This is a genomic window from Burkholderia sp. Ed8, from assembly GCF_040761425.1.
Taxonomy (GTDB): Bacteria; Pseudomonadota; Gammaproteobacteria; order Burkholderiales; family Burkholderiaceae; genus Burkholderia; species Burkholderia seminalis.
Window position 1 is genome coordinate 1 of record NZ_CP142885.1, and the last position, 57671, is coordinate 57671.

At 67.0% G+C, this 57671-nt stretch carries 48 protein-coding genes, 2 tRNA genes, 3 rRNA genes and 2 pseudogenes (1 of these 55 running past the window's edge); 16 read left to right on the forward strand and 39 right to left on the reverse strand.

The annotated features are described in order from the left end of the window. Positions 1–56 precede the first annotated feature (56 nt). From rrf to phnS, 12 genes are all read right to left on the reverse strand, one after another. Positions 57–169, reverse strand: a 5S ribosomal RNA gene (rrf, locus tag VXM69_RS00005). Between the two features lie 156 nt (positions 170–325). Next, positions 326–3207, reverse strand: a 23S ribosomal RNA gene (locus VXM69_RS00010). Positions 3208–3494: 287 nt separating this feature from the next. After that, positions 3495–3570: transfer RNA gene (locus tag VXM69_RS00015), tRNA-Ala, on the reverse strand. Positions 3571–3609: 39 nt separating this feature from the next. Next, positions 3610–3686: transfer RNA gene (locus VXM69_RS00020), tRNA-Ile, on the reverse strand. A gap of 63 nt (positions 3687–3749) precedes the next feature. After that, a 16S ribosomal RNA gene (locus VXM69_RS00025) occupies positions 3750–5282 on the reverse strand. Together the 16S, 23S and 5S rRNA genes with 2 tRNA genes alongside form the textbook arrangement of a ribosomal RNA operon. 508 nt (positions 5283–5790) lie before the next feature. After that, entirely contained in the window at positions 5791–6342 is a 552-nt protein-coding gene (locus VXM69_RS00030; protein ID WP_367188760.1) for a phosphonate degradation HD-domain oxygenase, read from the reverse strand. A gap of 4 nt (positions 6343–6346) precedes the next feature. Next, complete coding sequence (phnY, locus tag VXM69_RS00035; protein ID WP_069706932.1) at positions 6347–7801, reverse strand: phosphonoacetaldehyde dehydrogenase; 1455 nt, start codon at positions 7799–7801, stop codon at positions 6347–6349. Beyond that, complete coding sequence (phnA, locus tag VXM69_RS00040; RefSeq protein WP_367188761.1) at positions 7798–9105, reverse strand: phosphonoacetate hydrolase; 1308 nt, start codon at positions 9103–9105, stop codon at positions 7798–7800. Before phnA ends, phnY begins: the two co-directional genes overlap by 4 nt. Beyond that, positions 9102–9962, reverse strand: a complete 861-nt coding sequence (gene phnV / locus VXM69_RS00045) for a 2-aminoethylphosphonate ABC transport system, membrane component PhnV (protein WP_034187832.1) — start codon at positions 9960–9962, stop codon at positions 9102–9104. The genes phnA and phnV overlap by 4 nt, the downstream gene beginning before the upstream one ends. Beyond that, on the reverse strand, positions 9952–10872 hold the full coding sequence (phnU, locus tag VXM69_RS00050) for a 2-aminoethylphosphonate ABC transporter permease subunit (protein ID WP_034187831.1): 921 nt from the start codon (positions 10870–10872) through the stop codon (positions 9952–9954). The genes phnV and phnU overlap by 11 nt, the downstream gene beginning before the upstream one ends. Next, positions 10850–11953, reverse strand: a complete 1104-nt coding sequence (gene phnT, locus VXM69_RS00055) for a 2-aminoethylphosphonate ABC transport system ATP-binding subunit PhnT (protein ID WP_049029895.1) — start codon at positions 11951–11953, stop codon at positions 10850–10852. Before phnT ends, phnU begins: the two co-directional genes overlap by 23 nt. A gap of 34 nt (positions 11954–11987) precedes the next feature. Continuing rightward, complete coding sequence (phnS, locus tag VXM69_RS00060) at positions 11988–13079, reverse strand: 2-aminoethylphosphonate ABC transporter substrate-binding protein (RefSeq protein WP_034187829.1); 1092 nt, start codon at positions 13077–13079, stop codon at positions 11988–11990. A 258-nt stretch (positions 13080–13337) separates the two neighbouring features. Here phnS and VXM69_RS00065 point away from each other — a divergent pair, with 258 nt between their 5' ends. After that, positions 13338–14447 carry a 2-aminoethylphosphonate--pyruvate transaminase gene (locus VXM69_RS00065; RefSeq protein ID WP_367188762.1) on the forward strand — a complete coding sequence of 370 codons (1110 nt, stop codon included), beginning with the start codon at positions 13338–13340 and terminating at the stop codon, positions 14445–14447. Between the two features lie 102 nt (positions 14448–14549). On the opposite strand, the gene VXM69_RS00070 is transcribed toward VXM69_RS00065, so the two are convergent. From VXM69_RS00070 to aroQ, 3 genes are read right to left on the reverse strand one after another with little or no spacing between them, the layout of a single operon-like run. Next, a complete protein-coding gene (locus VXM69_RS00070) occupies positions 14550–15893 on the reverse strand; it encodes an MFS transporter (RefSeq protein ID WP_367188763.1) in 1344 nt (447 codons plus the stop codon). A 32-nt stretch (positions 15894–15925) separates the two neighbouring features. Continuing rightward, on the reverse strand, positions 15926–16795 hold the full coding sequence (locus tag VXM69_RS00075) for a shikimate dehydrogenase (protein WP_069706928.1): 870 nt from the start codon (positions 16793–16795) through the stop codon (positions 15926–15928). Beyond that, entirely contained in the window at positions 16792–17247 is a 456-nt protein-coding gene (gene aroQ / locus VXM69_RS00080) for a type II 3-dehydroquinate dehydratase (protein ID WP_367188764.1), read from the reverse strand. Before aroQ ends, VXM69_RS00075 begins: the two co-directional genes overlap by 4 nt. Before the next feature lie 256 nt (positions 17248–17503). Between aroQ and VXM69_RS00085 the strand changes: the two genes are divergently transcribed. Both VXM69_RS00085 and VXM69_RS00090 read left to right on the forward strand, forming a co-directional pair. Beyond that, on the forward strand, positions 17504–19396 hold the full coding sequence (locus VXM69_RS00085) for a bifunctional sugar phosphate isomerase/epimerase/4-hydroxyphenylpyruvate dioxygenase family protein (RefSeq protein ID WP_367188765.1): 1893 nt from the start codon (positions 17504–17506) through the stop codon (positions 19394–19396). Positions 19397–19682: 286 nt separating this feature from the next. After that, complete coding sequence (locus VXM69_RS00090) at positions 19683–19946, forward strand: hypothetical protein (RefSeq protein ID WP_006489463.1); 264 nt, start codon at positions 19683–19685, stop codon at positions 19944–19946. A 96-nt stretch (positions 19947–20042) separates the two neighbouring features. Here VXM69_RS00090 and VXM69_RS00095 read toward each other — a convergent pair whose 3' ends face one another. Next, positions 20043–20837 carry a helix-turn-helix domain-containing protein gene (locus tag VXM69_RS00095; RefSeq protein ID WP_367188766.1) on the reverse strand — a complete coding sequence of 265 codons (795 nt, stop codon included), beginning with the start codon at positions 20835–20837 and terminating at the stop codon, positions 20043–20045. A gap of 616 nt (positions 20838–21453) precedes the next feature. Here VXM69_RS00095 and VXM69_RS00100 point away from each other — a divergent pair. After that, positions 21454–22590, forward strand: a complete 1137-nt coding sequence (locus VXM69_RS00100) for a branched-chain amino acid ABC transporter substrate-binding protein (protein ID WP_082744730.1) — start codon at positions 21454–21456, stop codon at positions 22588–22590. Between the two features lie 321 nt (positions 22591–22911). Next, positions 22912–24222: an MFS transporter gene (locus tag VXM69_RS00105; RefSeq protein ID WP_367188767.1), complete on the forward strand. Its 1311-nt coding sequence runs from the start codon at positions 22912–22914 to the stop codon at positions 24220–24222. A 118-nt stretch (positions 24223–24340) separates the two neighbouring features. Here VXM69_RS00105 and VXM69_RS00110 read toward each other — a convergent pair whose 3' ends face one another. From VXM69_RS00110 to garD, 4 genes are all read right to left on the reverse strand, one after another. Further along, positions 24341–24778, reverse strand: coding sequence for a DoxX family protein (locus VXM69_RS00110; RefSeq protein ID WP_034187821.1), 438 nt, complete (start codon positions 24776–24778; stop codon positions 24341–24343). A 194-nt stretch (positions 24779–24972) separates the two neighbouring features. Further along, positions 24973–25428 (reverse strand): RbsD/FucU family protein, encoded by a 456-nt coding sequence (locus VXM69_RS00115; protein ID WP_034187820.1) that lies wholly within the window; start codon positions 25426–25428, stop codon positions 24973–24975. 79 nt (positions 25429–25507) lie between these two features. Then, positions 25508–25900 carry a nuclear transport factor 2 family protein gene (locus tag VXM69_RS00120; protein WP_034187819.1) on the reverse strand — a complete coding sequence of 131 codons (393 nt, stop codon included), beginning with the start codon at positions 25898–25900 and terminating at the stop codon, positions 25508–25510. 204 nt (positions 25901–26104) lie between these two features. Next, the gene (gene garD / locus VXM69_RS00125; protein ID WP_367189208.1) at positions 26105–27652 is read right to left on the reverse strand and encodes a galactarate dehydratase; all 1548 of its coding nucleotides are present in this window, start codon (positions 27650–27652) and stop codon (positions 26105–26107) included. 234 nt (positions 27653–27886) lie between these two features. On the opposite strand from garD, the gene kdgD reads away from it, so the two are divergent. Continuing rightward, complete coding sequence (kdgD, locus tag VXM69_RS00130) at positions 27887–28801, forward strand: 5-dehydro-4-deoxyglucarate dehydratase (protein WP_049028984.1); 915 nt, start codon at positions 27887–27889, stop codon at positions 28799–28801. 143 nt (positions 28802–28944) lie between these two features. Here kdgD and VXM69_RS00135 read toward each other — a convergent pair whose 3' ends face one another. Beyond that, on the reverse strand, positions 28945–29496 hold the full coding sequence (locus tag VXM69_RS00135; protein WP_367188768.1) for a hypothetical protein: 552 nt from the start codon (positions 29494–29496) through the stop codon (positions 28945–28947). Between the two features lie 193 nt (positions 29497–29689). After that, positions 29690–31267: an aldehyde dehydrogenase (NADP(+)) gene (locus tag VXM69_RS00140; RefSeq protein ID WP_049028986.1), complete on the reverse strand. Its 1578-nt coding sequence runs from the start codon at positions 31265–31267 to the stop codon at positions 29690–29692. Positions 31268–31515: 248 nt separating this feature from the next. On the opposite strand from VXM69_RS00140, the gene VXM69_RS00145 reads away from it, so the two are divergent. Beyond that, positions 31516–32910, forward strand: coding sequence for an MFS transporter (locus VXM69_RS00145; RefSeq protein ID WP_069706924.1), 1395 nt, complete (start codon positions 31516–31518; stop codon positions 32908–32910). Positions 32911–32964: 54 nt separating this feature from the next. Here the strand turns inward: VXM69_RS00145 and VXM69_RS00150 are convergent, their stop codons facing one another. Both VXM69_RS00150 and VXM69_RS00155 read right to left on the reverse strand, forming a co-directional pair. Then, on the reverse strand, positions 32965–33690 hold the full coding sequence (locus VXM69_RS00150; protein ID WP_034187813.1) for a site-2 protease family protein: 726 nt from the start codon (positions 33688–33690) through the stop codon (positions 32965–32967). Next, entirely contained in the window at positions 33687–34640 is a 954-nt protein-coding gene (locus tag VXM69_RS00155) for a DUF2167 domain-containing protein (protein WP_034187812.1), read from the reverse strand. Before VXM69_RS00155 ends, VXM69_RS00150 begins: the two co-directional genes overlap by 4 nt. 200 nt (positions 34641–34840) lie before the next feature. Here VXM69_RS00155 and VXM69_RS00160 point away from each other — a divergent pair, with 200 nt between their 5' ends. Next, a complete protein-coding gene (locus tag VXM69_RS00160) occupies positions 34841–35689 on the forward strand; it encodes a helix-turn-helix domain-containing protein (RefSeq protein ID WP_367188769.1) in 849 nt (282 codons plus the stop codon). Positions 35690–35695: 6 nt separating this feature from the next. On the opposite strand, the gene VXM69_RS00165 is transcribed toward VXM69_RS00160, so the two are convergent. Next, positions 35696–36328, reverse strand: coding sequence for a LysE family translocator (locus tag VXM69_RS00165; RefSeq protein WP_367188770.1), 633 nt, complete (start codon positions 36326–36328; stop codon positions 35696–35698). A gap of 155 nt (positions 36329–36483) precedes the next feature. Between VXM69_RS00165 and VXM69_RS00170 the strand changes: the two genes are divergently transcribed. Continuing rightward, positions 36484–36948, forward strand: a complete 465-nt coding sequence (locus VXM69_RS00170) for an Lrp/AsnC family transcriptional regulator (protein WP_034187809.1) — start codon at positions 36484–36486, stop codon at positions 36946–36948. On the opposite strand, the gene VXM69_RS00175 is transcribed toward VXM69_RS00170, so the two are convergent. The 11 genes from VXM69_RS00175 to VXM69_RS00225 form a co-directional block, all read right to left on the reverse strand. Beyond that, the gene (locus VXM69_RS00175; protein WP_049032007.1) at positions 36945–38315 is read right to left on the reverse strand and encodes a dihydroorotase; all 1371 of its coding nucleotides are present in this window, start codon (positions 38313–38315) and stop codon (positions 36945–36947) included. The two genes, VXM69_RS00170 and VXM69_RS00175, sit on opposite strands and share 4 nt — an antisense overlap. A gap of 3 nt (positions 38316–38318) precedes the next feature. After that, positions 38319–38879 (reverse strand): carbonate dehydratase, encoded by a 561-nt coding sequence (locus VXM69_RS00180; protein WP_034187807.1) that lies wholly within the window; start codon positions 38877–38879, stop codon positions 38319–38321. Then, on the reverse strand, positions 38876–39457 hold the full coding sequence (locus VXM69_RS00185; protein WP_367188771.1) for a 6-pyruvoyl tetrahydropterin synthase family protein: 582 nt from the start codon (positions 39455–39457) through the stop codon (positions 38876–38878). The genes VXM69_RS00180 and VXM69_RS00185 overlap by 4 nt, the downstream gene beginning before the upstream one ends. Continuing rightward, positions 39451–40371, reverse strand: coding sequence for a GTP cyclohydrolase FolE2 (folE2, locus tag VXM69_RS00190; protein ID WP_367188772.1), 921 nt, complete (start codon positions 40369–40371; stop codon positions 39451–39453). Before folE2 ends, VXM69_RS00185 begins: the two co-directional genes overlap by 7 nt. Before the next feature lie 60 nt (positions 40372–40431). Beyond that, on the reverse strand, positions 40432–41640 hold the full coding sequence (zigA, locus tag VXM69_RS00195; protein WP_200086136.1) for a zinc metallochaperone GTPase ZigA: 1209 nt from the start codon (positions 41638–41640) through the stop codon (positions 40432–40434). A gap of 178 nt (positions 41641–41818) precedes the next feature. Then, positions 41819–43030, reverse strand: coding sequence for an acyl-CoA dehydrogenase family protein (locus VXM69_RS00200; protein WP_367188773.1), 1212 nt, complete (start codon positions 43028–43030; stop codon positions 41819–41821). Continuing rightward, the gene (locus VXM69_RS00205) at positions 43027–43869 is read right to left on the reverse strand and encodes a hypothetical protein (protein ID WP_367188774.1); all 843 of its coding nucleotides are present in this window, start codon (positions 43867–43869) and stop codon (positions 43027–43029) included. The genes VXM69_RS00200 and VXM69_RS00205 overlap by 4 nt, the downstream gene beginning before the upstream one ends. A gap of 53 nt (positions 43870–43922) precedes the next feature. Next, positions 43923–44579, reverse strand: coding sequence for a methionine ABC transporter permease (locus VXM69_RS00210; RefSeq protein ID WP_034187801.1), 657 nt, complete (start codon positions 44577–44579; stop codon positions 43923–43925). Next, entirely contained in the window at positions 44572–45747 is a 1176-nt protein-coding gene (locus VXM69_RS00215; RefSeq protein ID WP_034187800.1) for a methionine ABC transporter ATP-binding protein, read from the reverse strand. Before VXM69_RS00215 ends, VXM69_RS00210 begins: the two co-directional genes overlap by 8 nt. Positions 45748–45765: 18 nt before the next feature. Beyond that, positions 45766–47184, reverse strand: coding sequence for an LLM class flavin-dependent oxidoreductase (locus VXM69_RS00220; RefSeq protein WP_034187799.1), 1419 nt, complete (start codon positions 47182–47184; stop codon positions 45766–45768). Between the two features lie 11 nt (positions 47185–47195). Next, entirely contained in the window at positions 47196–48026 is an 831-nt protein-coding gene (locus VXM69_RS00225; RefSeq protein WP_069706916.1) for a MetQ/NlpA family ABC transporter substrate-binding protein, read from the reverse strand. Between the two features lie 430 nt (positions 48027–48456). On the opposite strand from VXM69_RS00225, the gene VXM69_RS00230 reads away from it, so the two are divergent. The 5 genes from VXM69_RS00230 (at position 48457) to VXM69_RS00250 (ending at position 54650) form a co-directional block, all read left to right on the forward strand. Continuing rightward, positions 48457–49821 (forward strand): 2-hydroxycarboxylate transporter family protein, encoded by a 1365-nt coding sequence (locus VXM69_RS00230; protein WP_049028681.1) that lies wholly within the window; start codon positions 48457–48459, stop codon positions 49819–49821. A gap of 145 nt (positions 49822–49966) precedes the next feature. Beyond that, positions 49967–51853, forward strand: a complete 1887-nt coding sequence (locus tag VXM69_RS00235) for an ATP-binding protein (protein ID WP_034187796.1) — start codon at positions 49967–49969, stop codon at positions 51851–51853. Further along, entirely contained in the window at positions 51843–53204 is a 1362-nt protein-coding gene (locus VXM69_RS00240) for a sigma-54 dependent transcriptional regulator (protein WP_059558955.1), read from the forward strand. Before VXM69_RS00235 ends, VXM69_RS00240 begins: the two co-directional genes overlap by 11 nt. 25 nt (positions 53205–53229) lie before the next feature. Continuing rightward, positions 53230–53559: a DUF3579 domain-containing protein gene (locus tag VXM69_RS00245; protein WP_301741402.1), complete on the forward strand. Its 330-nt coding sequence runs from the start codon at positions 53230–53232 to the stop codon at positions 53557–53559. Between the two features lie 239 nt (positions 53560–53798). Then, positions 53799–54650: an alpha/beta hydrolase gene (locus VXM69_RS00250; RefSeq protein WP_059558958.1), complete on the forward strand. Its 852-nt coding sequence runs from the start codon at positions 53799–53801 to the stop codon at positions 54648–54650. Positions 54651–54752: 102 nt separating this feature from the next. Here VXM69_RS00250 and VXM69_RS00255 read toward each other — a convergent pair. Continuing rightward, positions 54753–55194 (reverse strand): annotated as a pseudogene (locus tag VXM69_RS00255) (PACE efflux transporter). A gap of 98 nt (positions 55195–55292) precedes the next feature. On the opposite strand from VXM69_RS00255, the pseudogene VXM69_RS00260 reads away from it, so the two are divergent. Continuing rightward, positions 55293–56190 (forward strand): annotated as a pseudogene (locus VXM69_RS00260) (LysR family transcriptional regulator). A gap of 65 nt (positions 56191–56255) precedes the next feature. Here the strand turns inward: VXM69_RS00260 and VXM69_RS00265 are convergent. After that, positions 56256–56687, reverse strand: a complete 432-nt coding sequence (locus VXM69_RS00265; protein ID WP_034187792.1) for a hypothetical protein — start codon at positions 56685–56687, stop codon at positions 56256–56258. A gap of 129 nt (positions 56688–56816) precedes the next feature. Here VXM69_RS00265 and VXM69_RS00270 point away from each other — a divergent pair, with 129 nt between their 5' ends. Next, positions 56817–57413, forward strand: coding sequence for a TetR/AcrR family transcriptional regulator (locus VXM69_RS00270; RefSeq protein WP_034187791.1), 597 nt, complete (start codon positions 56817–56819; stop codon positions 57411–57413). Between the two features lie 93 nt (positions 57414–57506). On the opposite strand, the gene opcM is transcribed toward VXM69_RS00270, so the two are convergent. Beyond that, positions 57507–57671: the final stretch of a multidrug efflux transporter outer membrane subunit OpcM gene (gene opcM / locus VXM69_RS00275; RefSeq protein WP_034187790.1), read on the reverse strand. It continues 1371 nt past the right edge of the window; the window shows 165 of its 1536 coding nt (coding positions 1372–1536); the start codon falls outside the window, past its right edge; its stop codon occupies positions 57507–57509.

The window sequence follows — 57671 nt, forward strand, 5'->3', positions numbered from 1 at the left end:
CCGTCGCCGAAATGCAAAAACCCCCGCCTTTCGGGCGGGGGTTCTTGGCTTAGGGAGCCTGACGATTACCTACTTTCACACGGGAATCCGCACTATCATCGGCGTAGAGTCGTTTCACGGTCCTGTTCGGGATGGGAAGGGGTGGGACCGACTCGCTATGGTCATCAGGCAAAGAGGGTTGTTGTGCTGGCTTCGCAGCACAACCAATCTTGGAAGAAGCAGTAATTTTGAGTTGTGTGTATCACACACGAGAATCCAACTTGTCGCTTTGGATCTTGCAGCCAGTGCTTTCACACGGCGCCGATCCATAAGGCAGACTTGTTATAGGATCAAGCCTTACGGGCAATTAGTATCAGTTAGCTGAACGCATTACTGCGCTTACACACCTGACCTATCAACGTCCTGGTCTCGAACGACCCTTCAAGGGGATCTAGTCCCCAGGGATATCTCATCTTAAGGCGAGTTTCCCGCTTAGATGCTTTCAGCGGTTATCTCTTCCGAACATAGCTACCCGGCGATGCCACTGGCGTGACAACCGGTACACCAGAGGTTCGTCCACTCCGGTCCTCTCGTACTAGGAGCAGCCCCCTTCAAATATCCAACGCCCACGGCAGATAGGGACCAAACTGTCTCACGACGTTTTAAACCCAGCTCACGTACCTCTTTAAATGGCGAACAGCCATACCCTTGGGACCGGCTACAGCCCCAGGATGAGATGAGCCGACATCGAGGTGCCAAACACCGCCGTCGATATGAACTCTTGGGCGGTATCAGCCTGTTATCCCCAGAGTACCTTTTATCCGTTGAGCGATGGCCCTTCCATACAGAACCACCGGATCACTATGACCTGCTTTCGCACCTGCTCGACTTGTCGGTCTCGCAGTTAAGCACGCTTATGCCATTGCACTATCAGCACGATTTCCGACCGTACCTAGCGTACCTTCGTACTCCTCCGTTACGCTTTGGGAGGAGACCGCCCCAGTCAAACTGCCTACCATGCACTGTCCCCGACCCGGATCACGGGCCAAGGTTAGAACCTCAAACAAACCAGGGTGGTATTTCAAGGACGGCTCCACCGAAACTAGCGTTCCGGTTTCATAGCCTCCCACCTATCCTACACAGATCGGTTCAAAGTCCAATGCAAAGCTACAGTAAAGGTTCATGGGGTCTTTCCGTCTAGCCGCGGGTAGATTGCATCATCACAAACACTTCAACTTCGCTGAGTCTCGGGAGGAGACAGTGTGGCCATCGTTACGCCATTCGTGCAGGTCGGAACTTACCCGACAAGGAATTTCGCTACCTTAGGACCGTTATAGTTACGGCCGCCGTTTACCGGGACTTCAATCAAGAGCTTGCACCCCATCATTTAATCTTCCGGCACCGGGCAGGCGTCACACCCTATACGTCCACTTTCGTGTTTGCAGAGTGCTGTGTTTTTATTAAACAGTCGCAGCCACCAGTTTATTGCAACCCCTTCACCCTCCTGGCGCAGGCCAGTCAAGCTACAAGGGCGTACCTTATCCCGAAGTTACGGTACCAATTTGCCGAGTTCCTTCTCCCGAGTTCTCTCAAGCGCCTTAGAATACTCATCTCGCCCACCTGTGTCGGTTTGCGGTACGGTCATCGTTAGACTGAAGCTTAGAGGCTTTTCTTGGAACCACTTCCAATTGCTTCGCTCCCTAAGGAGCTCGCGCCACACCCTTGAATTGCGCACCCGGATTTGCCTAAGTGCCTTCTCCAATGCAGCGACCGGGACTTCCAACACCCGGACAACCTTCCGCGATCCGTCCCCCCATCGCATCTAACAATGGTGCAGGAATATTGACCTGCTTCCCATCAGCTACGCATTTCTGCCTCGCCTTAGGGGCCGACTCACCCTACGCCGATGAACGTTGCGTAGGAAACCTTGGGCTTACGGCGAGGGGGCCTTTCACCCCCTTTATCGCTACTCATGTCAGCATTCGCACTTCCGATACCTCCAGCACGCTTTTCAACGCACCTTCGCAGGCTTACGGAACGCTCTCCTACCATGCGTGCAAAGCACGCATCCGCAGCTTCGGTATATAGCTTAGCCCCGTTACATCTTCCGCGCAGGACGACTCGATCAGTGAGCTATTACGCTTTCTTTAAAGGGTGGCTGCTTCTAAGCCAACCTCCTGACTGTTTTAGCCTTCCCACTTCGTTTCCCACTTAGCTATATTTGGGGACCTTAGCTGGCGGTCTGGGTTGTTTCCCTCTTGACACCGGACGTTAGCACCCGATGTCTGTCTCCCGTGATTGCACTCTTCGGTATTCGGAGTTTGCTATGGCGGGGTAATCTGCAATAGACCCCCCAACCATGACAGTGCTCTACCCCCGAAGGTGAGACACGAGGCACTACCTAAATAGTTTTCGGAGAGAACCAGCTATTTCCAGGTTTGTTTAGCCTTTCACCCCTATCCACAGCTCATCCCCTAACTTTTCAACGTTAGTGGGTTCGGACCTCCAGTACGTGTTACCGCACCTTCATCCTGGCCATGGATAGATCACCTGGTTTCGGGTCTACGCCCAGCAACTGAACGCCCTATTCGGACTCGCTTTCGCTACGCCTGCCCTATACGGTTAAGCTTGCTACTGAACGTAAGTCGCTGACCCATTATACAAAAGGTACGCCGTCACCCCTTACGAGGCTCCGACTGTTTGTATGCATGCGGTTTCAGGATCTATTTCACTCCCCTCCCGGGGTTCTTTTCGCCTTTCCCTCACGGTACTGGTTCACTATCGGTCGATCACGAGTATTTAGCCTTGGAGGATGGTCCCCCCATCTTCAGACAGGATTTCACGTGTCCCGCCCTACTTGTCGCACACCTAGTTCTTTCATACTGTTTTCGCCTACGGGGCTATCACCCGCTATGGCCGCACTTTCCAGAGCGTTCGGCTAACAATACAAATAAAGAGTGCAAGGCTCATCCCATTTCGCTCGCCACTACTTTGGGAATCTCGGTTGATTTCTTTTCCTGCGGTTACTTAGATGTTTCAGTTCACCGCGTTCGCTTCGCATGGCCTATGTATTCAGCCATGGATACTCCAAAAGGAGTGGGTTTCCCCATTCGGACATCTACGGATCAAAGCTCGTTTGCCAGCTCCCCGTAGCTTTTCGCAGGCTACCGCGTCCTTCATCGCCTGTGATCGCCAAGGCATCCACCACATGCACTTGTTCGCTTGACCCTATAACGAGTCTGTCTCTCGACAGCCGCTACAGGTTGAGTTCTCGCGTTGTGCCGTATTCCAATTGAGTCAAACATAGAGTTCGAATCATCTTGAGATACATCGATACAATCACAACCCGGATAGTTTCCACGTCCATCTCAAGACGCTTCCGCTATCCAAATTACTTACTTCTTCCAGATTGTTAAAGAACGACAGCCGATATCTGTTGATATCCTCTGACTGGCTCAATCGCCAATGCAAAATTCTCGGTTCAGCGTGTGAACCAAGCACTTAGCGTTGGTGATTGGTGGAGGCAGACGGGATCGAACCGACGACCCCCTGCTTGCAAAGCAGGTGCTCTCCCAGCTGAGCTATGCCCCCATTGAGTACAGATGCCTCAGGTGTGTTACCGCCAGACAATGGTGGGTCTGGTTGGATTCGAACCAACGACCCCCGCCTTATCAAGACGGTGCTCTAACCGACTGAGCTACAGACCCCTGAGTCTGTCTTTAAATTTACAGCCGATAAGCGTGAGCGCTCAACTTTGCGAGAAGCTCTGGAAAGGAGGTGATCCAGCCGCACCTTCCGATACGGCTACCTTGTTACGACTTCACCCCAGTCATGAATCCTACCGTGGTGACCGTCCTCCTTGCGGTTAGACTAGCCACTTCTGGTAAAACCCACTCCCATGGTGTGACGGGCGGTGTGTACAAGACCCGGGAACGTATTCACCGCGGCATGCTGATCCGCGATTACTAGCGATTCCAGCTTCATGCACTCGAGTTGCAGAGTGCAATCCGGACTACGATCGGTTTTCTGGGATTAGCTCCCCCTCGCGGGTTGGCAACCCTCTGTTCCGACCATTGTATGACGTGTGAAGCCCTACCCATAAGGGCCATGAGGACTTGACGTCATCCCCACCTTCCTCCGGTTTGTCACCGGCAGTCTCCTTAGAGTGCTCTTGCGTAGCAACTAAGGACAAGGGTTGCGCTCGTTGCGGGACTTAACCCAACATCTCACGACACGAGCTGACGACAGCCATGCAGCACCTGTGCGCCGGTTCTCTTTCGAGCACTCCCACCTCTCAGCAGGATTCCGACCATGTCAAGGGTAGGTAAGGTTTTTCGCGTTGCATCGAATTAATCCACATCATCCACCGCTTGTGCGGGTCCCCGTCAATTCCTTTGAGTTTTAATCTTGCGACCGTACTCCCCAGGCGGTCAACTTCACGCGTTAGCTACGTTACTAAGGAAATGAATCCCCAACAACTAGTTGACATCGTTTAGGGCGTGGACTACCAGGGTATCTAATCCTGTTTGCTCCCCACGCTTTCGTGCATGAGCGTCAGTATTGGCCCAGGGGGCTGCCTTCGCCATCGGTATTCCTCCACATCTCTACGCATTTCACTGCTACACGTGGAATTCTACCCCCCTCTGCCATACTCTAGCCTGCCAGTCACCAATGCAGTTCCCAGGTTGAGCCCGGGGATTTCACATCGGTCTTAGCAAACCGCCTGCGCACGCTTTACGCCCAGTAATTCCGATTAACGCTTGCACCCTACGTATTACCGCGGCTGCTGGCACGTAGTTAGCCGGTGCTTATTCTTCCGGTACCGTCATCCCCCGACTGTATTAGAGCCAAGGATTTCTTTCCGGACAAAAGTGCTTTACAACCCGAAGGCCTTCTTCACACACGCGGCATTGCTGGATCAGGCTTTCGCCCATTGTCCAAAATTCCCCACTGCTGCCTCCCGTAGGAGTCTGGGCCGTGTCTCAGTCCCAGTGTGGCTGGTCGTCCTCTCAGACCAGCTACTGATCGTCGCCTTGGTAGGCCTTTACCCCACCAACTAGCTAATCAGCCATCGGCCAACCCTATAGCGCGAGGCCCGAAGGTCCCCCGCTTTCATCCATGGATCGTATGCGGTATTAATCCGGCTTTCGCCGGGCTATCCCCCACTACAGGACATGTTCCGATGTATTACTCACCCGTTCGCCACTCGCCACCAGGTGCAAGCACCCGTGCTGCCGTTCGACTTGCATGTGTAAGGCATGCCGCCAGCGTTCAATCTGAGCCAGGATCAAACTCTTCAGTTTAAACCTGTTACTGTTTTCGGTTCGGTTAAGAACCGGTCGCTCACTCAAAGCTGACAGGAATATGAATCACTTCATAAACCTGACTTACTTTAGTGTGAGACTCTTGATACTTTCGCTATCTGATCCGAGGATCAGCTCGCTGCCATCAAGCGCCCACACTTATCGGCTGTTAATTTTTAAAGAGCAATCTGCGAGGAACATCGTGTTTCCCGGCAGCGCTGCGTTTTCAGCAGCAGAGAAGCGAGATTATGAACCGTGTTTCGCAGCTCGTCAACAACTTTTTGCACTACGTCGTTGCGACCGCGGGGCTCAACTTCCGTACCGTCGGGGCCGTTCCTGCCAAGCCTCAACCGCACTGCTTCCCTTCCTTCCGCGCCGCGTTTCCGTGAGCGCGAAAGAGGCGTGATTCTATGCACCCGTCGGCAATCGCGCAAGGGGTTTGGCAAAAAATATAAGGCCCCGCACGCGGCCGCGTGCGGGGCCTTATAGGGAAGCGGCCGAACCGCCGTCAGTCCGTGCGCACCTGGCGCGCGACGATCTCCATATAGTGATCGAGATCCGGTGTCGCCTTGCCTGATTCCTTTGCCGTATCGTCCCAACGGCGCAGACGCAGCGCATCCTCCGCGAACGGGCGCAGCAGGAATGCCGTCGCGTCCTCTTCACTGAAGATGCCGCCCTGCAACGCGAGACTGCGCACCGAGTCCGGCGACAGGCTCTCGAAGTAGCCGGCGTCCGTGCGGCACAGGCAGCGCTTCGCGTCGACGTGCAGCCGGATCGGCTCCAGCACCGCGTCGGAAAACAGCGGCCTCAGGAACGGCAGCACGTAATACTGATGCAGATCGTCGATCCCGCGCGCGCTCGGCGTCTCGCCCCGGCGATTCAGCAGATGCCCGAGGTCGTGCAGGAACGCCGCCGCGACCAGCGGCTCGCCGGCGCCCGCCGCTTCCGCCAGCAAGCCGCTCTGCAACGCATGCTCGAGCTGCGTGACCGGCTCTCCGCTATAGGCCACATGGCCATGCTCGCGATACAGCCCGTGGATCTCCTCCACCGTCAATGCCATACGCTTACTCCCAAGGCAGCGAAAACGTCTTCAGGTTCGTGAAGCTCTTCATCGCCTCCTGGACGCCTTCCTTGTAACCGAGCCCCGAATCCTTGATGCCGCCGAACGGCGACAGCTCGATCCGGTATCCGGGCACCTCCCATACATTCACCGTGCCGACGTTCAGTTCGTTCACGAGCCGCACGACGGCCGCCGTGCTGTCGGTACACACCCCCGACGACAACCCGAACGCCGTTCCGTTGCTGATCCGGATCGCGTCGTCGATCGTATCGAACGTGATCACCGGCGATACGGGCCCGAAGGTCTCCTCGCGCACGATCGTCATCGACGGATCGACGTTGTCGAGCACGGTCGGCGCATACAGCGCGCCGCGCCGCACGTTGCCGGTCAGCAGGCGCGCGCCCTGCGCGACCGCCTCTTCCACGCGCGCCTCGAACAGGCGCGCCGCCGCCTCGTCGATCACCGTGCCCATTTCGTTCGCGGGATCGAACGGGTCGCCGTACGTCCATGCGCGCGTCTTCTCGACCAGCAATTCGGTGAACGCGGGCGCGATCGAACGCTGTACCAGCATCCGCTTGACGGCCGTGCAGCGCTGACCCGAATTCCGGTACGAACCCAGCACCGCCAGCGACGCCGCGCGCTCGAGATCGGCGTCTTCAAGCACGATCAGCGGATCGTTGCCGCCCAGCTCCAGCACGATGCGCCGGTAGCCGGCCCGCGCGGCAATCGCCTTGCCGATCGCCACGCCGCCCGTGAACGTGATCAGCGACGCATGCGGATGCGTGACGAGCGCGTCCGCGATCTCGGCCGGGTCGCCGGTCAGCACCTGCAGCATCGGCGCCGGCAACCCGGCTTCGTGCAGCAGGTCGGCCAGATAGAACGCCGACAGCGGCACCTTCTCCGACGGCTTCACGATCACGCGGTTGTTGGTCGCGATCGCCGGCGCGATCTTGTGCGCGACCTGGTTCATCGGATGATTGAACGGCGTGATCGCGACGATCACGCCGTCGAGCGGCTGCCGCTGCGAGAACACGCGCCGCGCCTTGCCGTGAGGCGTCAGGTCGCAGGAGAAGCTCTGCGCATCGTCGCGCAATGCCTCGACCGCCGCGAACTTCAGCACATCGGCGACGCGGCCGATCTCGTAGCGCGAATCCTGCTTCGACAGCCCCGATTCGAGCGTGATCAGATCGGAGGCTTCCTCGGTGCGTTCACGCAGCAGCGCGGCCGCCCGTTCGAGAATCTGCGAACGCTCGTAGCGCGTGAGCTTCGGCCGATAGGCAAGCGCGTAATCGAACGCCGCGCGCACGTCGTCGACGCTCGCGAGCGGCGCGGTGCCGACGCGCATGCCCGTATACGGGTCCGTCACGTCGAGCGTACGCTCGCGCATCGCGCGCGTACCGCACCAGCGCAGCGCCTCCGCGCGAAACGCCGGGTGATCGTGTCGGGGATGCGCCATCATGTCGCGACCCGGTTCAGCACGAAATCGAACACGTCGAAATTGCGCGGGCGACGCGCGGGATCGTCCCGCTCGATACGCCGATTGAACAGCAACGGCACTTCCTGCTCCGACACGCCGCCGTGCGAACGCAGCGGCACGGTGAGGCCCGACAGGTCGTGTTCGCGCGCGCGCGTGCCGAGCGTCATGTCGCGGCGGCCGATCACGACGAGATCGCCGATCCGGTCGGCCGGCAGTTCGAATCGTGCGGCGGCTTCCGCGTTGTCGAGCACGAGCTCGACACCGTCGAGGCCGCCGACGCGCCACATCGCCTCGGCGCGGTCGACATCCGGCGCGAGATAGATCGTCGCGAACGAGCCGAGCGCGCCGTGATGCACGACGTACGGATCGGTGATCGGCAGGATCACGCGTGCGGCCTGCGCGCCGTACCAGCCGTCGAACGCATCCTGAAGATAGATGACGTTCGGCCGGCCGGTCGCCGGGTCGTGCTTCGCGTTCATCCCGTGGTCGGCCGTGAGCCCGATCGCCCAGCCGAGCGCGTCGAGTTGCGCGAGGTAACCGTCCATCATCGCGTAGAACGCGTTCGCACCCGCGCTGCCCGGCTCGCACTTGTGCTGCACGTAGTCGGTGGTCGACAGGTACATCAGGTCGACCTGCCGCGTCTGCGCGAGCCGCACGCCGGCCGCGAACACGAATTCGGACAACGCCGCGCTGTAGACGTCCGGCGACGGCAGGCCGACCCAGTCGAGCACGTCGACGATGCCGTTTTCCGCGAGATTCGCCTGCGCGGCCTTCTCGGCGGAAAAGCAGATGCCGTGCATCTGCCAGCCGAGCAGCCGGCGCAGCTTGTCCTTCGCCGTCACGACGGCCACCCGCACGCCGGCGTCGGACGCCGCCGCGAGCAGTGTGCCGGCCCGCAGGTAGGCCGGGTCGTTCATCATCACTTCGGCACCGCGCCCGCCGTCGGCGCCCGGATCCCAGAAATAGTTGCCGCAGATGCCGTGGACCGACGGCGGCACGCCGCAGACGATTGACAGGTTGTTCGGGTTGGTGAAGGTCGGCACGACGCAATCGCCGCGCCAGGCCGTGCCTTCCGCGATCATCCTGCCGATGAACGGCGCGACGCCCGCGTCCACCGCTTTTTCGAGATAGTCGTACTCGCAGCCGTCGACGCAGACGACGACGGTCGGCTCGACCGGCAACCGGTAGCGCCGGCCGTTGACGTCGACCGAGCGGCCCGCGAGATCCGTCGATGCACCGGCCGCCGACGCGTCACCGGGATGGCGCAATGCGAACGCGGCGTTCATGATGCCGCCCGCGTGCCGCGCGGCACCCGCGCCGCGATCAGCAGCAGCGCCGCGAGCGACGCGCCGAGCATCAGCAACGACAGCGCCGAGGCCGGCAGGTAGTAACCGCGCTCGACCTGCCCGATCACGACGATCGGCACGGTCGCGAAGCCGGGCGGATAGACCGTCAGCGTCGCGCCGAGCTCGCCGAGCGACAGGGCAAAGCCGAGCGCGAGGCTCGCGCGCAGCGCCGGCACGAGCTGCGGCAGCAGCACGCGGCGCAGCACCATCGCGGGCGGCGCACCGAGGCTCGAGGCGGCTTCGCGCAGCACGGTCAACTCCGGACGCAGCGCGGCGGCCGCGCAGCGATAGCAGAACGGCAAGATCAGCGCAAGCTGCACGAGCACGACGATCGCCGCCGAGCTCGACAGGTCGAGCGGCTTCTGGTGATATGCGATCAGCACCGCGAGCCCGAGCACGACGCTCGGCACGCCGTTCGGCACCATCACGAGCGCGTCGACCACCGCGCCGAGGCCGCGCCGGTCGCGCCCTTCGAGCGCAAGCGCGAGCCACAGCCCGAGGATCGTGCCGATCGCCGACACGCCGAAGCCGATTTCGAGGCTCGTCAGCAGCGCGTCGTATTCCGGCGACCCGAGCCGCTCGAACCAGCGCAGGCTGTAGCCGGCCGGCAGGATCGTGCCCGACCATTGCGTCGACACGCTCGACAGCGCGACGACGACGACCGGCAGCACGAACAGCCAGAAGCACGCGAACGCGGCGAGCGCGAGCGCGGCGCGCGTCGCATGCTTGAGCAGCGCGTCGCTCCGGCCGATCCGGTGGCGCGGCACGGCTTGCCCGATACGAAATTCAGCGGACATCGTTCCCTCCCGTCGCACGCCGGTTCACCCGGCGATAAACCGCGTACAGCGCCAGCGACAACGCCAGCATCACGACCGCGCCGGCCGATGCGGTCGGCAGGTCGAGATCGACGGTCGCGCTGCTGTAGATCGCGACCGGCAGCGTGACGAGCCGCGCGCTGCCGAGCACGAGCAGAATGCCGAACTCGTTCAGCGTCAGCAGGAAGCACAGCACGGTGCCGGCGGCAATGCCCGGCCACGCGATCGGCAGCACGACGCGACGCGCGAGCATCCAGCCGGGCGCGCCGAGGCTGCGCGCGGCCTCGATCAGACGCAGGTCGAGCGTCGCGAACGACGCGAGCGTCGGCCGTACGACGAACGGCGTGTAGAACACGGTCTGCGCGAGAATCACGCCGCCGATGCCGAACAGGAAATCGAGCGGCGGGTTCTCGAGATGGAACAGGTGCTGCAGCGCGATGCTGATCGACCCTTGCGAGCCGTACAGGAAGATCAGCGTGAACGCGACGAGAAACGACGGAAACGCGACGTACAACTCCAGGAAGCGCGTGACGAGCGACGCGCCCGGGAACGGCTTGAAGAACAGCAGCGCGGCCAGCAGCACGCCTAGCACCGATGCGGTGCCGGCGCTCGCGAACAGCACGCCGAGCGTCGTCAGCAGCACGCCGCGCGTATCGGGGTTGCCGAAGAAGGTCCGGTACGCGGCGAAACTCAGCCCGTGATCGCCCGACAGGCTCAGCAGCACGAGCCGCACCAGCGGATAGACGACGAGCGGGCCGAGCACGACGATGGCGAGCGCGGCCAGGTGCAGGTCGCCCCTGCGCTTGCGGCGCCGCGCGGCGGCGGCATGCGCGGCGGCCGACGCGAGCACGTGCGGCGGCAGGCCGGCTTCAGGGCTCGATAAGGACGACATCGTCTGCCTCGCAATGCAGGGACACGCGCGCACCGCGCTCGGGGGCCGCGCCGCGGCCGCGTTGCATCGTGACGCGCACGGGCTCGTCGGGCGCCGCGTCGATCACGACCGCGATCGACAGGTCCGCGCCCTGCCATTCGACGGACGACACGGTGCCGTGCAGGCCGCCCGCGGCGGGCGGCATCACGGTCAGGCGCTCGGGGCGCACGCAGGCGACCTTGCCGCGCACTTCGTGGCGCGGATCGCCGAGCGGGAAGATCACGTGCGGCGGCAGCAGGTTCGCCGGGCCGAGATAGCGGGCGACGTAGCCGTCCCGCGGCGCGTCGTACAGCTGCTGCGGCGTGCCGAGCTGCGCGATGCGGCCGTCGCGCATCAGAAGCGCGCGGTCGGACAGCACGAGCGCGTCGTCGCGGTCGTGCGTCACGCAGACGACGGTCAGGTTCGGCAGGCGCTCGTGCAGCGCCTTCAGTTCGCTGCGCACCGATGCGCGCAGGTTGGCGTCGAGCGCCGACAACGGCTCGTCGAGCAGCAGCACGTCCGGCTCGATCACGAGCGCGCGCGCCAGCGCGACGCGCTGCTGCATCCCGCCCGACAACTGCGCCGGCAGATGATGGCCGGCATCGCCGAGCTGCACGAGCTTCAGCGCGTCGGCAACGCGGCGCGTCACTTCCGACGACGCCATGCCGCGTGCGCGCAGCCCGAATGCGACGTTCTCGAACACCGACAGGTGCGGGAACAGCGCGTAATTCTGGAACAGCAGACCGAGATTGCGCTTGTGCGGCGGCGCATAGGTCAGATCGCGTCCGGCCACGGTCAGCGTGCCGGTCAGGCCATCGGCCTTCACGAACCCGGCGATGAAGCGCAGCAGCGTGGTCTTGCCGCAGCCGCTCTTGCCGAGCACGGTCAGAAATTCGCCGGCACCGATCGACAGCGACAGATCCTCCAGCACCGTGCGTGCGCCGTAGCGCACGCTCAGGTGTTCGATCTGCACGCCGCCCGGCGCGCCGGACCGCAGCGTCGCGCGCGGTTCGGCGGCGCCGAATGCGCCGGGATGGGTCAGGGCGGTTTCCACCGGGTTCATCCTCTTGCTCGCTAATACGGGCGGCGTGCGCCGATCACTTCGGCTTGACGACGTCGAGCGGCTTGCCCGAGCTGCCGATCACGTCCTTCTTCCAGCGCTCGATCCACACCGGCTTCTTCGCCATCACCTGGGTCCAGTCGACCGGGATCAGCTTCACGCCCGCGATCGCCTTCTTGACCGCTTCGCCGTTCTTGCCGGCCAGCGGCACGTCCGTGCGGCCCGGGATGCCGTACATGTCCGGCACCTTCGACTGCACGTCCGTCGACATCAGGTAGTCGATCAGCTTCTTGCCGGCATCCTGGTTCGGGCCGCTCTTGATCAGGCCGATGCCGTACGGGAGCTGGAACGTGGTCGGCTGGTCGCCGTCCTTCGCGGCCAGGAAGATCGGCTTGACGGACAGCGCGCCGTGTTCGGCGTCGTCGAGGTCCATCTGCAGGTCGCCGTTCGCGACGCTGATTTCGTTGCGCGACAGCAGCACGTTCAGATAGCCCGTGCCCTTCGTATGGAACTTCACGCTCTGCGACAGCTTCGCGAGGTAGTCGAATGCCTTGTCCTCGCCCATCAGCGACGTCGTCAGGATCAGCACGGCCATCCCGTCGCCGGCCGTGGCCGGGTTCGAGTACGCGACCTTGCCCGCGTAGGCCGGCGACAGCAGGTCGGCGAACGTCTTCGGCTGGTTCTTCACGACGTCCGGGTTGATCGCGAACGAGAAGTAGTTGTTCACGAACGTCGCCCACGTGCCGTCCTCGGCCTTCGCGATGGCCGGCACGTTCTTGTAGTTCACGCTCTGGTACGCCTGCAGCAGGCCCATCTGGCCGGCCTGCTGGATGAACGGCGGCAGCGTGACGATCACGTCGGCCTTCGGGGAATTCTTCTCGATGTTCGCGCGGTTCACGACCTCGCCGCTGCCCGCCGTCACGATGTTGACCTTGACGCCTTCCTTCTTCTCGAAGGCCGGCAGCACGTCGCGATAGAGGTTCTCGAGGCCGTCCGCCGTGTACAGCACGACCGCGTTGGCCGCCTGCGCCGGCATCGCGGCGCCTTGCAGCAGACCGGCGGCGCAGGCGGCCAGCGCGAGCTTGCGGAACACGCCGGCAGGGGCGCGCGAGGGTTTCTGCAGTGTCATCTCACTTCTCCGTAGGCGGAACACCAAACGGCCGGGGCACGATCCGGCTCTCCTGTTATCTCCGGGCTGGCCGACCGACGGCCTGCCGCGCCGCCGCGCTGCGGTGGGTTGCGCGCGGCAACCGAAGGATCACAGCGTTCGATGACAAACCCGTGACGAATGCCACAATTTCCAAAAAATGACACATTTTGCCAATATCATGCAAGTCATTCCGAAATGCCGCCCGGCATTTCGTTCGACTGCCGCTGGAGAAAAACCATGTCCGATCCGATTCTGCTTACGCCCGGCCCGCTCACCACGTCCGCCACGACACGCCACGCAATGCAACATGACTGGGGCTCGTGGGACGCCGCTTTCAATCGACTGACGGCCAGCGTCTGCGCCGACCTCGTCGCGATCGCGCAAGGCGGCGACGCGTACGTATGCGTGCCGATGCAGGGCAGCGGCACGTTCTCGGTCGAGGCCGCGCTCGGCACGCTGGTGCCGCGCGACGGCGTCGTGCTCGTGCCCGACAACGGCGCGTATTGCGCGCGGATCCTGAAGATCCTCGGCCGGCTCGGCATCGACGCGATCGCGCTGCCGTTCGGCGAGGACGCGGCCGTCGACGCGGCCGCGGTCGAGGCCGCGTTCGCGCGCGCGCCGCGCATCACGCACGTCGCGCTCGTGCATCTGGAAACGAGCGCCGGGATCCTGAATCCGCTCGATGCGATCGCCGCCGTGTGCCGGCGGCACGGCAAGCGGCTGGTCGTCGATGCGATGAGTTCGTTCGGCGCATTGCCGATCGCGCTGGCGGACAGCGGCATCGACGCACTGGTCTCGGCAAGCGGCAAATGCCTCGAAGGGGTGCCGGGGATGGGATTCGCGATCGTGCGGCGCGACGCGCTCGACGCATGCGAAGGCAACTCGCCGTCGCTCGCGCTCGACCTCCACGACCAGTACGCGTACCTGCGCAAGACGGGCCAGTGGCGCTTCACGCCGCCGACGCACGTGATTGCCGCGCTGCGCGCCGCGCTCGACCAGTACCTCGCCGAAGGTGGCCAGCCGGCGCGCGCCGCGCGCTACGCGGACAACTGCCGGACGCTGGTCGAATCGATGCGCGCGCTCGGCTTCGTGCCGTTCCTCGACGCGCGCGTGCAGGCGCCGGTGATCGTCACGTTCCACGCCCCCGACCATCCGGCCTACGATTTCCGCCGCTTCTACGACGCAGTGCGCGACGCGGGCTTCATCCTGTATCCGGGCAAGCTCACGCAGCGCGAGACGTTCCGCGTCGGCTGCATCGGCGCGATCGACTCGGGCGATATCCGGCGCGCGGTCGCGGCGATCGCGCAAGCCGTCGAATCGCTCGGCATCGCCTTGCAGCGCGCCTGAGCGCAGTGCGCCGGCCGGCACGCCCGCCGGCGCCGCACGCAAAAAAGCCCGGCGGCCGGTGGGCCGCCGGGCTAACGCACCGGATGTGCGTGGAGCCGGTACTTACAGCTCGATCCGCTTGATGTCGCCGACGACGAAGATGTACGACAGCGCACCGACCAGCGCGATCACGCCGATGAACACGAGCGCGCCGACGAACGAGCCGGTCGTCGCGACGATGAAGCCGACGACCAGCGGCGTGATGATGCCCGCGAGGTTCGCCGCGAAGTTGAAGATGCCGCCCGTCACGCCGAGCAGGCCGTCCGGCGCGATGTCCGACACGAGCGTCCAGCCGAGCGCGGCCATCCCCTGCGCGAAGAAGGCGACCGACATGATCGCGATCACGGCCTCGTTGCTCTTCACGTAGTTCGCGAGAATGATCGTCGACGCGAGCAGCAGGCCCGCGATGATCGGCAGCTTGCGCGCGAGGTTCGCGGACTTGCCGCGGCGCAGCAGCCAGTCGGAGAAGATCCCGCCGAACATCACGCCGACCGATGCGGCGATGAACGGCATCACCGCGAAGAAGCCGATCTTCAGCCAGCCCATGTGACGCTCGGTGGCGAGGTAGGTCGGGAACCAGGTCAGGAAGAACACGAGCGTCGAGTTGCCGGCGAACTGGCCGAGGCAGATGCCCGCGAGCTGGCGCTTCTTCAGCAACTTGCCGGCCATCGACCAGCTGAACTTCGTCTGCGCGGCCTTGCCGTCCTTGTCGCCGGCCTTGCGCGTACCGTGCACGAGGCCGCCGCCGGCCTCGATATAGGTCAGTTCCGCCGCATTCGCGCCCGGATGGTTGCGCGGCTCGTGATAGAACTTCCACCAGACGAGGCCGAAGGCAATGCCGACCGCGCCGACGACCCAGAACAGCGAGCGCCAGCCGAACGCGCCCATCAGCGCGAACAGCACGGGGCTGAAGAACGCGAGGCCGATGTACTCGCCGACGGTATAGGTGCCCGTCGCCATCGCGCGCTCGTTCTGCGGGAACCACGTCGCGACGACGCGGCTGTTGGTCGGGAAGCACGGCGCTTCCGTCACGCCGAGACCCAGCCGGCAGGCGAGCAGCGTCGCGACGCCCGGCACGAAGCCCTGCAGGAGCGTGCACAGCGACCACAGCGTCATCGACCAGTAATAGGTGATCTTGCTGCCGAAGCGGTCGAGGAACAGGCCGCCGGGAACCTGCATCGCGACATAGGTCCACGAGAACGCGGAGAACATGATGCCCATCACGGCCGCATTGATGCCGAGCTCCTTGGTGAGCTGCGGCGCAGCCACCCCCAGCACGGTACGGTCAAGATAGTTGATCATCGTGCCGATCGCGAGCAACGCGAGGATCTTGTAGCGCGCGGACGTACGCCGGACCGTGCCGGCCGCCTGCGCCGGCGCGGCACTCGTGTGAGTGGTGTGCTGCATGGTTGTCTCCTGGTTTCTCGTTTTGTGAGGGGTCAGCGCGCGACGAGCGACTGAAAGTGATCGAACATTCGCTCGGCGTCGGGCGTGCGTCCGGTAAAGATCTCGAACGCGTCGACGGCCTGGTAGACGGCCATTCCGCCGCCGGGCAGCGTGGCGCAGCCGGCCGCGCGCGCGGCATGGATCAGTTCGGTTTCGAGCGGGAAGTACACGATGTCGGCCACCCACATGCCCGCGTGGAGCAGCTCGGCCGGCAGCGGCAAGCCCGGATGCTTGGCCATGCCGGTCGGCGTGGCGTGGATCAGGCCCGTCGCGGCGCGCATCGCGGCCGCGAGTTCGTCGCCGGACGGCGCGCCGCCCGCCACGACGCGCGCGGCGGGGAAGCGCTGCTGCAGTTCGCCCGCGAGCGCGGCGGCGCGCGTGCCGTCGACATCGAAAATCGTCAGTTCGGCCGCGCCCATCTGCAGCGCCGCGTGCGCCACGGCCGCACCGGCACCGCCCGCGCCGAGCTGGACGACGCGATCGAGCTTCGCGCCGGGCAGCCCGCGGCGGAACGATTTCGCGAAGCCCGACCAGTCGGTGTTGTGGCCGATCCGCTTGCCGTCCTTGAACAGCACGGTATTCACCGCGCCGAGCGCGCGCGCGTCGTCCGACAGCGCGTCGAGGTGTTCGATCACGCGCTGCTTGCACGGGTGCGTGATGTTCAGTCCGTTGTAGCCCATCCGCTGCGCGGCATCGAGCAGTTCCGGCAGCGCGTCGGCGGTCACGCCGAGCACGTCGAGATCGATGCGCCGGTAGACGTAGCCGAAGCCCTGGCGGAAGCCTTCTTCCTCATGCATCGCGGGCGACAGCGACCCGCCGATGCCCTGGCCGATCAGGCCGATCAGAAACGACGGGCGGCTCATCGTGCGGCTCCCTGCGCGAACAGCGTCGCGAAGCGCTGCAGCGCGAACACGTAGCCTTCGGTGCCGCAGCCGCAGATCACGGCTTCGGCGATGGCCGACACATACGAATGGTGGCGGAACGCCTCGCGGCGATGCACGTTCGAGATATGCACTTCGATCACCGGTTTCGCGATCGCGGAAAGCGCGTCGACCAGCGCGACCGACGTGTGCGTATAGGCCGCCGGGTTGATCACGATGCCGTCCGTGTCGACCCGCGCGGCATGCAGCCAGTCAATCAGCTGATGCTCGGCGTTCGACTGGCGGAACTCGATCTCCAGCCCGAGCGCGTCGGCGGCCGCACGGCAGCGCTGCTCGACGTCGGCGAGCGTTTCCGCGCCGTAGATATGGGGCTCGCGCGTCCCCAGCAGGTTCAGGTTCGGGCCGTTCAGCACCAATACCTTGGGCTTGCTCATGTGATTTCTGCTCCTGAAACAGGGACGGACCACGACCGGCACCGCCCCGAAGACATCGGAATTTGGCGCTAGTGTGCGCCCGTGAAAGCGCGCTGTCTTTTCGGGTTTTCGCTAATTTGTACCACCTAGTTAGTTTGTACAATACGGACCACTAGCCCAGTAAATTCGGGATATGGCGCCCATCGGGAACTCAACGACTGGTTCATTCAGGGCCGGTTCGGCCGGCGCCATGCCCCGTTCATCCGCAGGAATCGCCATGCAGCGCTCGATCGCCACCGTGTCACTGTCCGGCACGCTCGCCGAGAAACTCGCCGCCATCCAGGCCGCGGGTTTCGACGGCGTCGAAATCTTCGAAAACGACCTCGTCTACTTCGACGGATCGCCGGCCGACGTCCGGCGCATGGCCGCCGATCTCGGTCTCGATATCGTGCTGTTCCAGCCGTTTCGCGACTTCGAGGGCGTCAGCGCGGCCCAGCTCGCGCGCAACCTCGACCGGATCAAGCGCAAGTTCGACGTGATGCATGCGCTCGGCACCGACCGGATCCTCGTCTGCAGCAGCGTGTCGGCCGACACGATCGCGGACGACGGGCTGCTCGTCGACCAGCTCGGCGCGCTCGCCGAGGCCGCGCGGCAGGCCGGCGTGGTCGCCGCGTACGAAGCGCTCGCGTGGGGCCGCGTCGTGAAGCGCTATGGCCATGCGTGGAAACTCGTGAATGCGGTGAACAGCCCGCACCTCGGCCTCGCGCTCGACAGCTTTCACACGCTGTCGCTCGACGATTCGCCGGACGGGATCGCCGACATCCCGGGCGACCGGATCGCGTTCGTGCAGATCGCCGACGCACCGAAGCTCGCGATGGACGTGCTCGAATGGAGCCGCCACTTCCGCTCGTTCCCCGGCCAGGGCGACTTCGACCTCGCGCGCTTCACCGCGCGGGTGATCGAGTCGGGTTATACGGGGCCGCTGTCGCTCGAGATCTTCAACGACGGCTTCCGCGCGGCGCCGACCGCGATCACGGCCGCCGACGGCCATCGCTCGCTGCTCTATCTGGAAGAACTGACGCGCACGCGGCTCGCGCAGGACGGCCGCGCGCCGGCCGCCGGCCAGCCGCTGTTCGCGCCGCCGGCGCCGCCCGCGCACGTCGGGTTCCAGTTCATCGAATTCGCGGTCGACGCACCGGCGGCGGCGATCGTCGGCGAATGGCTCGGCCGGATGCGCTTCCGGCTCGCCGGCCGGCATCGCTCGAAGGACGTGACGCTGTTCCAGCACGGCGCCGCGTCGATCGTGCTGAACGCCGAGCGCGACTCCTTCGCCGATGCGTTCTTCCAGCAGCACGGGCTGTCGCTGTGCGCGTCGGCGTTCCGCGTCGACGACGCGAAAGTGGCGTTCGAACGCGCGGCCGGCTTCGGTTACGCGCCGTTCTCGGGCCGCGTCGGGCCGAACGAACGCGTGCTGCCGAGCGTGCAGGCGCCCGACGGCAGCCTCGAGTATTTCGTCGACGAAGCACCGAACGCGCCGACGCTGTACGAATCGGACTTCGTGCTGACCGACATCGACGGCCCGAGCGAAGTCGGCCCGCTGACGGGGATCGACCACGTGTGCCTCGCGCTGCCGGCCGACGCGCTCGACACGTGGATCCTGTTCTTCAAGACGGCGTTCGGCTTCGAGGCCGAGCGCAGCTGGCTCGTCCCCGACCCGTACGGACTGATGCGCAGCCGCGCGGTGCGCAGCGCCGACGGCTCGGTGCGGATCGCGCTGAATGCGTCGGTCGACCGTCATACGGCCGTCGCCGAATCGCTCGACCGCTACCACGGCACGGGGCTGAACCACGTCGCGTTCCGCACCGACGACATCGTGAAGACGGTCGCCGCGTTCGCGGCCGACGGCGTGCCGTTCCTGCGCATCCCGCCCAATTACTACGACGATCTCGCCGCACGCTACGCGCTGCCGGACGAACTGATCGACACGCTGAGCGCGCACCACCTGCTGTACGACCGCGACGAGCAGGGCGGCGAATTCCTGCACGCGTATACGGAACTGGTCGACAACCGCTTCTCGCTCGAAATCGTCGAGCGGCGCGGCGGGTACGACGGCTACGGCGCGACGAACGCGGCCGTGCGGCTCGCCGCGCAGGCCCAGCGCAGGAAATAAGGGAAGGAAGCGAATCGGGCCTCGCGGCCGGACCGCGGATGTCGTCCGCAGGGGATGCAACGGACGGCATCCGGCCCGCACCATCGTGGTGAATCAGACAACCGCGAGCCCGCCCGCGCGGCTCACCGCGATCGGGCCAGAGCCCGCGCGCGCTTGGCGTTACATCCCGTAACGCGTACCGCAGTGCAGCATTCCGCCGGCCGCCCCGGTTTTAAGAATCGCTTAAGTCTTCGACGGCACCATCCGCAACCAGTACCCGATGGTTATCTCGAAAATGAGGAAAGCGATGAGCGCCGTAGAAGCACCCGCGGGCCGCCCGGCCGCGCCCCCTGCAAAGAAGACGATGCTGCGCCGCCTGCTCAGTCATCATGAAATCGCGACGCTGCTCGTGCTGCTGCATGCACCGATCGGCGCGAACGCGAAACCCGAACTGCCTGCGCTGCAGGAAGCCGGCCTGGTCGAGATGGTCAAGCTCGACCCCGATACGGCCCCGAGCTTCCGGCTGACCGAAGACGGCACGGCCGTCCTGAAAGGGCTCGGCTACCGCTGAGCGGCCGTTCTCACGGCTTCCCCGTTTCTCCGTTTCCCCCGCATTCCCCGCCACACCCCGATCCCTGCGAGGCGCCGGCCCGGCCGGCGAATCGCGTCACCCCGCCCGCTCCTGCAGCATCAACCGGTATTCCGTCGGCGTGACGCCGACCGTCGCCTTGAACTGGCGCGTGAACGCGCTGTGATCCGTATAGCCGCATAGCGCGGCGACGTCGGTGACCTTGTCGTGCGTGACGAGCAGCGCGGTGGCCGCATCGAGCCGCGTCTTCAGCAGCACCTGGCGCGGCGTCAGGTGGAACACCTTGTGGAAGTAGCGTTCGAGCTGCGCGACCGACATCCCGGCCATCTGCGCGAGCTGCTTCAGGTTCAGCGGCTGCACGTAGTGATCCTGGATGTGCTGGACCACGTCGGCGAGCCGGCTGTACGCCGGGTGCGATCCCTCGTGCGCCTTCAGGTCGCGCGAGATGCCCGCGAGGCCGACCACCCTGCCCGCGGCGTCGCGCAGCGGTTCCTTGCAGGTCAGGCACCAGCCCGGCTGGCGGCCCGGATACAGGTGCAGCTCGAGCTGGTCCATCAGTTGCTGGCCGGCGTTGATCGTCGCCATGTCCTGCTCGAAATAGCTGCGGCCGAAGCGGCGCGGAAACACCTCGTCGGCGGTCTTGCCGAGCAGGTCGCGCTTGTCCTTGTAGCCGCAGCGCATCGCCAGCGTGCGATTGACGATCGCATAACGGCCGCTCGCGTCCTTCACGAAGAACGCGACGTCCGGCAGCGCATCGAACACCGGTTCGAGCAGGCGGAAGTGCGCGAGCATCGCGCCGAAATCGGCGTTGTCGGGCTGGTAGCGCAGCGTTTCGGACGGGCTCATGGGCGGTACGGCAAGCAAGGTCGTCATCCCGGCAACCGCGAAGCGAGTGGCAGATGGCGTCGATTATAGAAGCGCCCCTTCGATCGCGTCGCGCCGAGCGCGGGGCAGGCTGGTTGGCGGCGGGCGGCCGCATCGCGGTCGAGCGCTATCGGCCAGCGATACAAGTTGCGCACGCAACCACTGTGGCAGGTGTGCACGACCGGCTGCGATCACGATTCCCGTGCCGCCGGCATGCCGTACGACACCCGCGGCAACGCATACCCGGAACCGCCATCCTAAAAATGCGGACGGCCCGCGTCTTGGCGCGTTTGCGCATTCACCATGACGATTTCAGCATATATCAGGGTTATCGACGATATGCCGATATCGTCGCCGGTCACGCATCGAACGCGCAAGACGCCCGCATTTTCGCTATCTAGACTTGCTTCACGGTCACGAGACGACATCCCGCCGCTGCGGCAATCGGCACGCACGGCCCGCCGCATCCACCGTCGCGCACGCCGATTCCGGCACAGCACGGGCAGCCCGCGGCAGGCCTGCACGGCCCTCGCATCGGCCTGCCGACCGAACCGTCTCGCCCGGTTTACCGGCGCCGGCACGCATGCCGGCGGCGGCCCAACCACGCCATCAAGGGGAAGTGAAAGTGAAGCTGAAGGTATCGCACGTCGCGCTGGCCGCAGCCTGCGCACTGTCGGGCGCGCACGCCGGCGCCGCCGACGTCGTCAAGATCGGTTTCGCCGCACCGCTGACCGGCCCGCAGTCGAATTACGGCACGGACATGCAGAAAGGCGTGCAGCTTGCGATCGCCGATTTCAACGCGACGCATCCGACGATCGGCGGCAAGCCCGTCACGTTCCAGCTCGACTCGCAGGACGACCAGGCTGACCCGCGCACCGGCACGACCGTCGCGCAGCGGCTGATCGACGACAACGTCCGCGGGATCATCGGCCACTTCAACTCGGGCACCAGCATTCCGGCCTCCGACCTGTACGATCGCGCGGGCCTGCCGCAGATCTCGATGGCGACGTCGCCGCAATACACGGCGCGCGGCTACAAGACGACCTACCGGCTGCTGACGAGCGACGCGCAGGCCGGCCGCATCGTCGGCACCTACGCGGTGAAGACGCTGCGCTTCAAGCGCATCGCGATCATCGACGACCGCACGGCCTACGGCCAGGGCATCGCCGACGAATTCGCGAAGGCCGTGGAAGCGGCGGGCGGCACGATCGTCAAGCGCGACTTCACGAACGACAAGGCGCTCGATTTCTCCGCGATCCTGACCAACCTGAAGGGGATGAATCCCGACGCGATCTTCTACGGCGGCGGCGACGCGCAATCGTCGCCGATGATCCGCAAGATGCGTCAGCTCGGGATGAAGTCGGCCTTCGTGACGGGCGAGATGTCGCGCTCGCCGACGTTCCTGAAGGTCGGCGGCGACGCGGCCGAAGGCGCGATCGTCTACATGGGCGGGCTGCCGAAGGAAAAGATGCCGGGCTTCTCGGGCTACGCGACACGCTACAAGGCACGCTTCAACGAAGACGTGATCACCTACTCGCCCTACTCGTACGACGGCACGATCGCGCTGCTCACCGCGATGAAGGACGCGAACTCGACCGATCCGAAGGTGTACACGCCGTATCTCGGCAAGGTGTCGGTCAAGGGCGTGTCGGCCCCGAGCATCGCGTACGACGCGAAGGGCGACCTGAAGGACGCGCCGGTCACGATCTACAAGGTCGAGCACGGCACGTTCAAGCCGGTCGATACCATCGCCGGCAACTGAAGCGGCCGACCCGCACGCTCCCTTCCGCGCGGCGCGGCGGCTCACCCGCCGCGCGCGCCGCGCACGCTTCGGCCGCACGGCCCGAAGCCGCCCTCGACGCGCGCCCGCGTGCAGGCATTTCGCGCTCCTGTAGAATCCCCCCACCCGCTTTGACGCCTCGTCTCCGCCGTGCCCCATCCCGGTGCGGCGGTGCGTGTTTCGTGCCTTACCCGGCACGCGGCACGCTTCGACGACGCCAGCCGCGCCTTGTCAGTCCATGCCGATAGCGGGCCCTGGAGACGCAGCACCGACAACAACATTCGAAAACCGACCGTCCTGACCATGCAAGCTTCCGAATTGAGCGGCGTGCCTCGCGCCGCCGAACGCGCGCTCACGCGCAGCGACTACAAGACCCTTGGCCTTGCCGCACTCGGCGGCGCCCTCGAGTTCTACGACTTCATCATCTTCGTGTTCTTCGCGCCGGCGATAGGACAGCTCTTCTTCCCGCACGACATTCCCGACTGGCTGCGCCAGTTGCAGACGTTCGGCATCTTCGCGGCCGGCTATCTCGCGCGCCCGCTCGGCGGCGTGATCATGGCGCACTTCGGCGACCTGTTCGGCCGCAAGCGGATGTTCACGCTGAGCGTGCTGATGATGTCGGTGCCGACGCTGCTGGTGGGCCTGCTGCCGACCTACGACACGATCGGCATCCTCGCGCCGGTGTTGCTGCTGCTGTTCCGCGTGCTGCAGGGCGCGGCGGTCGGCGGCGAAGTGCCGGGCGCATGGGTGTTCGTGTCCGAGCACGTGCCGTCGCGCCACATCGGCTATGCGTGCGGCACGCTGACCGCGGGCCTCACGGCCGGCATCCTGCTCGGCTCGCTGGTCGCGGCCGGCATCAACACCCGCTACTCGACGGCGGAAGTCGCCGCGTTCGCGTGGCGCATTCCGTTCCTGCTGGGCGGCGTGTTCGGGCTGTTCTCCGTGTACCTGCGCCGCTGGCTGCACGAAACGCCGGTGTTCGCCGAAATGAAGGCGAAAAAGGCGCTCGCGGCCGAGATTCCGCTGAAGGCCGTGCTGCGCGACCACGGCCGCGCGGTGATCGTGTCGATGCTGCTCACGTGGATGCTGTCGGCCGCGATCGTCGTCGTGATCCTGATGACGCCCGCGCTGCTGCAGAAGCAGTTCCACCTGACGCCCGCGACGACGCTGTTCGCGAACAGCGTCGCGACGCTGTGCCTGACGGCCGGCTGCATCACCGCGGGGTCGCTCGCCGGCTGGATCGGCGCGAAGCGCGTGCTCGCGATCGGCGGCATCGGGCTGGCCGCGTGCTACTACCTGCTGTTCGCGCAGGTCGCGGCCGACACGTCGACGCTGCCGCTCTACTACGGCATCGCGGGCTTCATGGTCGGCACGATCGGCGCGGTGCCGTTCGTGATGGTCAAGAGCTTCCCGGCCGTCGTGCGCTTCTCGGGCATCTCGTTCTCGTACAACGTCGCGTACGCGATCTTCGGCGGCCTCACGCCGGTGATCGTGTCGCTGATGATGAAGTCGAACCCGCTCGCACCGGTTGTGTACGTCGCGGCGATCTGCGTGCTCGGCGCGATCGCCGTGCAGTTCTCGAAGGATGCGAAGGACGTGAAGGACGCGCGCTGAACATCGGCGCGCAAGCGCCGGTTTCATGCGGAAAGGGCCGAATCCCGCGACGTGCGGGATTCGGCCCTTTTGACTTGGTGCGGACTTGGTGCGGCGCGACGCCGCGGATCGATTCAGTTCAACGCAGCACGCCGTACGACGAACTCGGGCGGCGCAGCGCGTCGATGCTCGCGCCACCGGCGCCGGTGACGAACAGCAGCAGGAAACCGCCGGCGATCGCGACGTTCTTCCAGAAGTGGATCACCATGTCGTGCTGGACGGCGGCATTCGTCGCGTCCCAGAAATTATGCCCGACCATCGCGGTCGCGATCGTGTAGACCGCCATCAGCAGCGCGAGCGGCCGCACCTTGTAGCCGACGATCAGCAGCAGGCCGCCGAGCCCCTCGATCGCGACGACGATCGGCGCGACGACCTGTTGATAGGGCACGTTCATCGCATGCAGATACGCGATGAAATCACTGTAGCCGAGCAGCTTCATGATGCCGCCCCACAAAAACAACGCCGCCAGCGCCAGGCGTGCGAAAAAAATGACGCCGGAATCGACGGAACGCGTCATGCCTTTCTCCTCGTATGCAATTCGGCCGTCCGCACGGGCGCGCCCATGCGGCTCGGGAGCGCCGCGCGGCCCTGCGGGGCGCGCGGCAAATGGGCCAGCATAGAGGGTCTTTCCGCGGTGTCCAAGAAAAAGGTTGTAGCAAATCTTTACACTGCGGCCGCGGCACCGGCAGCCCGGCGCATCGAAAAACGCGTTTAGCCGGCGTCGCTCAACAGCACGCCTTTCTTGAAGATGAAGCAGCCGTAGCCGCGCAGTTCGCCGGTGACGATCACCGCGTACGTCTGCTGCGCGCGCTCGTAGAACGCGAAACGCTCGACGCCGGTCAGCGGCACCGCGCGCCCTTCCGCGCGGTCGATCTCGGCCTGCACTTCGCGCTGCACGGGCGGCACCGCGGCCGCGTCGCCGACGACTTCCATCCGCCACGCGGGCGTGTCGACGAACGTATCGAGCGGCAGCACCGACAGCACCGCGCGCACGACGCGCGCCGAATCGGCGCCGTCGATCCGCAGCGCGCGGCCGACCACGGTGTGCTCCGCGACGGATTCCGCCGGGAAATTCGCATCGCAGATCGCGATTTCGTCACCATGGCCCATCGCGCGCAGCGTGTGCAGGATGTCGGCGTGCAGCAGCGGGTCGAGATTCTTCAGCATGTCGGCTAGTCTCCGGGATCGGGAAGGAACCGCGTAACGTTACCCGATCCCGGCGGCCGCTGCGCATGCATCGCCCGCATTACGACGCCGCGGCCGGCATTTCGTCGATGAAACCCGTGACCGATGCGAGGCGGCCCGACGCGTCGACGGTGCCGAAGTCCGAACCCTTCACGATCGCCGCGCCGTCGGGCGACACGAGCGCCCACGAGAACCGCAGGTGCCGGCCGAAGCCGTCGACGTCGGTCGTGCGGCGGAAGCGGCAGGCGGGAAAGCGTTCCTGCACCGCCGCGATCATCGTGTCGATGCCCGCGTGGCCGTCGCCGCTCATCAGCGGATCGCGATACGCCGCGTCGCTCGCGTAGGTCGCATCGATCAGCGCGCGGCGGCGTGCGACGTCGGGTTCGTTCCATGCGTCGATGTAGCGGTCGATCAGGCCGGTGTGAACGGACGCAGCGGATCGGGCGGTGTTCATGGCAAGACTCCTGGTGTCGATGAAGGGACGATGTCGCGAACGTTTCGTGTCCGCGTGCCGCCATCGTCGCCGGGCTCGCGCGGGCGGTCGATTACGCGGGAGGTAAGGAAATCGCGCCGGCCGCGACCGGCGTGCCCGCGCGGCCCCCAACGAAAACGGGCGCCCGAAGGCGCCCGCGTCGGCGTGCCGCCACGTTCGCGCGCATCAGGTCACCGGCGCCGGATTGAACAGCGTCAGCGCATTCGCGAGCTTCCACTGCTCGGCCCACGTGCGGCGCTTGCCGCTCGCGACGTCGAGCATCAGCCGGAACAACGCCCAGCCGGTGTCCTCGATCGTCGCCGCGCCGGTCGCGATCTGCCCCGCGTCGAGATCCATCAGGTCGTGCCAGCGGCGCGCGAGATCGCTGCGCGTCGCGACCTTGATCACCGGCACCTGCGCGAGGCCGTACGGCGTGCCGCGGCCGGTCGTGAAGATGTGCAGGTTCATCCCGGCCGCGAGCTGCAGCGTGCCGCAGATGAAATCGCTCGCGGGCGTCGCCGCGTACAGCAGCCCCTTCTGCCGCGCGCGATCGCCGGGACGCACGACGCCGGCGATCGGCGCGCTGCCCGACTTCACGATCGACCCCATCGCCTTCTCGACGATGTTCGACAGGCCGCCCTTCTTGTTGCCGGGCGTCGTGTTCGCGCTGCGGTCGACGCGGCCGCGCTGCAGGTAGCGGTCGTACCAGTCCATCTCGCGGATGATCTCGCGCGCCACCGCTTCGTTCGCCGCGCGCGACGTGAGCTGCGCGACGCCGTCGCGGACTTCGGTCACTTCCGAGAACATGATCGTCGCGCCGGCGCGCACCAGCAGGTCGGCCGCGAAGCCCACGGCCGGGTTCGCGGTGAGCCCCGAAAACGCGTCGCTGCCGCCGCACTGCACGCCGACGACGAGATCCGACGCCGGGCACGTCTCGCGGCGGCGGCGGTTCAACCGCTCGAGATGCGCTTCGGCCATCTTCATGATCGAGTCGATCATCGAGTTGAAGCCGACGTGCGCGGCGTCCTGCAGGCATACGACGCCGCCGTTGCCGGCCGTGCCGTCGGCGGTCACCGGAATCGCACCGGGCGGCAGCAGGCGCTCGGGCTGCAGCTTCTCGCAGCCGAGGCTCACGGTCATCACTTCGCCGCCGAAATTCGGATTCAGGCTGATGTTGCGCAGCGTGCGGATCGGGATGTCGGCGTCGGGGGCGTCGATCGCGACGCCGCAGCCGTACGTGTGTTCGAGCCCGACCACGTCGTCGACGTTCGGGTAGCGCGGCAGCAGTTCGTCCTTGATCCGCTTCACCGCATGCTCGACGACGCCCGACACGCACTGCACGGTCGTCGTGATCGCCAGGATGTTGCGCGTGCCGACCGAGCCGTCGGCATTGCGGAAACCCTCGAACGTATAGCCTTCGAGCGGCTCGAGCGGCGGCGCGGCACGCGTCGCGAGCGGCAGGTCGTCGAGCCCCGGCGGCTCGGGCATGCGCATCGTGCGCTCGTTGACCCAGCTGCCGCGCCGCAGGTCCGTCAGCGCATAGCCGATCACCACGTTGTAGCGGACGACCGGTTCGCCGGCCGCGAGATCGACGAGCGCGACCTTGTGCCCCTGCGGCACGCCTTCGCACAGCGTCAGCCCGTCGGCGAACGTCGCGCCTTCGGGCAGGCCGCCGTCGTTGACGACGATCGCGACGTTGTCGGCCGGATGCACGCGGATGTAGAGGGGAAGCAGTCATTGCAATTCCTGAAGGCTATCGGCGATATCGTTAGTCATCATACGACATTCAACCTCAACCCGCGATGCTGCGTAAACCCTGATCCGGAAAGACCCTGACCTTGAACGGCCAGCAAACCGCTTGCGCCACCTTTTCCCTCGTTGTACGATGACATACAACGACATCGCCAATTCGGCTCGCATGCCGTTTCCCGACGAACCCAGCACTCGCGCTAGACGGACGACCCAATCATGACTTCACCGCAAGAACTCAAACAGATCATCTCCCACGGCCTGCTGTCGTTTCCGCTGACGGATTTCGACGCCGGCGGCAACTTCCGTCCGTCCACCTACGCCGAGCGCCTGGAGTGGCTGGCGCCGTACGGCGCGAGCGCGCTGTTCGCGGCGGGCGGCACCGGCGAATTCTTCTCGCTCACGCAGCGCGAGTATTCGGACGTGATCCGCGTCGCGACGGAAACCTGCAAGGGCAAGGTGCCGATCCTCGCCGGCGCGGGCGGCGCCACGCGCGTCGCGATCGAGTATGCGCAGGAAGCCGAGCGCCTCGGCGCGAGCGGCGTGCTGCTGATGCCGCATTACTTGACCGAAGCGAGCCAGGAAGGAATCGCCGACCATGTCGAGCAGGTGTGCCGCGCGCTGAAGATCGGCGTCGTGGTGTACAACCGCGCGAATTCGAAGCTGAACGCCGACATGCTCGAGCGCCTCGCCGACCGTTGCCCGAACCTGATCGGGTTCAAGGACGGCGTCGGCGAGATCGAGAGCATGGTCACGATCCGCCGCCGCCTCGGCGACCGCTTCGCGTACCTCGGCGGCCTGCCGACGGCCGAAGTCTATGCGGCCGCGTACAAGGCGCTCGGCGTGCCGGTGTACTCGTCGGCCGTGTTCAACTTCATCCCGAAGACGGCGATGGAATTCTACGAGGCGATCGCGAAGGACGACCACGCGACGGTCGGCCGCCTGATCGACGCATTCTTCCTGCCGTACCTGAAGATCCGCAACCGCCGCGCCGGTTATGCGGTCAGCATCGTGAAGGCTGGCGCAAGGCTCGTCGGCCATGACGCGGGCCCGGTGCGTGCGCCGCTCGTCGACCTCACCGAGGCGGAAGCCGCCGAGCTCGACGTGCTGATCAAGAAGATGGGCCCGCAGTAAGCGGCGTTCGCCGGCGGCGCGGGCCCTCATCGGCGCCGCGGCCGGCACGCCTGCATCGCGGCCGGCACGCGCCGGCCGCGATCGTTCGTTACCCTTCCTTTCCGCGATCGCGCACGCATCCGCCGCGATGCATGCCGCCGCCGTCACATCTGCGCGATGATCCCGACGATCCGGTAGCGCACGTTCCCCAGCTTGACCCGCGTCGCCTCGATCTGCCCCGGTGTGCCCGTGCGGGTGCGCGCATTCGATTCGCCGCCGAGGATCTGCCCAAGCACATCGCGGTCGACGACCGCATCGAAGAACCGGCCGACCGTGATCGTCGCCGACTGCTTCGCGGTCGCGAGCTGGCTGTTCGCCTGCATCAGCGCGTCGGTACGCAGGTTCGGGTCGCGCTCGTCGATGCTGCGCCGGTACTGGAGCGCGAACACCAGCGCTTCCATGTCCTGCCGGAAACGGCGAACGGCCTGCCCGAACACGAGCGAATGGGCGTCGGCACCCGTGACGAGCCGCCCCTGGTTGATCGTCACGTCGAATTCGCTGCCGCCGAGGTCGCGCTGGAATTCCTGCAACGCGTTCGCGAGCACACGCCCTTCGCTGTACTGGCCGATCTGGGTGCGCACGGATTTCGCGACGTCGCCGATCGCTTTCCACAATCCGGCCGCGAACAGGTGATCGCCACGCTTGTTGATGTTCATGGAGGGTTCCCTCGTTGTCTTTTGTCGGTCTCTCAGGCTCGCCTGCAGGCCGGGCGGCCCGAGGCACCGGTACTGTAGGAGAAATTCGGGAAACGCGGAAGACACCACGAAAAAAGCGGAGGCGACCCGTCGGCCGCCTCCGCTTTCGTCCCTCCGGGGAGCGGCCCGGCGTCGATTGCCGGGCCGCCCCTCGTTATTCCGCCTTCCCGTCCCGCAAGCGCGGGATCGCCAGCGGATTGCCGTCCTGCAACCCTTCGGGCAGCAGGTCGTCCGGGAAGTCCTGGTAGCACACGGGCCGCAGGAAACGCTCGATCGCCGTCGCGCCGACCGACGTGACGGCCGGGTTCGACGTCGCGGGGAACGGCCCGCCGTGCACCATCGCATCGCACACCTCGACGCCCGTCGGGTAGCCGTTGACGAGCAGGCGCCCGGCCTTGCGTTCGAGGATCGGCAGCAGCCGGCGGGCGAGCGGCTTGTCGTCGGCGTCCATCTGGAGCGTGGCCGTCAACTGGCCTTCGAGCCCGTCGAGCACGCGCGCGACTTCGTCGAGATCGCGGCAGCGCACGATCAGCGACGCCGGCCCGAACACCTCGTGGCTGAACGCCGGTTCGGCCAGGAACGCCTGCGCGCCGACTTCGTACAGTGCGCCGCCGGCCTGGCAGTCGGTCTGCGCCGCCTCGCCCGCGCCGATTTCGCGCACGCCCGGCAGTTCGGCCAGCTTGCCGCGACCGCTGCGGTACGCATCGGCAATGCCGTGCGTGAGCATCACGCCGGCCGGCTTCTTCGCGAGCGCCTGCGCGGCGACGGTTTCGAAGCGGTCGAGATCGGGGCCGTCGATCGCGAGCACGAGGCCCGGGTTCGTGCAGAACTGGCCGACGCCGAGCGTCAGCGAATCGACGAAGCCCGTCGCGATCGCGTCGCCGCGCGCGGCGAGCGCGGCCGGGAACAGCACGACCGGGTTGATGCTGCTCATTTCCGCGTAGACGGGAATCGGCTGCGGACGCGCGTTCGCGAGCTGCACGAGCGCCATGCCGCCCTGCCGCGAGCCGGTGAAGCCGACGGCCTGGACCGCCGGATGGCTGACGAGCGCCGGGCCGATCGCGCGGCCGGGGCCGATCAGCAGCGAGAACACGCCGGCCGGCATGCCGGTTTTCGCGACGGCGGCGCGGATCGCGCGGCCGACCAGCTCGGACGTGCCGAGATGCGCCTCGTGCGCCTTGACGATCACCGGGCAGCCGGCCGCGAGTGCCGACGCCGTATCGCCGCCGGCCACCGAGAACGCGAGCGGGAAATTGCTCGCGCCGAACACGACGACGGGCCCGAGCGCGACTTTCTGCAGACGCAGGTCCGAACGCGGCAGCGGCGTGCGCGCGGGCTGGGCGGGATCGATCGACGCGGCAAGGAAGCGCCCGTCGCGCACGACGCGCGCGAACAGCCGGAGCTGGCCGACGGTGCGGCCGCGCTCGCCCTGCAGCCGCGCGACGGGCAGGCCCGTTTCGGCGTGCGCGCGCTCGATCAGCGCATCGCCGAGCGCGACGATTTCATCGGCGATCGCCTCGAGAAACGCCGCGCGGGCCGCGAGCGGCTGCGCGCGGTACGCATCGAACGCGTCGCGCGCGAGTTCGCACGCGCGGTCGATATCGGCCGGCGACGCGACGCCGAACGCCGGCGCGTCGATCGGCGCGCCCTGCGTCGGGTCGAACGCGTGCAAGGTTCCGGCCGAGCCGGCCACCGCGTCGGCGCCGATCAGCATCTCTCCTGTCAGTTGCATGGGATGTGCTCCGTGGTTCGGGAATGAATGGCTCATTGTAGCGCAACAGATACGATGTCCGCTGACATCATCGCACCCTGTCCGCCGTTTGCGAGGGCGCCGACGATACACCCGCAAGCCTTGTCCGGCCAGGTTCTCACGACTTTCCCACACTGTGGCGACACGCTTCAAAGGGAAAACCCGAAGTTTATGCATCCGGCCATTATCAATAAACTTTCAGTCATGTCATACGACGACGTACATTAAAAGTGAGCCATCAGACTTCCCCTCGCGATCTTCCGCTCGACCTCGCGCGCACCGCGCGCCGGACCGCGGTGCGCTACTGGATCCTGGCGATGCTGTTCGTCGTCACGACGCTCAACTATGCGGACCGTGCGACGCTGTCGATCACCGGCACGCCGATCCGCCAGGCGTTCGGCATCGATCCGGTGACGATGGGCTACATCTTCTCGGCGTTCAGCTGGGCGTACGTGCTCGCGCAACTGCCGAGCGGCTGGCTGCTCGACCGCTTCGGCGCACGGCGCGTCTATGCGGCGAGCATCTTCCTGTGGTCGGCGTTCACGCTGCTGCAGAGCACGATCGGCCTCGGCGGCAGCGCCGCGTTCGCGGTCGCCGCGCTGTTCGCGATGCGCTTCGCGGTCGGCATCGCCGAGGCGCCCGCGTTTCCGGCCAATGCGAAAGTCGTCGCGAGCTGGTTCCCGACCGCCGAGCGCGGCACCGCGTCGGCGATCTTCAACGCCGCGCAGTACTTCGCGGCCGTGGTGTTCTCGCCGCTGATGGCGTGGCTCACGCATGCGTACGGCTGGCACCAGGTGTACCTGTGGCTCGGCCTGGCCGGCATCGCACTCGCGTTCCTGTGGCTGCGCGTCATGAAGGACCCGGCCGACCATCCGGCGGTGAACCGCGCGGAACTCGACCATATCGAACAGGGCGGCGGGCTCGTGCGATCGGCGGGCCGGCCCGCCGGGCCGCGCGACGCCGGCGGCACGCGTGCGGAAGGCGGCCGCGTCGCCGGCTGGTACTACGTGCGCCAGTTGCTGTCGAACCGGATGCTGATCGGCGTGTACCTCGGCCAGTACTGCGTGAACGTGCTCACGTACTTCTTCCTCACGTGGTTCCCGATCTATCTCGTGCAGGCGCGCGGCATGTCGCTGCTGAAGGCCGGCTTCATGACGTCGCTGCCCGCGATCTGCGGGTTCCTCGGCGGCGTGCTCGGCGGAATGCTGTCGGACGCGCTGATCCGTCGCGGCGTGTCGCTGACACTCGCGCGCAAGATTCCGATCGTCGGCGGGATGGCGCTGTCGATGGCGATCATCGGCTGCAACTACGTCGACAGCGAAGCGCTGGTGATCGTGCTGATGGCCGTGTCGTTCTTCGGCAAGGGGATCGGCTCGCTCGGCTGGGCCGTCGTCGCGGACACCGCGCCGAAGGAGGCGATCGGCCTGTCGGGCAGCCTGTTCAACATGTTCGGCAACACGGCCGGCATCGTCGCGCCGATCGCGATCGGCTACCTCGTCGGCGCGAGCGGCTCGTTCAACGGCGCGCTCGTGTTCGTCGGGCTGAACGCGCTCGTCACCGTGTTCAGCTATCTCGTGATCGTGAAGGACATCAAGCGCGTCGAATTGCGTCATCGCGACGCCTGAGGGTCGACGTTCCATGCAAACGGCGGCCGCTTTCGCGCGGCCGCCGTTTTCGCATCAAGCCGCGGAATGCGCGACGCGCAGCATGTCGTGCACGCCGGACGTCATCAGCGCAAGGAACGCGAGCAGGCCGACGTAGCAGAGCGCGTACGTCGTTTTCGTCTCGATCGACGTCGCGTAGTACACGCGGTTCTCCGGCGCGTCGGGATCGTAGCGCCACGCGCGCTTCAGCTGCGGCAGCGCGAGGATCGCCATCACGATCAGCAGCGGGCTCGGGCGATACACGAACAGCGCGATCAGCACGGGCACGCCCGCGAACCAGATGCGCGGCGACAGCACCGCGGTGATCCGCCCGCCGTCGAACGGCGACAGCGGAATCATGTTGAACAGGTTCAGGAAGAAGCCCGTGTACGACAGCGCGAGCAGCAGGTTGCTGTCGGTGTGCCGCGCGGCCGCGTAGCAGGCCAGCGCGCCGAGCGTGCCGACGAACGGCCCGGCAAGCCCGACGTATGCCTCGGTTTCCGCGTCGTGCGGCATCGCCTTCAGCTGGATCCATGCGCCGACGAACGGGATGAAGGTCGGCAGCCCGACGTCGAGCCCGCGCCGCTGTGCGGCGACGTAGTGGCCGGCCTCGTGCACCAGCAGCAGCGCGACGAAACCGGCCGCGAACCGCCAGCCGTAGAACAGCGCGTAGACCGCGATCGACGCCAGCATGGTGCCCGCCGACACGAGAACCTTGCCGAGCTTGAGGCCGCCGAAGATCAGCAGCAGCAGCTTCGTCATTCCTTGCGCTCCGTGGCGGCTGCCTCGGACGCGTCGGCGACCGCCGGCACCGCGGCGGCCTTCGGCTTGCGCCCGAAGAAGCGCTTGAGCGCCGCGCCGCCGGCCAGCAGCGCGACCGCGCCGATCTTGAAGAACTTCACCGCGAACGCGCCGATCAGCGCGAGCAGGCCGAGCTTCTTCGCGCCGACGCCTACGATCAGCGCCGCCAGCCCGTACTCGGCAACGTGATCGGTCGACCGGTTGAAATCGGCGTAGCGCTTGCCGTCGTTGAAGCTGATATTCGACAGCAGGTCGTCGGCCGATGCCTTGTATTTCGGCAGGTCGGCAAGCGTCGACGCCATCGTCAGCGACAGGTAGCCGTCGCGGCCCAGCACGAGCGTCCGGTAGTTCACGCCGTCGTTTGCGGCATTCGGCGCCGCGCCCTTGTCGCGGATGATCGCGGACCACACGAGCCGGTGCGTGGCCGCGTCGTACGCGGGCGCCTTCGCCCAGCCGACCACCTCGGTTTCGGGCAGGCCGCGCTCCTTGCGCGCCGGGTTGTTTTCCTCGGTGCCGGCCTGCAGGCTCTTCAGCAGCTCGTCAGGCTTCCAGTCCTTCGCGTCGTCGTCGCGGATATAGCCGCTCGGCTCGAACGACACGACCGAAATCCAGTCGGCGTCCGGGTCGTCGGGCAGCACGAGGCCGACCAGCTTCGCTTCGTCGATCGAATTGCCCATCGAGCGCAGGTAGCGGCCGGCCTCGGCGGCCGGCACGAACGACTCGCCGGCCTTCAGCTTCAGCACGGCTTCGTGTTTCACGTCGATGTCGGTCGGCCCTTTCACGACCGCTTCGTTGGCGGCCGCGGCGGCGGCCCTCATTTCCACCTGCGCAGCTTCGGTCTGCGCGTGGCCGCTGGTCGCGGCGAGTGCGAGCGTCGCCACGCAGGCGAGCCGGACGGCAAGTCTTTTCATTGTTGGATTCCCCTGGAATGCCTTGTCGTGAATGTGCGCGGCACCGGCCCGTGATTGGTCTCGCGGGTCCGGCGCCGCCTCTCAGGTGGCACGGTCGCCATGGTAACGCAGCGCCGCGACGCGCCAGGGCCCGGGGAGCGGCGCGATGCTTACCTGACAGGTAATGCCCAAGGTGCGCGAGATTGCCTATCATCCGCGTCATGAACCCGACCGCCACCGCCCATTCGCTCTCCCCGTCCGCCGGCCGCGCGTCCGGCGTCGGCCCGCTGCTGCGCACGTGGCGCCAGCGCCGGCGCCTGAGCCAGATGGCGCTCGCGCTCGACGCGGAAGTCTCCGCGCGCCACCTGAGCTTCGTCGAATCGGGCCGCGCGCAGCCGAGCCGCGAGATGGTGCTGCACCTCGCCGAACGCCTCGACGTGCCGCTGCGCGAACGCAATGCGCTGCTCGTCGCGGCCGGCTTCGCGCCGCTGTTTCGCGAACGGCCGTTTTCGGATCCTCAACTCGACGCCGCGCGCCACGCGGTCGAAGCCGTGCTGCGCGGCCACGAGCCCTACCCGGCGCTCGCGGTCGACCGCCACTGGGTGCTGCTCTCCGCGAACCGGATGCTCGGCGCGCTGGTCGCGCAGGCCGATCGGGCGCTGCTGCAGCCGCCCGTCAACGTGCTGCGGCTGAGCCTGCATCCGGACGGCCTCGCATCGCAGATCGCCAACTGGCATGAATGGCGCGCGCACATCCTGCATCGGCTGCAGCGGCAGATCGACGCGAGCGGCGACCGCACGCTGCATGCGCTGCGCGACGAGCTCGCCGCGTATCCGGCGCCGGGCGGCCAGCCCGACACCCCGCCGGCACGCGCCGATTTCGCGGATATCGCCGTGCCATTGCGGTTGCGCACGGCGGCCGGCGAGCTGACGTTCTTCAGTACGACGACGGTGTTCGGCACGCCGGTCGACGTGACGCTGTCGGAACTCGCGATCGAGGCGTTCTTTCCGGCGAATCCGGAGACGGTCGACGCGATGCGGGCGCTGGCGGACACCCTGCCCGCGTCATGACCGCCATCAGCGGCGCTCGAGCGCCAGCTTCACGCCAAGCCCCAGCAGGACCACGCCGCTGACGCGGTGCAGGCGCGTCAGGATGCGCGGGTTGCGCCGGATCGATGCCGACAGCAGGCCGGCGAACAGCGCGACGGGCCCCTTGACGAGAAACGTCAGGCCGGCGAACGTCGCGCCCAGCACGAACAGCGACCGCATCGGATGCGCGGTGCCCGCCGGCACGAACTGCGGCAGGAACGCCAGATAGAACAGCGCGACCTTCGGATTCGACACGTTGGACAGCGCGCCTTGCGCGAACGTACGCAGCCGCGACACCTGCGCGCCGCCGCTGCTGCTGCTCGCGAGCGACGGTTCGCCCGACGAACGCAGCAACGTGATGCCGAGGTACAGCAGGTACAGCGCGCCGATCACCTTCAGCGCCGTGAACAACCATTCGGATGCCTGAAGAAGCGCGCCGAGCCCGAGCGTCGCGAGCATCGTGTGCACGAGCAACCCGACGCTGACGCCCGCGGCGGTCACGAGGCCCGCGCGCGTGCCGCCGGACAGCGTGCGCGACATCACGAGAACCATGTCCTGGCCCGGCGTGACGATGACCAGCAGCGACGTTGCAATGAACGGCAACCAGGATAGATGCGACATGGGAGCACTCCAGAACGGGATGGCCGACGGACGGGAATCGCCCGGCCGGTCGTCAGATTATCGACGCCCTTCCGTGGAGATTGAATGCAAATTTGGCTACTTCACCGGCTTGATTTGGCGCTATTCTCTAGCAATCACGCTCATGGTAGTCAAAAATGTCAATCAAACTGGATGCGATCGATCGGCGCATTCTGCGCGCATTGCAACGGAATTCGAATCAGACGAATGCCGAACTCGCGCAACAGGCCGGGCTGTCGGCCACGCCCTGCCTGCGCCGCGTTCATCTGCTCGAGGAACAGGGCGTGATCGACGCTTATGTCGCGCTGCTGAATCCCGCCGCCGTCGACCTGCGATTCAGCGCGTTCGTGCGCGTCACGCTGGAGCGCCAGGACAAGACGACGGTCGAGCGCTTCGCGCGCGAGATGGAGCAGGCGCCCGAAGTGCTCGAATGTCATCTGATGGCCGGCAGCTACGACTATCTGCTGCGCGTGATCGCGCGCGATCTCGACGACTACCAGCGCTTCCAGATGGAAACGCTCACGCAGATCGAAGGCGTCCGCAACGTCGAAACCGAGATTCCGCTGAAGCGCATCAAGCAGACGGTTCGCCTGCCGATCTAGGCGTCCAGAAACGTGACGGCCTCCCCGGCCGGCTGCCCGTTCAGCGCGCCGTCGCGCACGACGACCTGCCCGCGCACGACCGTATGCACGGGCCAGCCCGTGACTGCGCACCCGTCGTAAGGTGTCCAGCCGCTCACGCTGGCGATCCATTCGTCGCGGATGATCCGTCGCGCCCGCAGGTCGACGATGCTGAAATCGGCGTCGTAGCCGGCCGCGATGCGCCCTTTCCCCTCGATGCCGAAAATGCGCGCCGGCCCTGCGCTGGTCAGGTCGACCAGCCGCTCGAGGCTCAAGCGGCCCGCATGCACGTGGTCGAGCATCAGCGGCAGCAGCGTCTGCACGCCGGTCATCCCGCTCGGCGACTGCGGATACGGGCGGCGCTTTTCGTCGCGCGTATGCGGCGCGTGATCGCTGCCGATCACGTCGACCACGCCGTCGCGGACGGCCTGCCACAACGCGTCCCGGTGACGCCGCTCGCGCACGGGCGGATTCATCTGCGCGAACGTGCCGAGCCGCTCGTAGCAATCCGGCGCAGCGAGGCTCAGGTGGTGCGGCGTGACCTCGACCGTCACGCGCCGCCGATGGTGTTGAAGAAACGCCATTTCGTCCGCCGTGGACACGTGCAGCACATGCAGCCGACGGCCCGTTTCGGCCGCCAGCCCGACGATGCGCCGCGTCGCGATCAGCGCACTGTCCTCGTCGCGCCAGCGCGGATGATCGCGCACGTCGCCGCTCGCTTCCACGATCGCCTTGCGTTCGCGCAGCCGCGCCTCGTCCTCCGCATGCACGGCCATGCGCCGGCGCCCGTTGCGCAGGATCCGGCGTAACACGGTTGCGTCGTCGGCCAGCAGGTCGCCGAACGAACTGCCCATGAATACCTTCACGCCCGCGCAGCCGGGCAGGCGCTCGAGTGCCGGCAACCGCTCCGCATTCACGGCCGAGCCGCCGATATAGAACGCGTAGTCGCACCACGCGCGACCGCGCGCCAGGTCCAGCTTCGCCTGCAGGTCCTGCCCGCTCAGCGTCAGCGGATGCGTGTTGGGCATCTCGAAGACGGTCGTGACGCCGCCGAGCACCGCGCCGCGCGTGCCGGCCTCGAAGGTCTCCTTGTGCGTCAGCCCCGGTTCGCGGAAATGCACCTGGCTGTCGACCACGCCAGGCAGCACATGCAATCCGCGCGCATCGAGCACGACGTCGGCCCGCCAGCTGCCCTGCAACGCGCCCAGCGCGACCACGCGGCCCGCCGCGCACGCGACGTCGATCCGTTCGGCGCCGTTGGGCGTCATCACCGTGCCGCCCTGCACGAGCAGGTCGACGTGGCGACGCGTCGGCGTGTCGGTTGCGTCACGTCCCATCCGCTCGCCCATGACTCAGAACTCGTTCTGGATGTGCTTGTAGCCGAGCACCAGCGCATTGTTCGTGCGCGCGACGTCCTCGGAGAAATCGCTCGCATCGGCCGTGACCTGCGGCAACGCGGCGAGATCGGTTTCCGGCCCGATGCGTTCGGTCGAACGGACGTAGAAGCCCGGCGGCAGATGGCAGCCGTCGACGACCGCGTTGTAGCGCACCACGCAGCCGTCGTCGATCGTGCAGTTGAACAGCACGCTGTTGAACCCGACGAATACGCCGTCGCCGACCTTGCACGGCCCGTGGACGATCGCGCGATGCGCGATCGACGTGTGCCGGCCGATCGTCACGCTCGCGCCCGACTTCGAATGGATCACGACGCCGTCCTGGATGTTCGAATGCGCGCCGATCACGATCGGCGCGATCCGGCCGTCTGCATCCGTTTCGTCCGCGCGGATCACCGCGTACGGGCCGATGAACACGTTCTCCTCGACGATCACGTGCCCGCACAGGATGGCGGTCGGGTCGACGAAGGCGTTCGGATGAATCCGCGGCAGGTCGCCGCGCGGGTTCTTTCGGATCATGAGGATTCCTGCCGGGAAAGGAGGGGGCCGCGCCTGAGCCGCTCGAACAGGCCCGGATCGCTCCACTGCGCGGCGATGGCCGGTGCGAACACGATCGCATCGAGGTCGATCGGGCCCATGCGCGGATTGAAGGCGTCGTCGCGAAAACACTGCGCGTAGCCGGTCTCGGTCTCGTGCACGATGACCGAATGCAGCCGCACGTCGGCTTCGCCGTTCGACATGCGCGTGCCGCTCAGCGCCGCGTCGACGAGGCGAAACAACACGCGCGAGAACTGTTCGGCGCTCGGTGACACGGGCAGCACCACCCAGCGCTCGGAAAAACGACGCATGCTTTCGACGTAGCATGGATCGTCGTCCGACCACAGCGTCACCGCATGATCGAACGCATCGATCAGGTCGCGCACGTCGCCCTTGAGCAGCCCGAAGTCGTAGATCATCTGCCCGTGGTCCAGCGCGTGCGCTTCGAGCAGCAACTCGACGCGGTACGAATGGCCGTGGATCGAATGCGAGCAGCGCCGCGTGCTGCAGCCGCGCACGACATGCGCATTCTCGAACCGGAACAGCTTGCGGATCAGCATGCGCCGGCGCCTTCCGCCATCGGCGCGGCCCAGGCCACCGCATCGTGCGGGTGCAGGCTTTCCAGATGGCGCACCTGGACGCACGGATTCGCGTGACGACCGTCCAGCGCGGCCTGCACGCGGCGCGCGGCATCCTCGACGAACATCAGGTTGCCGCCGTTCAGCACCGCGAACGCCTGTTCGTCCGCGCGCTTGACGGCCGTCTGCACCGGCGTGCCGAGCGCGTGCTCGACGCGATCGATCAGGTCGATCAGCCCCAGCGTCGCGCCGGCGGCGGGCAGCGCCACGCCGACGACGGCTTCGCTGCGCTGGCTGTGCGGCGTGGCGGCCGACGCATGCCGTTTCAGCCATGCGGCGACGGCCGCCGGCGCCACGCGATCCTCGCGGCCGAACGCGGCCAGGAATGCCTGTTCGACCCAGTGCCGCGACAGCGCGGCCGAGCACGGGCATGTGGACGAATAGGCGACCATCACCTGGGCGCGCAGCTCGAACGCTTCGCCGGCAAGCGTCGCGTCGATCCGCACCGGATACGCCTTCCACCCGGCCAGCCCCTCGGTCACGAGCGCGGGGCGGCGGGCCAGCAGGTCGAAGCGCAGCCTCACGCGCGCGCTGCGCGTGTCGCAGTCGCGATGGCTGTCGACCATCGCGCGCAGCACGCGCCCGAGGCCGGCCGGCGACAGCGCTTCGCCGTCGGCGAGCCGGTCGAGCAGCCCGTACAGCCGCGACATGTGGATGCCTTTCACGTGCGGTGCGGGCAGATCGACCTGCACGTCGGCGCGGGCATGCACGTCGCGCCGGCAGCCGGGCTCGGCCACCGCGACGGGCAGGTCGATGCCCTGCATGCCGACCCATTCGAGCGGACGGCGGCCGGGCGCGGCATCGGTCAGGGAAACATCGGGAAGGGCTGCATTCATGCTCGGATTCCGGTGGCGCGCCTTGTCCATCCGGATCGATGCAGGCAGCGCGCGTTCAGGTCAGGACCAGTCGCGAAACGGGTTGTCCCACGTGGTCCAGTGTTCGGGGCCGGCGGCCATCTCGGCGTCGGTCAGCAGGCACGCGTCGAGGCGCGCGCGCAGCGCGGGCTCGTCCATGTCCATGCCGATCAGCACGAGTTCCTGGCGGGCGTCGCCGACGCGCTCGTCCCAGCGCGCGCGGATCTGCGCGACGGCCTCGGCGTCCCGCGGCCAGCGCTCGGGCGGCACGGCCGCCCACCAGTAACCCGCCGGCCCGTGCCGCGCGACCGCCCCGGCCTGCGACCACGACCCGGCGACGGTCGGATGCGTGGCCAGCCAGAAGAACCCCTTCGAGCGGACGACGCCCGGCCATTCGCTTTCGACGAGCTCGAAGAAGCGCCGCGGATGGAACGGCCGCCGCGCGCGGTAGACGAAGCTGCGAATCCCGTACGCGTCGGTCTCCGGCGTATGCATGCCGCGCATCTCCTGCAGCCAGCCCGGCGCGCGCGACGCCTCGTCGAAGTCGAACAGGCCCGTGTCGAGCACGCGCTCGAGCGGCACCTTGCCGAACTCGGCGATCTCGATCCGCGCGCGCGGGTTCAGCCCGCGCAGCAGCGCGACCAGCCGCTCGCGCGCGCCGGCGTCGATCAGGTCGATCTTGTTGATCACGATCACGTCGCAGAACTCGATCTGGTCGACCAGCAGATCGACGACCGTGCGCGCGTCCTCGTCGCCCATCGATTCGCCGCGCGACCGCAGGCTGTCGCGCGACGCGTAGTCGCGCAGGAAATTGAATGCGTCGACCACCGTCACCATCGTGTCGAGCCGCGCGACTTCGCCAAGGCTGCGGCCGTCCTCGCCTTCGAACGTGAACGTCTCGGCCACCGGCAGCGGCTCCGAGATGCCGGTGGATTCGATCACGAGCTGGTCGAAGCGCCCTTCGCGCGCGAGCCGGTCGACCTCGATCAGCAGATCCTCGCGCAACGTGCAGCAGATGCAGCCGTTGCTCATCTCGACCAACTTCTCGTCGGTGCGCGACAGGCCCGCGCCGCCGTCGCGCACGAGCGCCGCATCGATGTTGACCTCGGACATGTCGTTGACGATGACCGCGACGCGCCGGCCCTCGCGATTGTTGAGGATGTGGTTGAGCAGCGTCGTCTTGCCGGCGCCGAGGAAGCCGGACAGGACGGTCACGGGAAGCCGCGTGGACGGACGGGGTGCGGTGCGCATCGGGCGATTCCGGAAGAGGAGGTCGAGGAGCAGATGATATATTGTATCGCAACGATATAACATATCATTTCGGACGTCCAGCGCTCCGATCGAACGACGTGCCGGCCGGAACGGCAAGCGCCCGCACCGGACCGTCGGCGCGGAGCCGCCGCGCAGCGGCCCCGCGCCCGTATTGCCGTCACGTATAAAGCGACGCCTGCGGCAATTCCCCCGTCAGCGCGAACCGGCCGACATCGCGCAACCGGTAGTCGAGCGGATCGTGCAGCGTATGCGTGCGCGCATTCCGCCAGAAACGGTCGAGGCCGAGCGACGCGGCCGTCGCGCGCGCGCCGCACGCGTCGAACAGCGCTTCGCCGTTGTCGAGCGCCGCGCGCTGCGCGACGATCTTCGCTTCCGATACCGCAAGCGCGACGTCGGCGCGCGCGTCGGGCGTCAGCGCATCCTGACGCGCCCACGCGCGCTGCAACGCAGCGGCCGCGCGATCGGCCAGTGCCGCCGCGGCGATCGCGCGCACGCGCATGTCGCCGACACGCTGCAGCGTGTACGGATCGTCTTCCGCCTGCGCGACGTCCGCGTGAATCCACGGGCGGCCGTGCTGCCGCACGTAATCGCGCGCCTCGGCCAACGCGCCTTCCGCCAGGCCGACGAACAGGTTCGTCAGCACGAGCTGCGACACGAGCGTGCGCAGCGTCGCGCGCGGCGTCGGCGGCGCTTCGGAACGATGCAGCACCTCGTCCGCCGCGAGCGTCACGCCGTCGAAGCGCACGCTGCCGCTGTCGGTCTGGCGCTGGCCGATCGGGTCCCAGTCCTCGTTGACCGTGATCCCCGGACGATCGGTCGGCACGACGCCGAACACGGTGCGGCCGGTTGCGGGATCGTGCGCGGACACCGTCATGCGCTGCGACCCGCGCGTACCCGAACAGAAACCCTTCACGCCGTCGAGCCGGTAGCCGCCGTCGGGCGTCGCCGTGGCGATGAGCCGCGTATCGAGCGGATTGACCGCATTGCCCCACCACCAGCGCTGCTCGACCGTGCCGCGCAGATAGCGTTCGCGCTGCGCCGGGTTGCCCCATACGTCGACGCTCACCACCTGCAGGCACTGGAACCCGACGAGATGCGCGAGCGCGCTGTCGACGCGCGCGACCTGCCGGATCGCGTCGTAGATCTCGGGCCATGCGGCTTCCTGCCCGCCGAACGCGCGCGGCACCGCGAGCGTCAACAGGCCCGCGTCGGCAAGCCACTGTTTCTCCTGCGCCGCGTGACCGCCCGTTCGGTCGCGCTCGGCGGCGGTCACGCGCAGCGCGTCGATCGCGCGCGCCAGCGCGTCGCGGTCGACGGCCGGTGCATCGGTATCCGGCGCGAAGGTCGCCGGGCCGCGTGGATCGTTCATGCAAGGGCTTCCTGTGCGACGGTTGCGCCCGACAGCGGCACCAGCGCCTCGAGCCGGCGGCCGGTGAGGCGCGACAGGATCTCGCGCCGCCAGTCGTCGTAGATCGCGCGGTATTCGGCGATATCGGCGCCGAACACGTGCGCGGTGTGCGCGTATTCGTCGTGCAGATAACCGTCGAGCCGTGCCTGCGTTTCCTCGTCGGCCGCGATCACGCGATCGATCAGCGCGTCGCGCGCGGCGGCCGGCAGCGCCTTCAGCGTGTCGAACCACCACTGGACGATCTGCACGCGATGCCACTCCTCGTCCGGCCGGATCCGGTTCTCGCCATGCTCGCGCATCGCGCTGTCGCCGATGCGGCCGGTCTTGCGCTGGATCCACAGCTTCGCGAGGATGTGCAGCTCGTAATGCCATTCGAACGCGAGAAAACCCGCGACGTCGCGCACCGCGATGTCGCCGATGCGCGCCCAGTGCGCGGCGACGAGCCGGTCGACTTCCGGCAGCGGATCGCGCCCCGTCAGTTCGGTGACGCGTTCGCGGCCGATCACCGCGTGCGCGCCGTCGTCGCCGAGCTGGCGCGACAGGATCAGCTGGAAATGCGGATCGTCGCGGAACAGCGTGTCGATCGCCTTCGCGACGACCTGCACGATGAACAGGTCGTGCGACGCCATCTTCGTGTAGTAGTCGGCGACGGCGGCCAGTTCGTCGTCGTTGCGCGGCTCGCGCGGCGGTGTCGCGAGCTTGGCCGGAAAATCCGGACGGTGGCGTCGCGCCACGTCCAGGAACAGCGCTTCCTCGAATGCTCCGTTCCACTCGCGCGGAGCGCCGATGGGCAAGGTCATGGGTAGGTTCTCTCAAGATCAGGAATGAAACGAGCGGACGCTTGTGGCGTCGCTCAGGTACGCCGGGTCACGCGTCGGACCAGGCGGTCGCCCGTGATTTGCACGGCCGAGACGAGCGCGATCAGGATCACGATCACGGTTGCCATGACGGTAGTGTCGAAACGTTGATAGCCGTAGCGGATCGCCAGATCGCCGAGCCCGCCCGCGCCGACGGCGCCCGCCATCGCGGTCGAGCCGATCAGCGCGACGACGGTGATCGTGAAGCCGCCGAGCATGCCGGGCAGCGCCTCCGGCAGCAGCACGTGCCACACGATGTGGCGGCGCTTCGCGCCCATCGCGAGCGCCGCCTCGATCAGTCCGCGATCGACTTCGCGCAGGCTCACTTCGGCGATCCGCGCGAAGAACGGGATCGCGGCGATCGACAGCGGCACGACGGCTGCCCACACGCCGATCGTCGTGCCGATCAGCACGCGCGTGAACGGCAGCAGCGCGACGAGCAGGATGATGAACGGCGTCGAGCGGAACACGTTGACGAGCGCGCCGAGCACCGCGTTCACGCCGCGCCGCGCGTAGATCCCGCCGGGTGCGGTAGTGACGAGGATCACCGCGAGCGGAATGCCGAGCAGCGCGGCGATCGCGGCCGATGCCGCGACCATCGACAGCGTGTCGCGGATCGCGTCGAGCAGTTCGGGCCACCAGAGCTCAAACATAACCGAGCACCTCCGCGTGATTCGCGTGGCGCCGCGCGCGTTCGAGCAGCACGGCGACCGCGCGGCGCGCAGGCTGCGCGCCCGTGTCGTCCACGCCGGGCGCGGCCGCGATCACGAGCCGCCCCTGCGCATGGCCTTGAATACGCTCGATGCCGCCGTGCAGGAACCGCACCGAGCCGCCGAGCGCCGCCGCGAGCGCGCCGACGTCGGGCTCGCCGCCGCTCTCGCCCGTATAGCGGACGTCGAGCACGACCTGCGCACCGTCGGGCAACGCGGCCTGTTCGGGCAGCGGCTGCACACGCGCGGCCAGCTCGGCCGGCAGGTCATGCTGCAGCGTACTGAGCAGCGCGCGCGTCGCGCCGTGGCGCGGATCGCCGAACACACGCCACACGGCGCCCGTTTCGACCACTTCCCCCTGTTCGATGACCGCGACCGTATCGCACACCGCGCGGATCACTTCCATCTCGTGCGTGATCAGCACGATCGTCAGCCCGAGGCGGCGGTTGATGTCGGCGAGCAGCGCGAGGATCGATTGCGTCGTCTCCGGATCGAGCGCCGACGTCGCCTCGTCGCACAGCAGGACCTCGGGATCGTGCACGAGCGCGCGGGCAATGCCGACGCGCTGCTTCTGCCCGCCCGACAGGCTCGCCGGATACGCATCGCGCTTGGCCGCGAGCCCGACGAGATCGAGCAGCGCCTCGACCTTGCGCACGCGCTCGGCCTTCGGCACGCCGGCGATCTTCAGCGGCAGCGCGACGTTCTCGAACACCGTCTTCGCGGACAGCAGGTTGAAATGCTGGAACACCATGCCGGTGCGCCGCCGCAGCGCGACGAGCCCATCCTCGTCGAGCGCGCCGACGTCGACGCCCTGCACGCGCACGCGGCCCGAACTCGGCCGTTCGAGACCGTTCACGAGCCGCAGCAGCGTCGATTTGCCGGCGCCGCTGCGGCCGATGATCCCGAACACCTCGCCGCGCCGCACGTCGAGCGTCACGTCACGCAGCGCGGCAGCGTGGCCGCGCGGCGTCGCGAATACCTTGCCGACCTGCTCCAGCGAGACGGCCACGCCGTCATATCGCGCGGCCGCTTCGTCACGCGCCGCGGCCCCCGCGCCGGCCCGCACGGCCGACGGCTCGATGAAACCCAGCGTATCGAACAATTGCGTCATCGCTTCGCTCCGTCAGGTTCACGCATGCGCGGGATGCGCGGGTTCGGTTTGCGCCGCGGCGGCCGGCCGGTGCTGCGCGCCGGTGTGCCACGCGGGCAGGCGCGGGCCCGCGCCGAACAGCTTCTCGCGCAGCGTCGGCGCGGGATCGTAGTCTTCCTTGTAGACGCCGCGGTTCTGCAGTTCCGGCACGACCCAGTCGACGAAATCCTCGAACGATTCGGGCATCACGGTGCGCGTCAGGTTGAAGCCGTCGATGCCGGTCTCGTCGATCCACGACTGCAGTTCGTCCGCGACCTGCGACGGCGAGCCGACGATCGGCGCGTAACGGCCGCCGAGCGACATCTGTTCGAGCATGCGCCGCACGGTCCACGTGCCGGTCGTGCTCTTGCGCGAGATCGCGTCGACGGCCGACTGGATCGAATCGGTCTTCACGTACGAGATCGGCTCGTCGAGGCCGTACTGCGCGAAATCGATGCCGGTCGAGCTCGCGAAATGCGCGAGGCCGGCTTCGGGGCTCGCATAGCGCCGGTATTCGTCGAATTTCTCGCGTGCGAGCCGCTCGGTCTCGGCCGTCACGACGCTCACGCCCGCGAAGATCCGGATCGATGCCGGATCGCGGCCCTGCCGCGCGGCGGCCGCGCGGATGTCGAGCGCCGCCGCGCGCGCGGCCGCCTTGCTCTGCCCGTTCACGAACACGCATTCCGCGTGACGGCCCGCGAACTCGACGCCGCGCGCCGACGACCCGGCCTGGTACAGCACCGGCGTGCGCTGCAGCGACGGCTCGCTCAGATGGATCGCGTCGACCGAATAGAACGGCCCGTCGTGCTTCACGCGCCGCACCTTGCCCGGCTGCGCGAACACGCGCGCCTGCGCATCGCGGATCACCGCGTCGTCGTCCCAGCTCTGTTCCCACAGCTTGTAGACGACGTCCATGTAGTCGTCCGCGCGCTCGTAGCGGTCGTCGTGGCCGATTTGCTGCGCGAGGCCCATCCCGCGCGCGGCGCTGTCGAGGTAGCCGGTGACGATGTTCCAGCCCACGCGGCCTTTCGTCAGATGATCGAGCGTCGACATGCGGCGCGCGAACAGATAAGGCGGCTCGTAGGTCAGGTTCGCGGTCACGCCGAAGCCGAGATGCCGCGTGACCTGCGCCATCGCGGGCACGAGCAGCAGCGGATCGTTGACCGGCACCTGCACCGATTCGCGCAGCGCCGCTTCGGGGCCGCCGCCGAACACGTCGTACACGCCGACGATGTCCGCGAGAAAGATCCCGTCGAACTTGCCGCGTTCGAGCGTCTTCGCGAGATCGGCCCAGTAGTCGAGATCGGTGTAGTGCGCGGAGCGGTCGCGCGGATGCGTCCACAGCCCGTGGTTGATGTGCCCGACGCAGTTCATGTTGAACGCGTTGAGCAGGATCTTCTTGCGGTTCGCCGTCGTCATGCCTGCCTCCGTCACCACGCGATCGCGTACAGCGAGCCGAACGCGTTGTCGAGCGCACGGCGCACGGCCGGCGAGTGCTGGTAGATCGCGATGAACTTGCGGATGCGCGGATCGTTCGCGCTCTCGGGCCGCACGACCCACTGGATCGCGAAGTTCTTGTTCTCGGTGCCGTCGAACAGCAGCGCGCTGTTCGGATCGGTCGTGCCGGCAAGCTTGATGAAGCTCGGGTAGCCCTGCGCGAGATCGACGTCGTCGAGCGAGCGCGCGAGCTGCGACGCCTCGAGCGGGATGATCTTCAGATGCTTCGGGTTGGCGACGATGTCGTGCGTGGTCGCGCGGTAATCGGCGCCCGGCTTCAGCGTGATGAGCCCGGCGCGCTGCAGCAGCAGCAAGCCGCGCCCGCCGTTGACCGGATCGTTCGCGATCGCGACGCGCGCACCGTCCTTCAGTTCGTCGAAGCGCTTCACCTTCTTCGAATAGAGGCCGATCTTCATGATCGTGCCGGGCGCGATCGAGATGAAGTTGTAGCCGCCCTGCTTCTTCGCGTTCTCGAGAAACGGGATGTGCTGGAAGTAGTTGACGTCGATGTCCTTGTTCGCGAGCGCGGCGTTCGGCGTATTCCAGTCGGTGAACTCGACGATCTTCACGTCGAGCCCCTGCTCTTTCGCTTCCTTCGCGGCGATCTTCAGTGCCTCGATCTGCGGGCTGGTCGAGATGCCGACCTTCAGCGGCGGGGTGTCGGCGCGCGCGCCGTTCAGCAGCACGACGCCGAGCAGCGCGGCCATCAGCAGGCGAGCCGTGCGGCCGGCGGAAAAGCGGGCGGAAAAAACGGGATGCAGCATGAAACCACTCCTGTCCAAAGACGGTATCGACGGATGAGCGGCGCCGCGGCGAACGCATGGGCGTTCTCCGGACGGTCGTCATCGCATCGGAAAAGGATCAGCCGATGATAGAGAGCGGCGCGGAGGCGGTCTACGAAGCGATTGTGGGAAGAAAATCGCGCGCGGCGATATGGCGGGCGACCGGGCGCGCCCGAAGGGCCGGCCGGACGCCGGACCGGGTGCCGGGCCGAAATCTCGGCCTGGGCGCGCGGCGAATTCCGAAATCTCGGCCAGCCGGCCGGCCAACCCTTTCCGCAGACGAAACAAATCCCTTATGAATCAATGGATTGAAAATATTCCGGCAGGCCTGATTCCTGGCACGGGGGTTGCGTAACAGACGGCACACGATGCCGCGAAGCAATGCAGGCATTCCAACATCAGGAGACACGTCTTGCAGACCTCTATCCATACCCCGTCCCATCCCGAGCCGATTGCCGAAGCCGGCCCCGCCACGCGCGCACGCTTCTGGCCGGAAGGCTGGTGGAAGCTGATGGAAATCCGCATCGGCATCATCCCGCTGCCCGTCTACGTGATCCTGTTCGCGCTGATCGTCGGTTTCGCGGTGACGGGCAAGGTGCCGGGCGAAATCTCGATGGCGATCGCCGTGCTCGCGTTCTTCGGCTTCACCTGCGCGGAACTCGGCAAGCGCCTGCCGCTCCTGCGCAACATCGGCGCGGCCGCGATCTTCGCGACCTTCGTGCCGTCGGCGCTCACGTACTACCACGTGCTGCCGAAGCCGGTGCTGAACCTGACCGTCGAATTCACGAAGTCGACCAACTTCCTGTACCTGTTCATCGCGTCGATCATCGTCGGCAGCATCCTGAGCATGGATCGCCGCGTGCTGATCCAGGGCTTCGTGAAGATCTTCATCCCGCTCGCGGCCGGTTCGGTCGCCGCGGCGATCGTCGGCACGGCCGTCGGCACCGCGCTCGGCCTCGGCGCGCGCCACACGCTGCTGTACATCGTCGTGCCGATCATGGCGGGCGGCGTCGGCGAAGGCGCGATTCCGCTGTCGATCGGCTATTCGGAACTGATGCATCTGCCGCAGGGCGAGATGTTCGCGATGGTGCTGCCGCCGGTGATGCTCGGCAGCCTGACCGCGATCATCCTGTCGGGCGCGCTCGACATGCTCGGCAAGCGCCTGCCGCACCTGACCGGCAACGGCCGCCTGCAGGTCGGCGAAAGCGGCGACATGACGCCGGAAAGCGAAGAGATCCGCGGCCACGTCGACGTCACGCACATCGCGGGCGCCGGCATCACCGCCATCACGCTGTACCTCGTCGGCCTGATGGCGCACAAGCTGTTCGGCTTGCCCGCGCCGGTCGCGATGCTGTTCCTCGCGGTGCTCGTGAAGCTCGCGCGCGCGGTGTCGCCGCCGCTGCAGGAAGGCGCGTTCGTCGTCTACAAGTTCTTCTCGACCGCCGTCACGTATCCGCTGCTGTTCGCGATCGGCGTCGCGATGACGCCGTGGGACAAGCTGACCGCCGCGTTCACGATCGTCAACGTGGTCACGATCGTGTCGACCGTCGCGACGCTGATGGGCACCGGTTTCGTGGTCGGCCGCCTGCTGAAGATGTACCCTATCGACACCGCAATCGTGAACGCCTGCCACAGCGGGCAAGGCGGCACCGGCGACGTCGCGATCCTGACCGCCGCGAACCGGATGCAGCTGATGCCGTTCGCGCAGATCGCGACGCGGATCGGCGGCGCGATCGTCGTCACGGTGACGCTGATCCTGGTCGCGCACTTCGGTTGATGCGCGGCCGCGCGCACCGTCGCGCAGGCTGCTTCGCACGCGCCGCCGCCGGCCTCGCCGGCGCGCGGCGCGTGTCGTTAGGGAGGGCCGGTTGCGGAGGGCCGGTTGCGGAGGGCCGGTGGCGGACGGACGGTAGCGGGCTTCGATGAGGGCGAACGTGCAAAAGGGCTTCAAGGGAATCCCGTGGTGGGGCTGGGCGTCGGCCGCCGCGCTGTATGTCGGCGTGGCGGGCGCCGCCGTCGATTTCGCGTGGGAGCGCGCGATCGACGCGCTCGAGGAAACCGGCGCGCACCGGCTCGACCTGTATGCGTCGAGCCTGAAGAGCGAACTCGGCCGCTTCGAGATCCTGCCGGGCCTCGTCGCGCGGCAGGACGGCGTGCGCGCGATGCTGAAGGCCGCGCCGCACGATGCGCCCGCGCTCGTGCACTCGGTAAACACCTACCTCGAAGCCGTGAACCGCGACGCCGGCAGCGGCGCGGTCGACGTGATCGACCTGCAGGGCGAGGTGATCGCCGCCAGCAACTGGAACGAGACGATCAGCTTCGTCGGCACCAACGTGTCGTACCGGCCGTACTTCAAGGACGCGCTCGCGCGCGGCAGCGGCCGCTTCTTCGGGATCGGCACCAACACGGGCGTGCCGGGCGTCTATTTCGCGAGCGCGGTGCGCGACGACGGCGTGCCGATCGGCGTGGCCGCCGTGAAGATCAGCGTCGATCCGCTCGAATCGGCCTGGCGCGCGCCGGGCGTCGCCGCGATGGTCGTCGACAGCAACGGCGTGGTCGTGATCTCGACCGAGCCCGCATGGAAATTCACCGCGCTGCGCCCGATCACCGCGCAGCAGCAGCGCGACATCCAGGCGTCGCGCCAATACGCGGGCCGCACCGTCGACGCGCTGCCGTACCGCCGCATCGGCGACCGCAGCTCGGCCGCGTGGTTCGGCACGTTCCCCGATCCACGCCGCGCCGGCCACACCACGCGTTATCTCGTGATGTCGCGCCCCGCGCCGCAGGCCGGCGATTCGCTGATGGTGCTGCTCGACATCGCGGGCGCGCGGCGCCAGCAGCAGACGGCGTTCGTGTTCGTCACCGGCGCGTTCCTGATCGCGGCGCTGCTGGCCGGCTATGCGATCCAGCGCCGCCGGGCGATCGTCGCGCGGCTGAACGCGCAGGACGCGCTGCGCCGCGCGAACGACCGGCTCGAACTGACCGTCGCGCAGCGCACGGCCGCGCTGACGGCCGCGAACGAGCGGATGCAGCGCGAGATCGTCGAGCGCGAGCGCACCGAGCAGCGGCTGCGCGCGTCGCAACAGGAAGTCGTGCATGCGGGCAAGCTCGCGGTGCTCGGGCAGATGGCCGCCGGCCTCACCCACGAGCTGAACCAGCCGCTCGTCGCGATCCGCACGCTGTGCGACAACGCGCGCACGTTCTTCGAGCGCGGCCAGCCGGCGCCGGCGCTCGCGAACCTCGAACGGATCGGCAAGCTGGTCGACGGCATGGCCGTGCTCACCGGCGAGCTGAAGACCTTCGCGCGCAAGCCCGACGTCGAACGCGTCGCGGTGTCGCTGAACGAGGCCGTTGCGCATGCGCGGCTGATCTACGACGCGCGGATTCGCGACGAAGGCGTGCGGCTCGACGTGAACATCGCCCCCGGCACGACCGTGTCGGCCGAGTCGAGCCAGTTGCAGCAGGTGATCGTGAACCTGCTCGGCAACGCGCTCGACGCGGTGCACGACGCACCAGTGCGCCGCATCGTCATCGAAGCCGCCGGGCCCGACGAAGCGGGCCGCGTGCGCTTCACGGTGGCCGACAGCGGCGCCGGCATCGCGCCCGACGTGCTGCCGCACCTGTTCGAGCCGTTCGTCACGACCAAGCCGCGCGGCCAGGGCCTCGGGCTCGGCCTCGCGATCACGTCGCGCCTCGTCGAGGCGTTCGGCGCGAGGATCGCCGCGACGAACCGCGACGAGGGCGGCGCGCAGTTCAGTATCGAATTCGCGGCGGCCACGCCGCAACAGAGGATAGAGCATGGAAGATAAGATTCGCGTGCTGGTCGTCGAGGACGATGAAAACGTCCGGATCGGCGTCGAGCAGGCCGTCGCGCTCGCCGGGTTCCCGGTGGACGCATTCGCGTCGGCCGCCGACGCGCTCGCCCACGTCGCACCGGGCGCGCCGGTCGTGATCGTGTCGGACGTGCGAATGCCGGGCATCGATGGGCTGCAGCTGCTCGACCGTGTGATGGCCGTCGATGCGCAGATCCCGGTCGTGCTGATCAGCGGCCACGCGGACATCTCGACGGCCGTCGGCGCGATGCAGGTCGGCGCGTACGACTTCATCGAGAAGCCGTTTTCGTCGGACGTGATCGCCGGGCGCGTCGCGCGCGCGGTCGAGAAGCGCCGCCTGACGCTCGAGGTGCAGGGGCTGCGCGCGGCGTTGAACAACTGGCAGGGCATCGAGGCGTTCGTGCTCGGCAAGTCGCCCGCGATGGCCGACGTGCGCAAGAAGATCCTGCGCCTCGCCGATACCGCGGTGTCGGTGCTGATCACCGGCGAGACGGGTACCGGCAAGGAGCTCATCGCACGCAGCCTGCACGACTTCGGCGGCCGGCGCGACGCGCACTTCGTCGCGCTCAATTGCGGCGGCCTGCCCGAGCAGATCTTCGAGAGCGAACTGTTCGGCCACGAAGCCGGCGCGTTCACGGGCGCGATCAAGAAGCGCATCGGCAAGATCGAATGGGCGGACGGCGGCACGCTGTTCCTCGACGAGATCGAGACGATGCCGATTGCGCTGCAGATCAAGATGCTGCGCGTGCTGCAGGAGCGCGTGGTCGAGCGGCTCGGCGCGAACGAGCTGATTCCGGTCGACTGCCGCGTGGTGGCCGCCTCGAAGGCCGATCTCGCCGAACTCGCGGCCGACGGGCGCTTTCGCGCGGACCTCCTGTATCGCCTCAACGTCGCGCAGATCGAGCTGCCGCCGCTGCGCGAGCGGCGCGAGGACGTACCGCTGCTGTTCGAGCATTTCGTGCTCGCGGCCGCGCGGCGCTTCGGGCAGCCGGCGCCGGTCGTCACGGCCGCGCAGGTGTCCGAACTGATGACGCATGCGTGGCCCGGCAACGTGCGCGAGCTGCAGAACGTGGCCGACCGCTTCGTGCTCGGGCTGACCGGCGACAGCCTGCTGTCGTCCGGCGCAGCGCCGGTCGTGGGCGGCACGCTCGCGGAGCAGCTCGCGTATTTCGAACGGATGCTGATCGAGGACATGCTGCAGCGTCACCACGGCAACGTGGCCGATGCCAGCGTCGCGCTCGGCATGCCGAAGAAGACGCTCTATCACAAGCTGCGCAACCTGCGGATCCCCGCGCGCGGCGACGCGGCGGCCGACGGTGGCGAATGACGCGAACGAGGGCACGCACGACAGCATGGATCGCATCGAAGTCACCGAACGCGGACGCATCACCGGCCACCTGATCCGCGGCATCACGCACGCGCGGAAGACCTTCCGCCCGAGCGACTGGCCCGAGCGCCTCGCGGGCGTCATCACGCTGTTCGTCGGCGAACGGCGGCCCGGCTATCCGTGCGCGCTATCGCGGCTCGCGATGCCCGTCGTCGACGGCAACGTCAAATGCCTGTTCGTGTCGGACGAATTGCGCACCGTATGCGCGGACGCATTCGCCTTCGCGATGCAGTTCGCCGCCGACAACGACCTCCCCGTCGCGCTTCAGACCGCGCCCGCGTTGACGGTGCGCTGACGCGCGGGCCTCCTCTTTTTCGCGGCGAAGGCGCATGCGCGCGGGCCGTCGCGCGCCCTTTCATCGGCGAAATGAATCGTCAGACGATTGAAGGCTTTGACACATGACCACGCTGCGACAAGGGTTTCCGCCGCAGCCATCAAAAAAATTGATCGTCACGATGAAAATTATGCGTTTTCCTTGCAGGTCGCCGTGATGCATAGTTGCGTCGTGTTGACGCACCTTTGAGCCTTTCAGTCATGAACATGCGAATCGAGCCGTCCGTGCTCGCGAACCCCGACCTGCAATTCGCGACGCTTTCGTCGGGCATCAGCCTGCCGTATGTCGAGCGGGGCAGCGGTGCGCCGATGGTGTTCGTGCACGGCTCGCTGTGCGACTACCGCTACTGGGATCCGCAACTTGCCGCGCTGTCGGCCCACTACCGCTGCATCGCGCCGAGCCTCAGCCACTACTGGCCGGCCGTCGAAGCGGGCATCCAGGACGAGTTCAGCTGGCAGAACCACGTCGACGAGCTCGCCGAATTCATCGACGCGCTCGATCTCGGCCCCGTGCACCTGGTCGGCCATTCGCGTGGCGGCAGCGTTGCATTCAACGTCGCGCGCCAGCATCCGCACCTCGTCGAGTCGCTCGTGCTCGCCGATCCGGGCGGCCCGCTGCAGCAGCCAGGCGTGCGCGAAGCCGCGCTGCCGGCCGCCGCGCTCGCGCTGCGCACGCAGGCCGTGAACCTGATCGGCCAGGGCGACGTCGAATCCGGTCTCGAGATGTTCGTCGATTCGGTGAGCCTGCCGGGCGCGTGGAAAAAGAGCACGTCGCGCTTCCGCACGATGGCGATCGACAACGCGAGCACGCTGCCGAAACAGCTGCGCGACCCGCTGCCCGCGTATTCGCAGCACACGGCCGGCGATATCGCATGCCGCACGCTGCTGATCGACGGCCAGCGCAGCCCGAAGATGTTCCGCCACAACGTCGATACGCTGTCGCAGTGGATCGCCAACGCGCAACGGCAGACCGTCGCCGGCGCGTCGCACGGGATGAACGCCGCGAGCCCCGCCGTGTTCAACCGTTACGTGCACGAATTCGTCGCCGCGTGATTTCCGGGGCGGCTGTCGCGCCGCCCGTCACGCCTTTTCCCCTCCGACACGAAACGATGCGGGCGGCCAACCCCGCGTCGCGCCGTTGCGCCTGCCTTTGCCTCAGACGACCGGTTCGGCCTTGCGCGTCACCGCATCCGGCAATCCGAACACGCTGTCGAACGCCCAGTTGTACGTGAACGTGAAGATCGGGAAGAACACGATCAGCACCGCGTCGTACAGGAACGCCTGCCACAGCGACACGTCGAGCCACCACGCGATCAGCGGAATCAGGAACGTCACCAGCGCGACCTGGAACCCGATCGCATGCACCACACGCCGCCCGACCGTGCGCGTCGTCGCCGCGCTGCGCCGCTCCCATGCCTCGAACGCGAGGTTGTACAGAAAATTGACCGTGACGCCCGTCGTCGAGATCATCACGCCCAGCAGGCCGCTCGCCGCGACACTCGCCCCGCTCAGCATGCCGAGCACCGACGACGCGACGAGGATGCCGAGCACCTCGAACATCACGACGTAAACTACTGCGTCTCTTCCACCCTTGCATGACCATCCACCTTCATGTCGAACAAGGTGGCGAGACTATCAGCGGGCCGCCGCCCGCCCAAGTCAGGTCCTTTCAATTTTGCTGACAGGAGGCCGCCGATGCTGACCAGCGATCACATCGACATGCTGCTGACCGTGATCGACCAAGGCTCGTTCTCGGCAGCCGCGCGTGCGCTCGGTCGCACGCCGTCGGCCGTCAGCATGGCGATCGCGAACCTCGAGGCCGAACTCGATCTCGTGCTGTTCGATCGCGGCTCGCGCGAACCGACGCCAACCGCCGCGATGATCGCGCTGCTGCCCGATGCGCGTGCGATCGCCGATCGCCGATCGGCTGCATGCGCTGCGTGCGCATGCGCAGCACTTGTCCGAAGGCGTCGAGGACACGCTGCGGCTCGGGCTCGCGGCCGAACTCGACGGCGCGCCCGTTGCGCGTGCGCTGACCGCCGTTGCCGCGAAATACCCGGCGCTCGCGATCAGCATCGTGACCGCGCCGCAGGACGCGATCGTCGACGCCCTGCATCGCGGCACCGTCGATCTCTGCGTCGCGTACGGCGGGCTCGACCTGCATCCGCGGGAGCAGATTCATGCGCTGTGGACCGAGACGCTGCTAGCCGTTGCGGCGCCCAATCATCCGTCGCTCGCCGAAGCCGCGCATCCCGAAGGGATCGAGCGGCTGTCGGGCTTCCGGCAGATCGTGATCGCCGATCCCGAACGGCCATTGACCGACGTGCGGCCGCTGATCGGCAACCGCACCTGGAAAGTGACCGACATGGCGACCGCGATCTCGCTCGTGAAGGCCGGGCACGGCTGGGCGAACCTGCCCGAATCCATGATCGGCCGGTATGTCGCCGACGGCGAACTCGCGCCGCTCGTGTTCGCGAACATCCGCAACGGCTTGCCGCTGCCCGTTTATCTGCGGCGGCCGAAGCATACGGAGCTCGGCAAGGCGGCGAGCGAGCTGGTGCGCGCGCTGCGGGCGGCCGGCGACGGCAAATAGCCGGCGTGGCGGCCATCGCCGCCACGCCGTCGGTCAACGCCCGGCGGCCTGACCGTTAGTTGCGATCAATGCGAGGCAACCGCCGCGCCCTGAATCGAATCGACGAGCGCTGCGTTGTCGTACCGTCGCCCGGCAATGCCCCATCCGCCATCGGCCGCATGCACGACATTCACCCATACCTGCGCCGGCGTCAGGCGCCCGCCCGCGCGATGCAGCACGATCCCGGTCGCCCGTTCGACGAATTGCCGCTGCTTGTCGGGCGCCGCGAGCGCCACGGCAGGCAGTTTCAGTTCGACGAACGCGGCGGGCGCCGCGCGGCCGTGCACGAAGGTCCTGTTACGCGGCAGCACGTTGAGCGTGCCCACCACGTTCGGCGCCAGGAACCCGTTCCCGGTCAAGCCCTCGACTTCCAGCAGCGCATCGGTCAACTCGGCAAACACCGGCCCCTCGTCGTCCGGCGTGAAAACCCCTTCGGATACTGTCAGCGTAATCGGCATCGCACTTTCTCCAGGTCAGGTCATCGGAATCGTGACGTGATATAAATATCAGTCACTCTCTATACATTAGACACTGATCGCTCTCTATGCAAGTCATAAAGAGAGCGATCGCTCTGAAGCGAGCCTGTCATGCGTTATTCCGTCGAGCACAAGCACGAAACCCGCACGCGCATCCTCGAAGCCGCGAGCCGCCTGTTCCGCCAGGAGGGTTACGGCGGCTCCGGCATCGGTCCGCTGACGAAAGCGGCCGGCGTCACCAACGGCGCGTTCTACGGGCATTTCAAATCGAAAGGCGAAGCGTTCCGCACCGTCGTGCTCGACGGCCTCGACCAGCTCCGGCAAGGCGTCGCGGCGCTCAAGGCCGAACACGGCGCGCGCTGGCGGCGCCCGTTCGTGTCGTTCTATCTCGGGCCGCGGCGCACCTGCGCACTCGGCGAAAGCTGCGCGCTGCCGAGCCTGTCGCCCGAAGTGATGCGCGCCGACGACGACACGCGCGACGCGTACGAACAGGCGTTGCGGCAGATCGTCGACGAAGTGTCGTCCGGGCTCGGCGACCGACCCGACGACGACCGCGCGATCGCGTTCCTCGCGCTGCTGTCGGGCGGCGTCACGCTCGCGCGTGCCGTGCGCGATCCCGAACTCGCGCAACGCATCGCCGATGCGGTCGGCCGCTACGCAGTCGTGATCGCCGAGCGCACGGACGTGCAGCCCGAACGGCAGCCCTGACGACCGGCCAATGAAAAACCCCGATCCGCGTTGCCGCGAATCGGGGTACTGGCCTCCACCATCTGCCTGAACGGCCCTTGACGGGCCGCCGCGTCAACGTGCTGCGACTTCCGCCTTCACGGAGGCCGCATCGCCGACCGCCGTCGGCGCCGCGCCCCAGCCGCCGCCGAGCGCGCGGATCAGGTTGACGGTCGACACGGCCTGCGCGCCGGTCAACTGGTTCGCCTGCAGTTGCGACTGCAGCACCGAGCGCTCGCT

Coding starts and splice junctions, on each gene's coding strand:
- VXM69_RS00030 (WP_367188760.1), bottom strand. CDS start 6,342: ATGGCATTGACGGTGGAGGAGATCCACGGGCTGTATCGCGAGCATGGC.
- phnY (WP_069706932.1), bottom strand. CDS start 7,801: ATGATGGCGCATCCCCGACACGATCACCCGGCGTTTCGCGCGGAGGCG.
- phnA (WP_367188761.1), bottom strand. CDS start 9,105: ATGAACGCCGCGTTCGCATTGCGCCATCCCGGTGACGCGTCGGCGGCC.
- phnV (WP_034187832.1), bottom strand. CDS start 9,962: ATGTCCGCTGAATTTCGTATCGGGCAAGCCGTGCCGCGCCACCGGATC.
- phnU (WP_034187831.1), bottom strand. CDS start 10,872: ATGTCGTCCTTATCGAGCCCTGAAGCCGGCCTGCCGCCGCACGTGCTC.
- phnT (WP_049029895.1), bottom strand. CDS start 11,953: ATGAACCCGGTGGAAACCGCCCTGACCCATCCCGGCGCATTCGGCGCC.
- phnS (WP_034187829.1), bottom strand. CDS start 13,079: ATGACACTGCAGAAACCCTCGCGCGCCCCTGCCGGCGTGTTCCGCAAG.
- VXM69_RS00065 (WP_367188762.1), top strand. CDS start 13,338: ATGTCCGATCCGATTCTGCTTACGCCCGGCCCGCTCACCACGTCCGCC.
- VXM69_RS00070 (WP_367188763.1), bottom strand. CDS start 15,893: ATGCAGCACACCACTCACACGAGTGCCGCGCCGGCGCAGGCGGCCGGC.
- VXM69_RS00075 (WP_069706928.1), bottom strand. CDS start 16,795: ATGAGCCGCCCGTCGTTTCTGATCGGCCTGATCGGCCAGGGCATCGGC.
- aroQ (WP_367188764.1), bottom strand. CDS start 17,247: ATGAGCAAGCCCAAGGTATTGGTGCTGAACGGCCCGAACCTGAACCTG.
- VXM69_RS00085 (WP_367188765.1), top strand. CDS start 17,504: ATGCAGCGCTCGATCGCCACCGTGTCACTGTCCGGCACGCTCGCCGAG.
- VXM69_RS00090 (WP_006489463.1), top strand. CDS start 19,683: ATGAGCGCCGTAGAAGCACCCGCGGGCCGCCCGGCCGCGCCCCCTGCA.
- VXM69_RS00095 (WP_367188766.1), bottom strand. CDS start 20,837: ATGACGACCTTGCTTGCCGTACCGCCCATGAGCCCGTCCGAAACGCTG.
- VXM69_RS00105 (WP_367188767.1), top strand. CDS start 22,912: ATGCAAGCTTCCGAATTGAGCGGCGTGCCTCGCGCCGCCGAACGCGCG.
- VXM69_RS00110 (WP_034187821.1), bottom strand. CDS start 24,778: ATGACGCGTTCCGTCGATTCCGGCGTCATTTTTTTCGCACGCCTGGCG.
- VXM69_RS00115 (WP_034187820.1), bottom strand. CDS start 25,428: ATGCTGAAGAATCTCGACCCGCTGCTGCACGCCGACATCCTGCACACG.
- VXM69_RS00120 (WP_034187819.1), bottom strand. CDS start 25,900: ATGAACACCGCCCGATCCGCTGCGTCCGTTCACACCGGCCTGATCGAC.
- kdgD (WP_049028984.1), top strand. CDS start 27,887: ATGACTTCACCGCAAGAACTCAAACAGATCATCTCCCACGGCCTGCTG.
- VXM69_RS00135 (WP_367188768.1), bottom strand. CDS start 29,496: ATGAACATCAACAAGCGTGGCGATCACCTGTTCGCGGCCGGATTGTGG.
- VXM69_RS00140 (WP_049028986.1), bottom strand. CDS start 31,267: ATGCAACTGACAGGAGAGATGCTGATCGGCGCCGACGCGGTGGCCGGC.
- VXM69_RS00150 (WP_034187813.1), bottom strand. CDS start 33,690: ATGACGAAGCTGCTGCTGCTGATCTTCGGCGGCCTCAAGCTCGGCAAG.
- VXM69_RS00155 (WP_034187812.1), bottom strand. CDS start 34,640: ATGAAAAGACTTGCCGTCCGGCTCGCCTGCGTGGCGACGCTCGCACTC.
- VXM69_RS00160 (WP_367188769.1), top strand. CDS start 34,841: ATGAACCCGACCGCCACCGCCCATTCGCTCTCCCCGTCCGCCGGCCGC.
- VXM69_RS00165 (WP_367188770.1), bottom strand. CDS start 36,328: ATGTCGCATCTATCCTGGTTGCCGTTCATTGCAACGTCGCTGCTGGTC.
- VXM69_RS00170 (WP_034187809.1), top strand. CDS start 36,484: ATGTCAATCAAACTGGATGCGATCGATCGGCGCATTCTGCGCGCATTG.
- VXM69_RS00175 (WP_049032007.1), bottom strand. CDS start 38,315: ATGGGCGAGCGGATGGGACGTGACGCAACCGACACGCCGACGCGTCGC.
- VXM69_RS00180 (WP_034187807.1), bottom strand. CDS start 38,879: ATGATCCGAAAGAACCCGCGCGGCGACCTGCCGCGGATTCATCCGAAC.
- VXM69_RS00185 (WP_367188771.1), bottom strand. CDS start 39,457: ATGCTGATCCGCAAGCTGTTCCGGTTCGAGAATGCGCATGTCGTGCGC.
- folE2 (WP_367188772.1), bottom strand. CDS start 40,371: ATGAATGCAGCCCTTCCCGATGTTTCCCTGACCGATGCCGCGCCCGGC.
- zigA (WP_200086136.1), bottom strand. CDS start 41,640: ATGCGCACCGCACCCCGTCCGTCCACGCGGCTTCCCGTGACCGTCCTG.
- VXM69_RS00200 (WP_367188773.1), bottom strand. CDS start 43,030: ATGAACGATCCACGCGGCCCGGCGACCTTCGCGCCGGATACCGATGCA.
- VXM69_RS00205 (WP_367188774.1), bottom strand. CDS start 43,869: ATGACCTTGCCCATCGGCGCTCCGCGCGAGTGGAACGGAGCATTCGAG.
- VXM69_RS00210 (WP_034187801.1), bottom strand. CDS start 44,579: ATGTTTGAGCTCTGGTGGCCCGAACTGCTCGACGCGATCCGCGACACG.
- VXM69_RS00215 (WP_034187800.1), bottom strand. CDS start 45,747: ATGACGCAATTGTTCGATACGCTGGGTTTCATCGAGCCGTCGGCCGTG.
- VXM69_RS00220 (WP_034187799.1), bottom strand. CDS start 47,184: ATGACGACGGCGAACCGCAAGAAGATCCTGCTCAACGCGTTCAACATG.
- VXM69_RS00225 (WP_069706916.1), bottom strand. CDS start 48,026: ATGCTGCATCCCGTTTTTTCCGCCCGCTTTTCCGCCGGCCGCACGGCT.
- VXM69_RS00235 (WP_034187796.1), top strand. CDS start 49,967: ATGAGGGCGAACGTGCAAAAGGGCTTCAAGGGAATCCCGTGGTGGGGC.
- VXM69_RS00240 (WP_059558955.1), top strand. CDS start 51,843: ATGGAAGATAAGATTCGCGTGCTGGTCGTCGAGGACGATGAAAACGTC.
- VXM69_RS00245 (WP_301741402.1), top strand. CDS start 53,230: ATGGATCGCATCGAAGTCACCGAACGCGGACGCATCACCGGCCACCTG.
- VXM69_RS00250 (WP_059558958.1), top strand. CDS start 53,799: ATGAACATGCGAATCGAGCCGTCCGTGCTCGCGAACCCCGACCTGCAA.
- VXM69_RS00265 (WP_034187792.1), bottom strand. CDS start 56,687: ATGCCGATTACGCTGACAGTATCCGAAGGGGTTTTCACGCCGGACGAC.
- VXM69_RS00270 (WP_034187791.1), top strand. CDS start 56,817: ATGCGTTATTCCGTCGAGCACAAGCACGAAACCCGCACGCGCATCCTC.